The sequence below is a fragment of the Reyranella sp. genome (assembly GCF_044224635.1).
In the GTDB taxonomy this organism is placed as follows: domain Bacteria; phylum Pseudomonadota; class Alphaproteobacteria; order Reyranellales; family Reyranellaceae; genus Reyranella.
Map to the genome: position 1 here is coordinate 114885 of NZ_JBGAKA010000001.1, position 54258 is coordinate 169142.

Below are 54258 nucleotides of genomic sequence, written 5' to 3' on the forward strand. Positions count from 1 at the left end.
CGTTGTTGGAGCTGTAGGTCTGCTGCTTCTGCTTGCCGGCGGCGATCAGGTCCTCGATCGACTTGATCGGCCCGTCGGCGCGCGCGCCGACGCCGTAGCGCAGCGCCGCCACCTGGCCCAGGATATCGAACGCCTTCCACGGCTCGTAGGTGACGTTCATCATGTTGGGCACGGCGATGTGGGAGGAGATCGCCACCAGCCCGAACGTGTGCCCGTCCGGCGTCGCCTGCGCGAGCGTCGTCGGCCCGAGTGCCCCCGCGCCGCCGACGACGTTCTTGACGATGACGGTGGCCCCCAGCTTCTTCTCGAGCGCCTGCGCCAGGATGCGCGCCGTCAGGTCGGTCGCCGCACCCGGGGCATTGGGATTGATCAGCGAAATTTCGCGCGCCGGCCACTTGCTCGACTGGGCGATGGCGGGCGCAGCTGAAGCCGTAGCCACGGCAGCAGCCAAGGCGCTGCCGCCGCGCAGGACGGTTCTACGACGCAGACGCATGATGACTACTCCTCCCGTGGGTCCGGCTGGCGCCGGAGGACGCAACTGCGGCCGATGAATGCCCATTCACCAGCGCGACTGCAATGGGCTCTTGGCCGCACATTTCGCAGCGACAGGCGACCGGCGACCCGTTCACTGAAGACAGGCCAAGCCCAATTCTGGCCGCTGCAACGCCTATAGGCCGCGCCGCCTCAGGGCTGACCCAGACTAGCTAGTGCAATGGACCAGATTTTTTAGTCGCGAAGTCTAGTCCATTGGAGTACAATAACATGTGGTTCGGGCGGCTCCCGTCACCGTGGTCGAGACCCCGGAGTTCCTGGCTGCCACTCGCAAGCTGATGGACGAGGCCGATCGGATGCTGTTGGTCGACTACCTCGCCTACCATCCGACGGCAGGCGATCTCGTACCCGGGACTGGTGGCGTCCGAAAGCTGCGCTGGGCGCTGGAGGGACGCGGCAAGCGTGGCGGCGCGCGCGTGATCTATTTCTACCATGACACCGCCATGCCGCTGTTTGCCCTGACCGCCTATGCCAAGAACCAACAGGCCGACCTGAGCCAACGGGAACGCAACGACTTCAAGCGCCTCACCGCCCTGCTGGTCGAAGCGTTCAAAAGGAGAAAGCGATGAGCAAGGTGGCGAACAGCATCCGGCGGGGTCTCGAAGAGGCCGTGGCCTATGCCAAGGGCCAAGCCGACACCAAGACGTTTCGCGTCCACGTCCCCGCGGCCATCGACGTGAAGGCAATCCGGTCGAAGCTCGGCATGACCCAGGAGGAGTTCGCCGGCCGCTTCGGCTTCAGCGTCAACACGCTGCGCCATTGGGAACAGGGCTTGCGCCAGCCGGAAGGTCCGACCCGCGCCTATCTGCTGGTTATCGACCGTGCGCCCAAGGCTGTGCAGAAGGCCCTGCAGGCGGCGTGACCTGATACCATCCCGAGCGCCCGGACGAGCCCGAGCACCGATCCTTTCGTAGACCCCTCGGTCTTCGACTTTGCAGCGCATCTCCATCAGCTGTGCACCGTCCGGACCTCACGATCGCCTGGATGCGGTGCCCCTGTTTGCCGACTTCTGGGATGCCGTGGATGCGGTACAGCGGAGAGAGGAATCAACCCATGACCACGCTGAAGATCGGTATCGCCAGCTACAAGGAGATGAAGGCCCGCACCATGGCCGTGGCGCGCGGCGAGCGACGCATCACGGCGGCAGAACCGAAGGTCTGGTTCACCTCGATGCCGGCTTCGACGTGCTGATCGCCTGCGCCTTCAACTACGAGGCGCACACCACGGAGTTCAGCAAGCTCGGCCGTCTGCCGGTGCTCAAGGCGCGCATGAATGCCGACCTGCACATGGCGGAGGACCTCAAGAACACCGGCAAGGGCAACCTGTTCGTGGTGTTCGGCGAGCCCGACATCGACCTGCTGCCGCAGAAGGACGGCCGGATGCGCGTCAAGGTGAAGGGCGTCGACGTCTTCAAGCCGCAGACCGGGGAGGTGGTGAGCGACGGCGCCGACGGCATCGCCTGCTGGTTCATCGACACCGACTACAACGAGGAGAGCTTCTTCGTCCGCCACGCCTACTTCCTGGGCGCCAACGATCCCTATGGCGCGCTCCAGACGACGCTCAGGGCCGAGATTGATCCGGAAGGCTGGGCGACGCTGCACAGCGACACCTCGCGGCCGTTCGAGAAGCCCAGGAGCGGCCGCATCGCCGTGAAGGTCATCAATCACCTGGGAGACGAGGTGATGAAGGTGTTCCGGGTCTGACGCGCTTCCCGGCCAGCTATCGAAGACCCGGTCGTCCCGGGTGGCCGGCCGGAATTCTAGCAAAATTAGCGAATTTATCGTCTGCCGATAAATTCGCTAATTCCCTATACTTCCACCATGGACCCCGTCACCAACCCGTTTGCCCCGGGCGTCGAGCCGGCTTCCGAGTTCATAGAAGATCTGATCGTTCCAAGAACGCATTGATGCAGGCGCCTTTGGGAGCAACCTACTCGATACGGAAGTCCAGCTTTCGCCAGAGATCGAAGTCGTTCATCCAAGGAACGCCCATCGTCATGCAGACGTCGGGCAACTTGCGGTTGGATCGCTCTTTCTTCGGGCTCGAAACCTCACGAGTCACCACTATCCTGCCAACGTCGCCCAACGCCGCTGCGACAAGGAACGGGTCGCGGCCGATCTTTTCGACTTCGACATCGTTCAAGTCAGGGGCATAGCCCCTGGAAATCACTGCGGCTACGGTCGTGCCGTTGGTCGCCTCGGGCAGTATGATTGCTTTCTTCACATCCGGGCGGCGAAGCCATTGACCCAGAAGATCGGGCGAGCCCGCAATCTCGTCATAGATCTCGCGCGGTGTCTTGATGTGACCTGCCTCCGCCATGGCAAGCAGCCATTCCCAGAAAGGCTTGATCCGATCGATCGGGTAGTAGTCGGCATGCGCCCGGATGAGCACGTTCGCATCGACGAGGTGAAGCGTCATGCCGCTCGTCGACGTTCGCCCAGGAGCTGATCTACCGCGGTCGGCGCAACGCCGAGAATCCTGGCCGCCTTCGTGTGCGTAAGCACGTCACTGCGCAACGCGCGCCTCACAGTATCGAGAAGCCCGGAGCCGAGCCGGGATCGCCGGACAACGTAGTAGCCAGGACCAGCCTCCTCCGGATCACGGGTTTGCCGCATGCGATTGCGCTCGCCCCGCCAGCGGTCGGCAAAGACGCGAAACATCGCCGTTGCGACCTGGTCACTGATTCTGGCGTTCTCCCAGAAGCGGTAGGTGACCACCGCTTGGGAAACGTTCCAATTCCGGGCGATATCCTGCGTCAGGGACAGAGCACCTTGGAAGTCCAACTCCACGGTTCCAGCGGCTTTCAGCGGCTCGAGTGCCTCCGGCGGCAGGAGGAACTCGCCCGCAACCTCATTGCAGAAGCGTTCAACTGCGTTGGGAGGGGGACCGAGAAGCGGACCGCTGACCCCGGTGGCACCGATCCAGATATGCGCCAGCTCGTGCAGAAGGGTGAAGGAGCGGGCAGCGGTCGCGTCATTGTCGTTGATGACGACGAAGGGCGCCATGTCGTCCGCGAGGGCAAAGCCGCGGAAGACGTCCTCGCTCACGTCGGAGTGATGCGACCCGAGATCTCCAAGCAGCAGGACGAACACTCCCGCCTTCTCTGCCGCGGAGCGCAGGAGCGTAAACAGTGCTGCGGCATCTCTCGCTTTCTTCTGATCCACGGCGGAGACGCCGAGCGTCGTTCTGATCGACGCCGTTACGTTCTCCACGCCATCGCTCATCCGGGAAGAGGCGACGAACGCGAGGGGCTTGTTGTCTTCGTCCTCGATCAATGCCTCCCGCAGCAGTTGCTGACGCGTGCGCACGTCGCGGATAAGCGCATCGAGCATCGCATTGTCCCGCGGGGAATGCGCTCCTGCCACGGTACGGAAATCCTCGCCTCGTTCTCCGCGCGCCGGGGGAGCGGGCAAGTAGAAGGCAACCAGCGGACGGCGGTAAGCCGCGGCTGCCCGCTGGAGCATTCCCTGACTGATCGGGCGTTTGCCGCCCTCAGCCTCTAGGAGCTTCTGCACGGCGCTTGCACGACCGGTGCTCGTCAGGCCGAGCTTCGCCGCCGCCTCTTCGGGGGACAACCCGGCGGTCTCGCGAGCCCAGGACAGTATCCCGGGATTGATCTGTACGCCCTTTGTCATCTGGCCGGGCTACCTGCCTTGAGCTGACAATACGACGGACCCGGCCAGGGCGTAATCCCTATCCTCGGCCCAGGCCATCCGGTCGGCACAGACGGAATTGCCTGCCCTGGCAGCCATGACGATCACCCTTTTGGAGCTTCCGGACGCACAGGCCGGTCGACAGTTTCGGCGCGCCATGCCCTCCGTCCGCGGTCTCGCGTCTGGTCATGGCGCGGGGGCAATGGCACCTTGGCCCCGACATCGAACGAAGGAGACGTCATGGCGATGCGCATTCTCTGGCCGAACTTGCCGGCCTGGCTCGTGCCGGTCGCGACCGAAGCCGTCGGCTCCGGGTTCGAGCTGGAGTTCCGCGAAAAGTTCGACGACGTCAGCGACGCGCAATGGGCGACGGCCGATGCGGTGGTCGGCGGTTGCCCTCCGCCCTACATCGACAAGCTGCAAGCCTGCCGCATCTTCGTGAAGTACGGCGTCGGCTACGACGACGTCGACATCGAGCGTTTCGGAAAGCTGGGCATTCCGGTCTGCAATGTGCCGGACTACGGCACGCGGGAGGTCGCCGACCACGCGATCGCCATGATGATGACCCTCGCGAAGAGCGTCGCCTATCACGATTCGGAACTGCGCGCCGACCTGAAGGGCAACTGGCGCCCGCAGCATAATCCGTTCGGACGCCGCCTGTCGGTGTGCACGTTCGGGGTCGTCGGCATGGGCCGGATCGGCACCGCGGCGGCGCGCCGCGCCAAGGCCTTCGACATGGACGTGGTGTTCCACGACCCCTACCAGCCGAGCGGCTACCAGTTCGCGATCGGCGTGCGCCGCGCCGACACGCTCGCCGAGCTGATGGGGCAATGCGACTTCGTCAGCATCCACACGCCGCTGACCGCCGAGACGCGCGGCCTGATCGGCGCCGCGGCGTTCGCCGCCGCCAAGCGGGGCATGATCCTCATCAACACCGCGCGCGGCCCGGTGGTGGACATCGACGCGCTGCACGACGCGATGAAGGACGGCACGGTGCTGGCGGCCGGGCTCGACGTGCTGCCGGAGGAGCCGGCGAACCCGCAACGGCGGCTGATCGCGGCCTGGCAGAACAACGAGGGCTGGATCCGCCATCGCCTGCTGCTGACGCCGCATTCGGCCTTCTACACGCCGGAGAGCATGCGCGATAACCGGGCCTTCGCGGCCCGCACCGCGGCGCGATTCCTGCGCGACGGACGGCTCGAGAACTGCGTCAACAAGCACTTCCTGATCGCGAAGGGCAAGAAAAATGGACCAACCGAGCTTTGACTTCATCGTCGTCGGCGCCGGCTCGGCCGGCTCGGTGCTGGCCAACCGGCTGAGCGCCGACCCGCGGCACAAGGTGCTGGTGCTGGAGGCCGGGCGCGAAAGCCATCCCTGGTCGTGGATCCCGGTCGGCTTCGCCAAGCTGATCAACAACCCCGGGGCGAACTGGCTCTATGCCTCGGAGCCCGAGGCGTCGACCGGCCAGCGCCGCATCGCGGTCCCGCGCGGCAAGCTGCTGGGCGGCTCGTCATCGATCAACGGCATGGTGTTCGTGCGCGGCCAGGCGCAGGACTACGACACCTGGGCGCAGCTCGGCAATCGCGGCTGGAGCTATCGCGAGGTGCTGCCGATCTTCCGCGACATGGAGAGCTTCCAGGGCGATGCCGACGAGGAGTATCGCGGCCGCAACGGACCGCTGAAGGTGACCGAGAGCAACGAGAGCGGCGCGATCTACGACGCGCTGATCAAGGCCGCTGCCGAGGTCGGCATCGCCTACACCAGGGACTACAACGGCGCCACGCAGGACGGCATCGGCATGACCCAGGCGACCATCCGCGGCGGGCGCCGCATGAGCACCGCGGTCTGCTACCTCGATCCAGCCCGCGCCCGGCCGAACCTGACCATCGTCGCCAACGCGCTGACCGAAGGCCTGCTGCTCGACGGCAAGCGCTGCGTCGGCGTGCGCTACACCGTGGGTGGCCAGCAGCGCGAAGCGCGCGCCACCCGCGAGGTGGTCGTCAGCGCCGGTTCGATCAACTCGCCGCAGCTGCTCGAGCTCTCCGGCATCGGCCAGCCGGAGCGGCTGAAGGCGGCCGGCATCGCGGTGCGCCACGAGCTCAAAGGCGTGGGCGAGAACCTGCGCGACCACTACTCGCCGCGGATGAAATGGACGGTGCCGCCGGCGCTCGGCATGACCTACAACGACAAGATGCGCGGCCTCGGCCGCGTCGGCCAGGCGCTGCGCTACGCGCTCAACCGCAAGGGGCTGCTCGGCCTGCCGGCAGCGCCGATCCGCGCCTATGTCCGCACCCGCGCCGGGTTGGAGGCGCCTGACGCGGCGATTTCCTGGATTCCGTTCCTGGTGGGCGAGAACTTCCAGCTGGCCAAGGCCTCCGGCATCACCGCGATCACCAACATCCTGCGCTCGGAGAGCACCGGCAGCATTCATGTCGTGTCGAGCCGGCCCGACACGCCGCCGGCGATCCGCTTCAACTTCCTGAGCGCCTCGCTCGACCGCGAGGTGACGCTGGAGGCGATGCGCATCACCCGGCGCATCATGACGGCGCCGGCCATGGCGGGCATCGCCACCGACGAGATCGCGCCGGGCGTGAACATCAGCGCCGACGACGAGCTGCTCGACTGGGTCAGGAACAACGCCGAGACCACCTACCATCCGGTCGGCACCTGCAAGATGGGCGTCGACCCGATGGCGGTGGTCGATGACCAGCTTCGTGTCCGCGGCCTGGCGGGGCTGCGCGTCGCCGATGCCTCGATCATGCCGACGCTGACCTCGGGCAACACCAACGCGCCGTCGATCATGATCGGCGAGAAGGCCGCGCGGATGATGCTGGCATCGACCGTCCAGGCCGTCGCGGCATGAGCTCAAGTCCGGAAGGTCATGCTCGATCGGGCAGGGCTGGACTTGTCGCTCGCGCGGTCGCGGCACGCCCGCTGAATCCGTGAGACAGGTTCGCATGGCGCGGCCTGCATTTCGCAAGACAGGACGCTGCCCGAGGACGCCGTTGTTCACTGCCGCTCGATCCACCACGCTTGGCGCGACATCCCGGATAGGCAGAGAACATCATGATGCGCCTTCGAGCAGCCATCGTCTCGATTCCCCTGATCCTGCTGGCGGCGGCGGCCCACGCCCAGAAGTCGGGCGGCACCCTGCGCGGCCTGCTCGGAGACAACCCACCCAGCGCGTCGCTGCACGAGGAAATCACCGCGTCGGTCGTCGTGCCGCTGATGGCGGTGTTCAACAACCTGGTGATCTACGACCAGTCGGTGGCACGCAACACCTTCGACAGCATTCGGCCCGAGCTCGCCACCGGCTGGACGGTCAGCGACGACGGCCTGCAGCTGCGCTTCGCGCTGCGCCGCGGCGTGCGCTGGCACGACGGCAAGCCGTTTACCGCCGCCGATGTCGGCTGCACCTTCGACTTGCTGCTCGGCAAGGGCGAGCAGAAGCTGCGCCAGAATCCGCGCGGCATCTGGTACGAGAACGTCGAGCGGGTGAGCGTCGACAACGAGTTCCAGGTCACCTTCCACCTCAAGGCGCCGCAGCCCTCGCTGCTCGCGTTCCTGGCCGCCGGCTGGTCGGCGATCTATCCCTGCCACGTGCCGCCGCCGCAGATGCGCCGCCATCCGATCGGCACCGGTCCGTTCAAGTTCGTCGAGCTGAAGAGCAACGAGCGCGTGCGGCTGGAGAAGAACCGCGACTACTGGAAGCCCGGCCGGCCCTATGTCGACGCCATCGAGCACTCGATCATCGCCAGCCGCGCAACGCGCATGTTGGCCTTCACTGCCGGCCGTGCCGACATGACCTTCCCGTCCGAGGTGACCGTGCCGCTGCTCAACAGCCTGGTGAAGGAGGTGCCGGCGGCGCAGTGCACCCTGCGGCCGCTCGGCGTTACCTACAACGTGATCATCAATCGCGACGTCGCGCCGTTCGATGACGCCCGCCTGCGCACCGCCCTCGCGCTCACCATCGACCGCAAGGCGGTCGCCGACATCGTCAGCGAGGGCAAGGACCTGATCGGCGGCTCCATGCTGCCGCCGCCGGCCGGCGTCTGGGGCGTCGGTGCCGACGCCCTGAACGACCTGCCGGGCTACGGCGGCGACATCGCCGCGGCGCGCGAGAAGGCGCGCGCCCTGATGCGCGAGGCGGGCTACGGCCCCGACAAGCGGCTCAAGATCAAGGTCAGCACGCGCAACACCGCCTCCTACACCGACCAGTCCGTGATCCTGATCGACCACCTGCGACAGATCCACATCGATGGCGAGCTCGAGACGATCGAGAGCGGCGTCTATTTCAATCGTCTCTACCAGAAGAAATACACGGTGGTGGTCAATGCCACGGGCAGCTCGCTCGACGACCCCGACCAGCACTATGCCGAGAACTACGGCTGCGGCGCGCCGCGCAACTTCAATGGCTACTGCAGCCCGGCGCTCACCGCCCTGATCGTCGCCCAGTCGCGCGAGCGCGACGTCGAGCGGCGGCGCGGTATCGTGCGCGAGATCGAGCGCAAGCTGGCCGGGGACGTCGTCCGCCCGATCATCACCCATCCGGTGGCCGCCGCCTGTCAGCAGCCGTACGTCAAGGGCATGACCATCATGGTGAACAGCATCTACAACGGCTGGCGCTACGAGGACGTCTGGCTCGATCGCTGACGCGGGACCGCACGCGTGGGCACGGCCGACGATCCGGCACGACGATCGCGGGCGCCCGTTCCGTCCGGCTCCCTGTCGCCCGGAAGACCTTCTCCCACCTGGCGCCCAGCCTCTGGACCCTATGCCTCAGCCCGCCCAAGATCGCCGAGCACGGAGGAAAGCCAATGAGCGCGAACGGATTCAAGGCAGCGGGATTCCCGTGGCGCCTCTATTGCGGCCGCGAGGTCCTGGAGGAGAATCTCCGGGATGCGGTGAGCCGCGCCGGCGCCAAGCGCGCCTTCGTCATCTGCTCGCCCTCGATCACCCGGCGGACGGATACCGTCGCGCGCATCGCCGCCGCCCTGGGCGACCTCCACGCCGGCGTGTTCGATGCCGTCGAGAACGATGCCACCTACGCCTCGGTGCGGGCGGGCACCGAAGCGGCCGTCGCGGCAGGTGCCGATCTGCTGATCGCGGTCGGCGGCGGCAGCGTCATCATGGCGGCGCGCGGCGTCGCCATCTTCGTGGCCGAGCCGGGCGACCCGTTCCAGATCATGACGCAGTATCCGGAAGGCCGGCCAGCCTACAGCCCGCGCCTGATGGCCGCCAAGCCGCCGATCATCAACGTGCCGACGACACCGAACAGCGCGATGAATCGGGCGGGAACGGCGCTCAAGAATCCCGACCTCGATCATCGCATGGAGTATTTCGATCCCAAGACGCGCCCCCACTCGATCTTTCTCGACGAGCAGGCGCTGCTCGCCACGCCGCCGCACCTGATCCGCTCGACGGCGGCGACGGTGTTCGCGGGCTCGGTTGCCGCGAAGGGCCAGCTCGATTCCAACCCGTTGGTCGAGGGCGACGACGACCAGGCGTTCCGGCTGGCCTATCGCGCCTGCCGGCGCCTGCCCGACGAGCCGCACAATGCTGCCCTGCTGATCGATCTCGGCATCGCCGCCTTCCTGCGCAACCGCGCCGAGGACGACGGGATGAGCAGGCTCCTGCGCGGCCGGACCTTCGCCGGCAACTATGCGATCTCGACGGCAATCCACATTCGCTATCCGCGGATCGGTCAGGGCGAATCGACCTCGGCCATCCATGCGGCCCGGATCAGGCTGTCGGACACGGTCGACCCGCCGGCGGCGGAGAAAGTGGCGAGGGCGCTCGAAGTCTGGCGCGACGGCATGGCGGCGCGCGACGCCGCGCTCGCGGTGGCTGACCGGCTCGACGGGCTCTACACGAGGCTCGGCATGCCGACGCGCGTGCGTCAGCTCGACATTCCGCGCGAGGATTTCCCGAAGCTCGCCGCCGAGACGGTGAAGAACTTCAACGCCAATGCCGGCGTCCGCTCGCGGGACGCCCAGATCGCCGACGCGCTTCGGCTGCTCGACGCGGCCTACTGACGGGCGGGGAGATATGGATGGGACCGCTGGCCGGCCTGCGAATCGTCGAGCTCGGGGGGATCGGGCCCGGTCCTTTCGCGTCCATGCTGCTCTCCGAGATGGGCGCCGACGTGCTGCGCATCGCCCGTCGGCGGGCCGACGGCATCAACCGTCGGCGGGCCGACGGCGTCAAGGGGCTCGAGGCGCGCCACCAGCTGCTCAATCGGGGCCGCCGCGCCGTCGCGATGGACCTGAAGAACCGGCGCGCCATCGACGCGGTCGAGCGACTGATCGCGCGCTCGACGCCGTCATCGAAGGCTTCCGGCCCGGCGTCGCGGAGCGCCTGGGGATCGGCCCGGACGAATGCCTGCGGCTCAACCCGAAGCTGGTCTATGGCCTGGTGCGAGATCATGACGGGTGCCGAGGTCTGCGTCGCGCCGGTGCTGTCGATGGCCGAGGCGCCGCAGCATCCGCACATGAAGGCGCGCGGCACCTTCCTCGAGCTGGACGGTGTCGTCCAGCCGGCACCCGCGCCGCGCTTCAGCCGCACCCGGCCGGAGATCCGGCATTCCGCCGGATCGGCCGGGCAACAGGCCGACGATGCGCTCGGCGATTGGGGTTTCAGCCCCGCCGAGGTCGCGGCGCTGCGCGCCTGCGGTGCCCTCGTCTGACATGCAAGGGAGTGCAAGCGTGATGACCGGACCCCTCGGCGGCCTGCGCATCCTCGACCTCACCACCGTCCAGATGGGGCCCTGGTGCACCCGCATCGTCGCCGACCTGGGCGCCGAGGTGATCAAGGTCGAGGCGCCGGAGGGCGATTCCAGCCGCTATGGCGCCAACGCCCGCAACCGCGGCATGAGCGGCGGCTTCCAGCACAACGCGCGCGGCAAGCGATCGATCGTGCTCGATCTCAAGCAGGCCGAGGCGCGGGAGGCGATCCTGCGCCTGGCGGGCGGCGCAGACGCCTTCGTCTCCAATATCCGGCCGGCCGCTCTCGAGCGACTGGGGCTCGGCTACGAGGCGGTTCGCGCCGCCAACGCCTCGATCGTCTATCTCGGGATGGTGGGATACGGCAGCGGCGGCCGCTATGCCGGGCGGCCGGCCTACGACGACCTGATCCAGGCGGCCTCGGCGATCCCGATGCTGCTGCAGCGCTCGACCGGGGAGCCGCGCTTCATCCCGATGGCGGCCATCGACCGCATCGTCGGCACGGCGGCGGCCAACGCCTTGCTGGCCGGGCTGCTGGCCAAGGCGCGCTCGGGCATCGGCCAGAAGATCGAGGTGCCGATGTTCGAGACGATGGTGCAGTTCGTGCTGTCCGAGCACATGCAGGGCGCGACCTTCGATCCGCCGACCAGCGCGCCGGGCTATGCCCGCACCTTGTCGCGCTCGCGCCGGCCCTATGCGACCCAGGATGGCTTCCTGGCGGTGCTGCCCTACAATGACGGCCAGTGGCGGCGTTTCTTCCAGGCGGTCGGCAAGGGACACATCTTCGTTGACGATCCGCGCTTCGCCGACATCACGGCCCGCACCGCGAACATCGATGCCCTGTACGACATGATCGCCGACGAGCTGAAGACCCGGCCGACCGCCAACTGGCTGAAGCTCCTGCACGACGCCGACATCCCCTGCATGGTGCCGCATACGCTGGAGACGCTGCTGGAGGACCCGCACCTCCAGGATCGCGACTTCTTCCAGTTCCGCGAGCACCCGTCCGAGGGCCGGATCCGGACCATGCGCGAGCCCAGCACCTGGTCGGAGACGCCGCCGCCGACCGATCGATTTGCACCCCGACTCGGCCAACATACGATCGAAATCCTGGCCGAGGCAGGGTACAGCCAGGCGGAGATCGACGGGATGGCCGCCAAGCGCATCGCTTTCCCCGAGCGCCGCGGCTGAGCCCGGACGACCAAGAGCGAAACGAAACGAGGAAACGATGACGGACACCGACGATCTTCTGGTGCGGCGCGAGGGCGGCGTCCTGGTGCTGACCTTCAATCGCCCGGCCCAACGCAATGCCCTGACCCAGGAGATGCAGGCCCGGCTCGGCGAGGAGCTCGCGGCGGCCGAGCTCGATCGCGAGGTCGGCTGCGTCCTGCTGACCGGCGCGGACGGCGCCTTCTGCGCCGGCGGCGACGTGAAGAACATGGCGCGCGGCCATGCCGCCGGCCAGCCGATCGACCAGCTCCGGCGCATGGAAGCGCAGCGCCAGTCGCAGCGGCGGACGTCGCTGCGGCTGTTCGAGATGGGCAAGCCGACGATCGCCGCCCTGCCCGGCGCCGCCGCCGGTGCCGGCCTGTCGATGGCGCTCGCCTGCGACATGCGCATCGCCGCCGAGACGGCGATCATGAGCACGGCCTTCGTGAAGATCGGCCTGTCGGGCGACTACGGCGGCACGTACCTCCTTACCCAACTGGTCGGCCCGGCCAAGGCCCGCGAGCTCTACCTGCTGGGCGACCGCATCGACATGAAGGAGGCCCTGCGGCTCGGGCTGGTGAACTGGGTCGTGCCGGCCGCCGAGCTCGCGGCCAAGGCGATGGAGATCGCCCAACGCCTGGCGACAGGCCCGCGCCTCGCCCACCGTCACATCAAGGACAATCTCAATCGGGCGATGAATGCCAGCTTCGCCGAATGCCTCGACACCGAAAGCGCCAACCTGATGCAGCTCCGCGAGACCGAGGATCATAAGGAAGCCGCTCGCGCCTTCGCCGAGAAGCGGCCGCCCAGGTTCACCGGACGTTGACGTCGCCGACCTGATCGAGCTCGGCCTGTTGGAGCGAGGCGAGAAGGGACGTCGCTGCACGACCGTGAAGGGTCGATCGGCCATGTCGGGGCTGGCGGCACGTTGCAGGTCGGCCCGCGCAGCGCCGGAGCCGCTCCGGGGCCGGTCGCCTATGGCCAGGGCGGCACGGAACCCACGGTGACGGATGCCAATCTCGTGCTGGGCTATCTCGACAAGGACAACTTCCTCGGTGGCGCGCACAAGCTCGACCGCGACGGCGCCCTGGCTTGTCCAAGCAGCGCGACGAGGTGCTGACCGCTCGAACCGCACTTCCCTGACAACCAGTTCCTGGCTGTCCGCTCGCTCGCGCCGGTCCGGGACCAGGATCGCGGTCGGTCTTCCGAACGTTGAGCTGGCCGGACCCGAGGCGCGTCCGGGAGAGCACCACGGGCTCGCGCTCGACGCCTTTCGCTTCGAAAGCCTGGAACACCTCTTCGAAATGGCAATGGGAGTTCCTAGCCGCTACGCTTCAGTCGCTTTGACTTGGCGTACTCGAGCGCAAGAACCTCAAACGCCTTGTCCAATACTTGAGCCCCCCGCTTGCGCGAGACTTGGGAATAGAACCTGAACCCACTCGCGAGCAGTTCGTGCTCGAAGGCATGAACCCGGGCCAGCAAGAAGTCCCGGCTGTCACGATCCAGTCCGAGGCTTACGATGAACCGCGCCATATCCGGGTATTCGCAAAGCGGTCGTTGCACAAGAAACTGCAACGGATCGGGTATTGGCATGTCCCTCTTGCGCGTTGCCATCGAGCTCTCCTCTTGAGTCAGATACTCTTTAGATTGCAATCTTCACTATAGATGCTACTAATCAAGCGTGCAAGGAACCCCGGAGGCACGAATGGCACGCAAGGCACAAAGGGTTGGCGCAAAGCGACATAGATTCCGGGTCGCAGATTTTTCGGGCGAGTATTCATTTCGCTTCCAGGGCTTTGGACGCCGGTTAGCTCCTGGCAAGAATGCGTTCCATCTAATTGGCATCGGCCGCCTTACCTTGGACGGCGCGGGCCATCTGACAGGCGGCCAGGTCTCGACGATCTGCCCTATTACCGGCGGCATGGATGGAATGGATCACGGCGCCTTCGGGAGCCGGAGATTCGATCTGGTCGGCACCTATTCGATCAATTCCTATGGAGTCGGAACCGTAACGATCGATTTCAAGTTTCATGGCACGGTCGTCAACAAGGATACATTCGCCGTCGTCGCGACCAGCAACTCAGGCGCCTCATTTTGGCTGATTTCGACCGCTCCTCAGACTGGTGGAGGCGCACCTGTTGAAGAGCTTGTGAGCGGTGAGGCAATACGGCTTGCCTAGGACCGGCGAAGCTACGCAGGGGCGCCGACAATCTCCGACGCGTCCCGCGCATCCTGCGTGTCATGCCCTTCACGTATGACAGCGCGAATTGACCTGACGAGGCTGGCCGCGCCCTGACCGCCCCGCCGGACGAGCAACCTGTGCAGGCTGACAGCGGCTCGCAGGTGAAGACAAACCGCATCCATCCTGGACGCGATCGTAATCGCCGTTCGGAAATCCGCCTCGGCATGGTCAAACCGGTCCATCATCGCCCAGAACTCGCCGCGCAGGCGCACCAGTTCCGGCTGGAAGAACAATTCCTCGGGATTGATCGTTAGGGCGCGCTCGATGGCCTGCATTGCCTGCGTCGGATCACCCTTCAACGCGTGGGCTTCCGCAAGCCAAGCGACGTAGCGGGTCATCGCCACGCGTGACCCGGTCGCGGTCATGGCGCCAAGGCCCCGACTAATGTGATCGATTCCTTCCGACGTACTCCCCAGCCCGGCCTGTGCGCGGCCCAGCGCGATGCGAGAGATCGCTGCGAATTGCGGGAACTGGTGGCTTTCTGCCATTTCCAGCGACTGTCGGGCGAGACCGTCGGCTCTGGCGTCGTCGCGCAGAAGGACGGCAAGCACCGCGGCCATCGACTTCGAAAACGTCACGTCATAGGGGCTGTTACTAGCGGCGACTTTGACCGCGTGGGCCATCCGACGTCGTGCCTCGTCAGCATGTCCCAGCGTCCAAGCGTTGAGACTGGCATTGCCGAAGGCCTGCGCAGCCGCACCGGGGCGCCGCATGAAGCTCGCTTGCGCAAACAGCGGCTGGCCTTGGCGAAAATGCTCCTCGGCGCCGACTAGGTCGCCCCGGCGATGGCGCGATGTCATCTGGATCATGTGCGCGTTGGCTAGGCTGTCTTCGCTACCTTGGTGTCTGGCCAGGGCCAGGAACTGGTCGGCAATCTGGCTCGCCGCAACGTACTTGCCCGCGCTTGACGCCGCCGCCCACTGGGACGCGACTTGCGGCATCGATTGCTCGACGCCGCCAATGCGATCGACCAGCTGCTTCGCCTGCTCGATGGCTTCGGCAGTCCTCGACGCCGAGTAACCCCGGGTCAGGTGAAGCACGTAGACGTAGTCGTTCTGCAGCCTGACCTGCTGCAAGTCGCGGTCTCGGGTATGCGGTTGCGCCAGGAGATTGGACAGGGCCTGCTGATACGCCTCCTCCGCTTCGCGGTATGCACCGCGCGCTTCAGCGACGGTCGCCACGGTTTGCCAGGCCGGGACGGCGCGATCGTTCCGCGCCGCAGCGGAATAGTGCCGCGCAATGATTTCCGGATGCGCGGTCGCCATGGCCTGGAACGCCTCGAGGATGATGTCGGCTGCGCGTTCATGCAGGTCGCGGCGGCGACTGCGGAGGAGCGTTTCGTAAGCAGAGTCCCTTATCAGCGAGTGACGGAACGTCATGACATTCCCAGCCGAGGTTTCCTTGACGCTCAGGACATCCGCGGCAACGAGACGGTCGAGCAGCGGGCTGAGGTCACCGACCGGACGTGCGGCCACGGCAGCGAGAAGCGGCAGTGAAAAATCGTCACCGATCACAGCGGCGATCTGGGCGACCTCGCGTGCCGGCCCCAGTCTATCGAGGCGGGCGTTGAGCGATGCCGCGATCGTCTCGGGAATCTCGCTTCGGCCGCTTATCCCTGGACGTGCTTCAATCAGGCGCGCGAGTTCCTCGGCGAACAGGGGGACGCCCGACGCACGGTTCACGATCGTCTCGACGACGTCTTCGGCGAGGAGCGCGTCCGCCGTAGCACCCTGTGCGATCTCACGAATCTCGTCCCGGCCCAGGCGCTCCAGGACGATTTGCTCCGGTGCGGCACCCTTCTGCCAGGACACTCGAAATCCCGACCGAGCGGTGGCGACCACAAGCAACGGCGCATCCTGTACACGTGTGGCCAGCAGCTCGAGTAGCTCCAGCGTCGACGGATCCGCCCAATGCAGATCCTCAAGGATGAGTACGACGGGTCGGCGTCTCGCGCCGGCGATCACCCAATCCAAGAGTGCACGAAGCTGCAGGTTCCGACGTTTGATGGCCTGCGAGGCAAGTGGCCCGCCGCCGATGCGCACTGACGCAAGCAGGTCCGCAATCACATCCGCAGCGTCGGCCAACTCGACCTTGGCCGAAGCAAGCATCCGACCCAGACGCCGCCTGGTCTCGTCCGGCTGGACGTCCGCCGTGCTTCCGATCAGGCGTTCCAGGAGGCGGACGATTGGATAAAGAGGCGTGCTGCTGAACAGATCCGAACACGACGCCGCGAGCCAGACATGCCCCTGACCCGAAGTCCGCGCTCGGAATTCCCCGACCAGCCGGGATTTGCCAAGGCCCGCCTCGCCCGTGACGACCACGAACTGCCCGCTGCCGCTTCGCGCGCGATCCCAGAGCTCCAGAAGTGTACCCAGCTCGCGTTGTCGGCCTACGAAACGCGTCGCCGGGGGAGCATGCAGTACCTGACGAATCGGGCTGCCGCGGCGCGCGAGACGGTGAAGCCGGATCGGCCTTTCGATGCCCCTCAGAGTGTGCTCGCCTAAAGGCTCAGTCACGATGCGGCCGGCCAGAGATCGGAAGACTGTATCGGTCATCACGATACTGTCGATTTCGGCGACGCTCTGGACGCGTGCGGCGATGTTCGGTGCCTCGCCGTAAACGTCACCAGAGCGGCTGATTACCACCTCGCCGGCGTGCAAGCCGATGCGGACGCCCAGCAATTCTTGGCCACCTTCAGCGCCGCCGTGGTTTTGGGCTGCAATCCGGTCGAGGATGGTGCGGCCGGCCAGGACGGCCCGCTCGCCGTCGTTCTCGTGGGCTACCGGCCAGCCGAAGTAGGCAATCACACCGTCGCCGAGATACTTGGCGACAAACCCGCCCAACGCGGCGACCGCGTCCGCCACGATGTGATGATATTCGGCCAGAAGGTCCCGCCATTCCTCAGGGTCGAGTCGGCCAGCGATCTCGGTTGAGGAAGCGACGTCAGAGAACATCAGCACGACGCGGCGACGTTCGCCGCCTTCCCGCTCCGGTGTTGCACCAGCCGTGCCAAATGCGGGAGCGGCGACGCCCGTTGGCGTGCCGCAGTTTCCGCAGAACCGATTGTTCGCCGGATTCGGGGTGCCACAGCTTGAGCAGACCAGCGATGCGGCCATAGCCGCGACTATAGCTGCCGGCCGCTGCCCTTGCGACCCGGGTAGGCCGCCGCTTTGACCGCGCCTACCTGGCGGAGCGTAAGTCAGGCGCCTACGGCACCATCCGGGAGCTGGCTGCGGCTGAGAAAATCAACTCATCCTATGAGAACCTCGAACTTTTCAGCGCGAACACAGGGCCGGCCCCGAGCGCGAGGGTCTTCAGCCAGTTGCCTTCGACGTCGGCCTGGTCGCCCTCCATCACAATGCGGTCGACACCGCGCGATCGAGAAGCTCAGGATGGTTTGTCGCGCAGATGACAACACAGTGGCTTGCTGGCGCAACCGAGTCTCGACGGATCAGGCCGTGAGGCCATTCCGCCGCTTCCCTGTCGAGGTCCTTCAGGCCTCGTCCGATCGTGCTGCGTGCGATGCCAGTAAGCTGGGTCGCTGAGCACGATGCAGGCGCCGCCGGCGGCGCGCAGGCGGGCGCACAGGGCATCGGCGTCGGCGCGGCTTTTCGCCGAGATGAGCGCGTGTTCAGGCGTGGTTCGAAATGAGGAATTCGGCATGCCTGATGCCGATCAGCACACTCGACGGATCGCTGGTCACGCCGTGCAGGAGGCTGGTGGCCGCCGCCACGTCGCTCGCGCCGGCCCACACCGTGCCGTGCTCCACCTGCTCCTGCACGTAGGCGAGGCTCACGGCCACCTTGCCCATCAGGGTCGTGATGTCCGGGCCGGCGGCGGTGTCCTGCGCCCCGCTCATGATGTTGACCAGCACCGAACCGACGAACTGGCCGGCCGCCAGTGTCGCCCGCACCTGACCGGTCCAGTAGGCGAGGCCACCTGCATCCGGCGAGCGATTGAACAGATTGTCATACACCGTGTCGAGGAAGGCGGAGATCTGCGCATCGCTGGCCCCGAACGGGTTGGCTAGGAAAGGATAAAGTGCCCTGGCCTCGCTGCTGATGCCGAACGAGCTCGCGATGTTCGCGAACAGCGCCGCCGGCCCCTGGACCGGCAGGCTGCGGTTGAACTCACCGACCCAGAAGCCGAAGCCCCCCGCATCCGCGGCGCGGCCGAAGAAAGCGATATAGGTCGAGGCGATCTGCTGCTCGGCGGACAGCGAAACGAGCCCGAGCGTCGATGTCGCATCCCCGCTCATCACCGGCACCACCTGGACCGTCACCACGCCGTCGCTGGTCGGTCCCGCGCCCGACGCGACCCGGTAGGCGAAGCTGTCGATGCCGGAGGAGCCCGCCGTCGGCGTGTAGGAGAAGCCGCCGTTGGCCGCCAGCTGCAGGGTGCCGTGGAGCGGCGCCGCCTGCAGCGAGACCGTCGCGCCGGCCGACACATCGTCGTTGGCCAGCACGCCCAGCGTCGCCGCAATCGACAGCGCCTCGCCTTGCAGGACGACATAGGAATCGTCGTGGGCGACGACGCTGAACGGCGACAACGGCGGCAGGCCGGTCGGCGTGAACGCCGTGCCGCTCGCGACATCGAAGCCGAAGGCGCTGGTCTGTACCGTGCCGCCGATGCTCGCCGGCCCACTAGTGATGAGCTCGATGCGCGAATAGTCGAGCTCGACCGTATAGGCGCGGTCGCTTTCCTCCGTGACCCGCTTCACCAGCACGTTCGACAGCGTGAGGTCATAGACCGCGATATCGTTGGCGAGGCCTTCCAGCCTGACGCCCTTGAGATGCGTTCCCGCCGCCGCCCGCTGCAGCAGACCGGTCAGGCCGGTATCCTGGTCGAAGGTCACGCTGAGCGTTCCGAACGTCGGCGCACCGGTCCCGGCAGCCCGCGATGTCTTCAGCTCCTGGCCGACCACGGTGAACCAGCCGGCATGGCCCGGGTCGGTCGAGCCGCCGTCGACGCCGTCGACGACCAGGAAGAGGCGCCCGGGAACCGTCTCCGCCACCACCGGCTCCGCGCCGTCGCCGGGCACGCTCACGGTCGTGCCGACCAGGGTATCCCAGCCAAAGCTGCCGGTCGTCACCGGCACCGACTGTCCGGCCAGTCCGGTGGTCGTGACCTCGATCTGCCGATATCCCAGGGTGAGCTTGTAGCCGCTGAACACCAGGTCCTCGACGACGAGGACCGAAACGTCGCCGAGGTCGAGCCTGACGGCGTCGTGCGGCGGGCCGTTTTCGGCTGGCACCATCAGGCTCGCCGCCGGCACGTGCTGGCCGCTCGCCAGCAGCGACAGAAAGCGCGCCAGGCCGGTATCGTGGGTGACCTGGAGCGTCAGCGGGCCAAAGGTGGGAACGCCTGCGCCGCCGCCGCCGAAGCTCACGGCCGTCCCGCTCTGCGTCGCCTCGAAGCTGTAGCTGAACACCGGCAAGGCGCCGGGATGGTCCGCGTCGGTGACGTCGCCGGACACGCCGCTCACGATCAGATGCGAGCGCGCGAAGCTGCTCGGTCGTGGCGTGCCGTCGCCCGGTGCGCTGCCGGGCGCGAGTGATGGCAGGCCGGTGGGCGTGAAGGCCGTCCCGGTCGCCCGGTCGAAGCCGATGGCGCCGGTCTGCACGACGGCCCCAAAGTTGTTCTGGCCGCGGGTGATCAGCTCGAAGCTGGCATAATCGAACGCGACGGAGTCGCGGTTGTAGGCTTCGCTGACGCGACGTACGATCACGTCGGACAGGGTGAGATCGTACAGAGCCAGCGGATTGGCGCCCGCCGACATTCCTTCCAGGCGCACGCCGCGCAGATGCGTCCCGCTGGCGAGGATGTGCTGCAGGGCGGGCAGGCCGCCCAGTTGAGCGAGGTTGACGGACAAGGTCTCGAAGTCCATGGCGCCGGCGGCGGTGCGCGACCAGTCGATTGAGAACTCGCTGACGTCGAACCAGCCCGGGTGGCGCACATCGGTCGAGCCGCCGTCGATGCCGTCGACCAGGAGGAAATAGGTCAACGGCGGCAACCCGGGCGCAGTCGCCTCCGCGCCGTCGCCGATCGCGTCTGCGGGGATTGCGGCGAGCGTGTTCCAGCCGAACGTGCCCTCGGTGGCCGGTGTGCCCGTCGCGGTCCGTGCGGTGGTGGTGACGTCGAACTCCTTGTAGCCGAGTGTCACCCGATAGAACGCGTTGCCAAAATCCCAGGTCTCCACCGCGGTGACGGTGACGTCCTCGAGGTCGAGCTTGTAGACGTCGAGGGGCTGTGCGCCGGGCATGCGGGCCGTCAGGGTGGCGCCGCTGACAGTCTGTCCGCTGATCAGCAGCGACAGGACTCTTGCCAGCGCGGCGTCGTTGGTCACGGTGACGACGAGCGGCGCGAAGCTCGAGACGCCGGCCGATCCGCCGCCGACCGCCGCCGCCGTCTGGGTCGCCTTGAACTCGTAGCCCGCCACCGTCAGCGCGCCGGGATGGCTGATGTCCGTTGAATTGCCCGCGACGCCATCGAGGGCCAGGAAGTAGGTGTACTCGACGAAGCCCGTCGTGCCCTCGCCCGGCGCGTTGCCGGGCGCGAGCGCCGGCGCAGGCGAGACCGGCGGGGCGTTGGTGACACGGTCTAAAGCGAAAGCGCTGGTCTCCACGCCGACGCCGCCGACCTCGCCCCGCGTGCTGAGCTCGATCGTGCGGTAGTCGAGCGTCAGGGACTCGCCGGGGAAGCTGGAATCGTGCGTCGCCTGGACCACGACGTCAGAGAGCCTGAGGTCGTAGACCGCCGTCCCTGCCGTCGTGACGCCCTGCAGCCGCACGCCCTTCAGGTGCGTGCCGTCGGAGGTCCGGCGCAGCAGCTCGGTGAGGCCGCTGTACGGGAAGAGGCTGACCTCGAGCGGCCCGAACGTCGGCTGTCCGCCGGCGCCGCCCGACGCGGCGGTCGCCGACCACGGGGCGGACGCGTCGAAGAAGAAGCCGGCGACCTCGAACCAGCCCTTGTGCGCCGGATCGCTCGAGCCGCCATCGACGCCGTCGACCAGCAGGAAATAGCGATCCGGCAGGGTTGCCGCGACGACGGGCTCCGCGCCGTCGCCGATGGCGTTGGTCGGGGCGTTGGCGGCGCGATCCCAGCCGAAGCTCTCGGGCGTGATCAGGCCACCGTCCGTGCGGCCGTTGGTCGTGAGGTCGAACGCGCGGTAGTCCAGCGTCAACCAATAGCCGGGCCCCGACAGATCGCGGACGCGGGTGACGACCAAATCCTCGAGGTCGAGCGTGAAGACATCGTACGGCGCAAGCCCGGTCGTGCGGGCCGTCAGCGTCGCGCCGGTGACAGGCGCGCCGCTCGCCAGCAGCGCCAGCGCGGCCGCGAGCCCGGTATCCTCCGCCACCGACACGAAGAGCGGGGCGAACTGACCCGCGCTCGCCGATCCGCCGCCGACCGCGCTCGCCGGCTGGGTGACCTCGAAATCGTAAGACGTCACGGCGAGCGCACCCGGGTGGCTGCCGCCCGTCACGCTGCCCGAGACGCCGTGCAGCGCGAGGGTGTAGGTCAACGCATGTCCGGGCACGTATCCTGTCACAGCCTGTCTCCCTCGCGAACGCCCTGTACTCGCACGGACGCCACAACGAAGGGCCTACGCGCTCCGCGGCCGGAGCAACTTGCAGCCGCGCCCTCTCATTACGACAGGGACTTCAGGGACCGGCCAACGAAATCGCACCCAGCGTCGCACGACCAGGCGTCGATCAGGCGGTCGTTGCCGTCGTTCGCGCGGTCGGCGTGTGCATCGGGTAGCTCAGAGGATACGATCGCTCCCCCAGATGGCGGGTTAGGGACAGCCAGGACCACCTCCGCACGCCTGTTGTGACCCAGCGTCAACAGATGTTGGACCAGGCTGTCCGATCTGCCAAATTTGCTTGTCGGCAATCGGGGGGAAGCGGATATGGCGCGCTTCGACAACAAGGTAGTGCTCGTGAGCTCCTACAGCAGCAACTCCAATCGGGTTCTGGGCGTGTCGCACCTTGCACAGTTCGACGGCGACGAAGCCGACGGCCTCATCTCGTACCTGCTGTCCGGACGATGGGGTCGCTCCACGATCCGCGCAGGCCATCAGCGCTACGGGCAGTTTTGACTTAGACGCCTTCATTGCGGCAGTTCGAAACCCAAGGTCGGAGGCCCAATCACGGCACCTGATCGCTCGCTACCGAGCGCAGCGAAAGATTTCTCGAATTCGCCACGGTCAGTGACAGCAAGATGAAAGATGACCCTGATCTCTCCCTGGAAGTTGTCATCTTGCTCGTTCTTGCGATCTTTATGCTCCTTTTTGGCTTTCTTCTATTCAAGATCCAAGCTGGCGCACTGCCATACAATCCGGACAGCACATACGGCCTTTTCCTGGTCATTGTCTCATTTCAGGTCGTGACACTGGGCAAGAGCCCGTTCGGCGATCTCCGCCGCTCATGGCTGCTCATCGTAATTGGAACATGCGCAGCGATCCTCGGGATGACCGCGTGCTTCATCCCCGGCTCCGTCGAGGGCGTCGTTCGCATATCGGTCGGCCTGATCCTCTTGGGCGGCGGTCTCAGCCTTCTGATGCAGCTGCTCACCTCGCGGCAGAGGGCAAGGCTGTGGATGAGAGTTGGCGGGATATTGCGACAGCTGACGGCGGCCTGTGCTTTCGTCTACGCGCTGACAACCATCCTGGGCGCGATAACGCTGTTCCCCGCAATTGCGACAGGTAGGCAGACCGCAGTGCTTCTCGTCCTCTATGGAGCTGGTTTTGCCTATCTGTCGTGGTGCATCTGGAAGACCGGACGTTCTTATCCGCTCGAAGCGCACACGCGAGAAAGCGAACGCCCCGATCCGGCGAGGTGGTTTGGCGTCTTTCGGGAGGCCTCTCTGCCTCTGTCGGTGGCCATACTGATTCTGTTGGGAATCCTCCTCACCCTTCTCGGCTTGCTGCTCTTTCCTGTGAATCTTGGCCTGCTAGCCTTCTCTCCGGATGGTCAGCTTGGTCTGTTGCTGACGGTCATGGCCATCCAGATGATGTCGTTGGGTGACACGCCGCTGGGACAATTGAGGCGCTCGTGGTCTCTGATAGTCGTCGGGCTCGCGTTCGCTGCACTGGGTGTCGTCTCATCGGTCGTCCCAGGGCTTCTGACAGGAGTGATCCAGATATTCGTCGGGCTCTTGAATGTCATTGGCGGAGGGGCATCTCTGATCCAACGGTACCTCCCGATGCGGCATCCAGGCGGGACGCCGTCAACGACACCGGTCGGCGTTCCTTCCGGTGTCAGGAAAATGGCGGTCACTCAGTCGGCGCTGAATTGTGTGGCAATAGCATTCGGTATTTCCATGCTCGTGCCGGATCTCATTCCAGCCCTGCTCGTTGCAGGAGTGCTCGTCGTCAACGGGCTCCTTCTCTTCAGATTAGCCTCTGTCCTCAATACTCAGATTCGACCAACGTAGGGGCCGTACTCCACAGGGTAATCCTTGCAACGGTATCCGATCGAGCGCTTCATCGCGATAGCCGCCCAATCCGAGAATGCAGCCGAGCATACCGATCACGAAAGTGTTGATCGGGTTGAGGGCAAGCGCCGTCCGGGTCTCGGCGATCGGACCGCATTCTCGAACTCCTCAGGGCCCCGAGAGCCTCCACGTGATCCAGACCACCGGACGCTGATCAGCGATCCGGCGCAGACCTCGCAGCACAAGCTGCGTCTTGCCAATACCGCCTGTCCCCTCCACCAGCACTCTCCGGCTCGTCACCAATCGATGGCCCGAAAACCCGCAGGCAGGTCAGTCCCGTACGCCGGTTCAGCGTCTTGCGACCGGCTGGCCGGAGATCTCGTCTGCGGTGACGAGTTCGTCTATTTCGGGTTTAGGAATCAGATCAAATTCTGACCTGGAGGGGCCGACATTCAGGAACATGCCGACGATCGGCGACGCCAACCGCCGCGATCTCCTTCAGGCAGGCGCGGCAATAGCAGTCGCCCTCGCTCGTTCACCGTATGATGACAAAAGGCCGCGATTTCGTGCCGCGGGGCGAACGAATCGCGATCTTCGACGATGATGGGATGCTCTGGTCCGAGCAGCCGATATACTTCTAGGGAATTTTCGTCGATGTCCGCATCAAAGCGCTGGCCTCGCAACATCCGGAGAGGCATGGAAGGAATGGCGCATTGATGGCAGCAACACATGTGCCGATGACGATGGACGAGTTTGCCGGCACCATCTCCAATGGGCTGTCGAGGGTTGTCCATCTCCAGCGCTGACCGACGGACCTCCGGCACCACTCACCGGGGGCGATCTGCGTCAGCACAAACTTGGGACGACTCATGGATATTCAACTGCAAGGCAATATCGATCAGGATTACTTCAGCGTTGCTGGTGACCTAAAGCAGCAGCCGATGCTTGGACGATTCATCGGCAACCGCCCGTCGCGCGCCGAGCGCTTCGCGCTGGGCAAGGAACTGCGCAAGAAGGTTCCGCGCGAGAGCCATGCCTCGTGGCGCGCGCCCAAGGATCGGATGGATCCGATCGGAATTCTCGAGAAGCAGAACGGCACGCGGGTGCAAAAGCTCGTCCCGCTGCGGAATGCCCGCATGCTCTCGTCGCCCTTTGGCTTCCTGCGGGGCTCAGCTTCCGTCATGGCCGCCGATCTTGCCGGAACGCCGGCAACCGGCCTCATCGTCGCCGCGTGTGGCGACATGCATGTGGCCAATTTCGGCGTCCATGCCTCGGCCGAGCGCCACCTCGTGTTCGCGATCAACGACTTTGACGAAGTGCATCCGGGTCCCTGGGAGTGGGACCTGAAACGGTTGGCCGCGAGCGCTGCCGTCGCAGTGGCCTTCCTGGGCGGAAAGCGCGCCGATGCCGAAGACGCCGTGCACGCCGCGGTCTCCCGTTATCGCAAGCGCATGCGCCGCTACGCGGACATGCCGTTCCTCGACGTGTGGTATGACCGCATCGACGATCGCCGGATCATCGATACCTGTCCGCCCAGGCTGAGGCAGCGGACCGAGCAGATATTCAACAAGGCTCGTACCAAGGGCCACATGCGCGCTCTCGACCGACTGACTGAGGAAGTCGATGGTCAGCAACGCATCATCGAAGACGTCCCTGTCATTGTGCGCGAGACGCATCGGGAGGATGGCACGCCGATCGCTGTCGCCCTGGACCGTGCGTTGCGCGGCTACTTCGATTCCCTGTCCGATGACCGCAAGCGCCTCATCTCGCGTTATCGCATTGTCGACGTTGCCCGGAAAGTCGTGGGAGTGGGCAGCGTCGGAACGTCTTGCTGGGTTATCTATCTCGAAGGGCTGGACAGCGACGACCCTCTCTTCCTGCAGGTCAAGCAGGCGACCGCGTCCGTGCTGGCGCCCTATTCGCCGACTGTTCTGCCGATCACCAATCAGGGACAGCGGGTGGTGGCGGGACAGCGGCTCATCCAAGGATCTCCGGACATCTTCCTGGGCTGGGGAGAGGACGATGGCGCGTTCTTCTACGTCCGTCAGCTTGCTGACATGAAAGGTGGCCTGCGATTCGCTGAAGGCCAGGCCGACAGCTTGGACGGCTTCACCGAGTACTGCGATCTCTGCGGTTGGGCGCTTGCCCTGGCGCACGCCAAGTCTGGAGATGCTGCGATGATCGCGGGCTACGCCGGGAGGAGTCAGGCGCTGGACGATGCGGTTGCCAGGTTCGCGCTCGCTTACCTTCGGCAAACCGAGAAGGACCATGGTGCCATGGAAGCAGCACGTCGATCGGGACGCCTGCAGGCGGATGCAAGCCCGCGTTTTTGACGCGTCCAACCCGAGATGTCGGTCCCCCAAGCAGAGAACTTCGTGAAAAGGAGACAGGTCATGCGTTTCAGTTGCGGGAATCCCGAACCGCTGATAGCCCATTCAGGCATTCGAGCGACCCGCCGGAATTTCGGGCTTGGACTTGGCAGCGCGTTCGCGCTACCGGGGCTTGCGGTATTGAGCACGATGGCTCGGGGGCAGCCGGCGGCGGCCGCGCTCTCGCCTCAAATTCGCACCCTGCATGCTGCCATCGACGCCGACGCTCCACGACTGATCGAAATCTTCAAGGATATTTCACGCCAATCCTGAATTGGGGTTCATGGAGACCCGAACGGCAGGCATCGTGGAGCGCGAGTTGAAGACGAACGGCTTCAAGGTGCGCTCCGGAGTCGGCAAGACCGGCGTTGTCGGCGTTCTGGAGAACGGTCCGGGGCCGATCGTGATGCTCCGTGCTGACATGGACTGCAACGCCGTCGAAGAAACGACCGGACTTCCCTACGCGAGCAAAAAGCGCGTCACGCGCACGACTTCAGATGGTCGTCCGGAAGAAGTGCCGGTGATGCATGCCTGCGGGCACGACGCGCATACGACCTGGCTCATCGGGCTCGCCAAGGCGATGGCGGCCAACCAGTCGGCCTGGAAGGGCACGCTGGTGCTGGTCGCGCAGCCTGCCGAGGAGCTGATCGAGGGCGCCCGGGCCATGGTGCAGGACGGCCTCTATTCGCAGGGCGTTCCGAAACCGGATTACCTTTTGGCTCTGCATACTGCCGCGTTTCCGACCGGCGCGGTCATCAGCCAGCCCGGCGACCACTACGCGGGCACCGATCAGCTCGACGTGACGTTCTATGGGGTCGGCGGCCACGGCTCGATGCCGCATCTGGCCAAGGATCCGGTGCTGATGGCAGCGGCGGCGGTCATGGAATACCAGGTTATCATCAGCTGCACGGCGAGCATTGCGCATGCTCGCGCCGCGGCGGCGGTCATGGAATACCAGGTTATCATCAGCCGGGGGATCGACGCGCAGAAGGCAGCGGTTCTTACCGTTGGCTCCGTCCAGGCCAGCACTGACAACAACGTGATCCCGGGCACGGCGCTCGTGAAGGTCAACCTGCGCTGGTACGACGAGGCGGACCGCAGGATCATGCTGGACGGCATCGAGCGCATCAACCGCTCGATCGCCGCGGCCTATGCGATGCCGGAAAGCAGGTATCCCACCACGCTACGCAAGGGTTGGAGCTATCCGCAAAGAAACGACCCGCAGATGGTAGCGAAGCTCAACCCGGTCCTCAAGCGCATGCTGGGCGACGACAAGGTCTGGACTATCCCACCGCAAATGGGCTCGGAGGACTTCCATCACCTCGTCCTCGACAACGAGAAGAAGCAGTACCACTACATCCAGGTCGGCACAGCGAAGCCGGAGCATTTCGCCAAAGCTCAGAAAGAGGGCAAGCTGGTTCCGTACAACAATCACAACGCGGACTATCAGGTCGATCTCGACGCTATTGCCGTTGGCGCCAAAATCGGAGCGGCGTCGCTTGTCACGCTTCTGGCGGCCTAGTAGCTGTGCACAGAGATACAGCGACACCCACCGCCGCCAAGGCCGACGTCGCCGTTCGCGAGTCTTCGCCAGAACACAAAGTGTCGACCATAGCGGAAGAAGTATCCTTCGACACCAAAAGCCCCGGGCACCGGCCTCGACGCGACTGCGCCAGTATCGATCTTCTCGAGTGCTTCGAGCAGGCCTCTTACATCGCGCTCCGCCTGCTCGCTCCCCCATCGATCTCGGGTGTAGCGATAGATCTCGTTGAGGCGATGGGCCGCCGCCGTTTGAAAGCGAACGACGGCCATTCGTCTCAGGTGTTGTTGCGGCCGATGATGTCCTTGGCGGTCAATGGCTGGTAGGAGGGCTCCGGTTCCGCGAAGGCATGCTGGAGCTCGGCCCTCAGCATCTCGAAGCGCTCGCGTTCCGCGCGCTCCTTGTCGCGGCGAATCAAGTCCCGAACGTACTCGCTGGCGTTGTCGTAGGCGCCGTCCTCGCCCACCTTGGCGACGACGAACTCGCTTAGCGCTTCGTTCAGCCGGACCGTCAACGTCGTTGCTCGGCGCATGGCAACCCTCCACCGTCCCTGGCTGCTTCGTACCGTCGCGGCCGAAGGGAAATGAGGTCCTTAGTGGCGGAGAGGGTGTCCGCCGACAAGATCTATTTCACCCAGTAAATTCAACCGCTTAGAAGGCCATCTCTCGTTTTACCCATGTCTGTACCCGTGTCCGGTATCCGACATAGGCACACGATAGCGCACACGGGCGGACACTAAAGGAAGGCCCGGCCAGTCGCCCGGCCGAGCCCGATCAGCTCCCGCACTTCCTCTTGAGCTCGGCATAGCCCGCCTCGACGTTTCGGATGTGGTCGTCCATCCATTGCTGCCGCCGGATCAGTACGAGGTCAGCATCGCGGCCCTTCTTGCCGTCCGGGAGCGCTTGGCCTGCCTTGTACATCGCGACCAGCTTCTCCTGGTGGGCAGCCTCCTGCTTGCCGTGTTCGGCATCGCGCAAAAGCTTGGCCTTCATCGCCGTGCACTCGGCGCGGCGTTCATCAATCACCTCGAGCAGCTTCATTCCCCCGTAGGCGACGGTTGCACCCCCAAGCGCAAAAGCGCGTCGGCACTGTAGCGGCTTGGGCAATGAAAAGCCCGGCCGCTGGTGTTGCCGGCCGGGCCCCGATGTTCGCGACGTTGAGCGTCAGACCTGCTTGAACACGCCGACGATGCGACCGGTAATCGCGATCTCGCCGGGCGTCGCCTCGTAGGTCGAGTAGGTCTGGTTGTCCTGATAGACCCGCCAGACACCGCGCCGATTGCCGGGACTGACGCGACGGCAGACCTCGCCCAGCCCGTCGTGGACGAAATACAGTCCCTCGCCGGTGAGGCGTTGCGTCGTGCGGTCGACCAGCACCAGCGTTCCCGGCGCGTAGGTCGGCAGCATTATGTCCCCCTTAATCTCGGCCACATCGACGCCGGGCGGCAGGGTGAGTGTCGTGGGCTGGCCATGGCCACGGGCGTTTGCCCCCACGAGAAAGGCCGCGCGCTTCATGACACGCCTCGCGCGGCCCGCCTGCGCCTTGGCGGTGCGGGTGGCTCGTTTTCTGCAAGCCGGGCCAGGAGTTCGGGCGGCAAGCGCAGCCCGCCGCCGCCCGGCGATATCTCGACCTTCTCCGGGTCGATCACACCCACGACCTTGTGCATGGCCTGGATGAAGTCGCAGCGAACCGTGAGCTGCTTCCGCGGGTTGTCCATCTCGAGGATGACCACGGGGACGACTTCCGAGTCCGGATGAAGCTTCATCGGGAACTTCGTTCCAGGCATTACCCCGAAACAGAGGCGCTTGATGCCGGCGGCCAGTTGACCGGGCTTCACCTGCTCAGGTCGTAGATGGACGACGACGAGGTCGCCGGGCGAGCACTGCTGCCGCCGGTCGCAGATGACGAAGCCGCCATCGCGGACTGCCGGCGCAAGGCAGTCGCCGACTACTCCGGAGGCGTACACCTCCGGTCCAGTGTTGGGGTCTTGGTAACCGTCCGCCGCGGCAGAGGGAGCCGGGGGACGTTTCGCCGGCTGGCCGGCACGTTGCGGGCGCCTCATCGTGCACCTCCCGCCAGGGCCGCGCTGACGGCGGCGATGCGGGCCGGAAAGTCGGCGAGATCGTCGAGGATCTGGCGGGCCAGCCGCTCGGCGTCGTCCGGGGTCAGATAGACCTCGGCCTTGATGTTGCTGTGCTTGCCCTGCGGGCCGGCCGCGAAGTACAGCACGAACTCGCCCAGCATCGCGTTGGCTTCCACCATGAGCACGGTGCGAGGCGTGCCGGGCATCGGCAGGGTGCCGGCGGGCTCGGCCGCCGGGGTGTTCGGATGGCGGCTCATGCGGCACCTCCCGCGCAAGCGGCCCGCCGGGCGGGCGTCGTCCAGGCGGCAACCTGCTGCTGCTCGCGCCACGCCTCGACGGCGGCGAGGATGGCGAGCGCCAGCGCCTCAGCCCGGTCGGGCGCGAGCCACAGGGACGACGTCGTCTGGGCCGCCCTGGTGATGTCGCTGGCGATGTGGACGCCGATGCTGCCGCGCCTGTGGTCGATCTCGACCAGCGTGCGCACGTCGTCGGGCTCGCTCGGGGGCGGGCCCATGATGACCGGCAACGGCGCTTTCAGGTCGTGCGGGCTCTGGGCGGGCGCCTCGGGCGGCGCGCGTAGGGGTGTGGTATGGGCACAAGTAGCCATGATCCCGGAATCCTTTCATTTCGGGTTGGTGGTCAGAGCCGGGCGGGAGGTGATGACTCCCGTTCGGCTCGATTTTAGGATATCCTAAAGCATGGCTCGGTCAATTAAGGAAATCCCAAAAAAGCGCGGACGCCCTGCAACCGGCAAAGATCCGATGGTGGGCGCGCGGTTCCCTCCCGAGCTTCTCGCGGATGTCGACGCTTGGGCCGCAAAGCACGACGCCGGGATGCCTCGAGCCGAAGCCATCCGCCGCCTGGTCGAGATGGGCCTGCAGGCAAAGGGAAAGGCGAAGCGGTGATCCGATGAAATGGAGCGAGCAACCAAGAACGCATCGCGGGGCGATCATCGGGGCATTCGTCGGCATGGCTGTCGGTGCCGTAGCCGTGTTCGAGTACGCCGCCAATGGCTCGATCGTTGATCGATACCTGTTCATGGCCGGTGGCTTGCTGATTGGGGGCGCTGTCGGGGCGCTACTTGCGCGCATCTCCTCTCGCTAACCCCGAAAATCTGCCCTTACACCTTACAGCGCGATTTGGCCTGGAGGCGCCCCCGCGGCCACGGCCACCGCTTCCCAGCCGGTGAGACGCGCGCCGGTAACTGTCCACAGGCGCGAGGCGTACCCTCAGTGAAGATCTACCGAGAGAAACTGCTTTGATGGCGCCGACAACGAGAGAGCGTAGCGCGCTCCGGAACATCGACGACAGCGACGATTGGCACCATCCCGCCGACTTGCGCCCCGCTGGCGAGAAGACCCGCCGCGAAATGCTCGAAAAGGGCTGGATTGAACACGCCTCTCATCCGGTCTCAGGCGAGCCAGGCTTTAGGATCACGAAGGCAGGCAAGGAAGCGATGCGCTTGCCGGTGCCACCAAAGCCACATGCCACAGGGCCGAAACTGAGGATGCAGGAGCCGTTGGTGCGGATCGCAGATCCGTGGATCGCGAAGCCTCGAAAGGCCTAGGGAGCCCGAGCATTCGAGAAGATGTCGATAGCAGCCGTCGTTGCTCCTGCGGAGTTCGGACGCCAAGGGTGAGCGGTAGAAAAGCGTTCGCCCGCTGCAAGGGAGCTCCAGTCATGGCCATTAAGTATTTGGCAGCAATCCCCGAAAGTGACTTCGCCGAGTTCGCGAGAGTTGTGCCGAAGCTGCTGACGCCGCATGCGGCATATGCCGAGCAGGTCGGGCGACGTGAGGCGGAGTGGCTGCGCACGCCTGGCAACACCGTAGAGCTCGTCCTTGTCACGGCAGACGATCTCAAGGCCTACGTGGCAAGGGGCCGCGCCCTGAACCTCTCGGCGCTGTCGGTGCTCGCGTTCGAAAAGGGCGAGGCGCAAAGTCACATGGAACCGTACGGCGGCACCTACCCGGAGAGCGAGGGCACGATCGTCCGGGTCACCATACGCGAGGGCTGGGTACGGCCAGTGTCCGCCTTGTGGATCGCCGCGACGCCAGATCCTCAAGCGGCTGTCGCTGCCGTTCGGGATCGCGCGCAAGCCGATTGGACGATTGAAGCTTTCGGGCCTTCACCGGCGGGCTTCGTCGCTCGCTACGGCCTTCAACCCGGTCAGGCTTGTCCGTTTCCCCCTCCGCGGTAGCCGCCGGCTGCGGGCCCACATCTCGCCGTAGGACGCGATTCACCTCGGGACGGGCCGCGGGAGGTCCGACCGGCCTGGTGGCGTCTGGCGGGCAAATTTGCTTGCGCGCGCCGCAGGCGGAAGATGCTGGCTGCCCACAGGGTGCCGGTGATAGATTCGGCTCACGTGCAGCACCTGTTGCACCCGCGTCGTGAGACGCTGCTTCTCCCTGCGATGGAGATCCTCAGTGATCAAGCGCATCTACAAGAATTTCATCGATCGGCGACGCGAGGCCGATTTCCGCGACGGCTTCTACGGTGCTGACTTCCGCGCCTTCAAGCGTCTCGGCGTGCTCACCGTCCGCCGCCAGTTCGAGTCCCGCCAGCTTCCCCTGCACCAATGGCATGCTGCGGAGGTCTGGTTGGGAGATCAGGACGCCGCGACGGCGAGGCGGACGGCGCTGGCGATTTACTCGGGTATCGCCCTCGGCTCGCTGTCGCTGCTTATCGCCGCGTTGAAGCTCTAGTCGCCGAACTTCGTAAAGGAGCTGGGGCTGAAGAGCCGGCCCCCGACCCTTGACGAGTTGCACGCTGCGATAGACGCTCCCCCAGAGGGAGGGGAGACCATGCGAATTTCTGCAACTGTGGCCGCGGCAATTGCCGCGGCACTCGTCGGTGCATGCGCGCCGACGCCTGAAAGCATTCAGCCGGCCTACGTCAGCGAGACACCCTATCGAAGCTGGACGTGCGACCAGCTCGGCGAGGAATTGACCAAGCTGGATCAAGCGCTCGCTACCGCCTCGATGCAACAGAACACCGCGCGTACAAATGACACCGTCGGCGTGATCTTGCTCGGCCTGCCGGTGGCTCGATGTCGGGGCAGAGCGTTGCGCCGCAGACTGCCCTCTACAAAGGCCAGCACGAGGCCGTGCGGAAGGCGTCGATCCGGAATGGCTGCCCGGAGATGACGCGAATCCAACCGACGCCGCCGGCAGTGAGGCTCGGAACTGAGCCGACACCTGCCGGGTGACCGGCAAATGGCCGAACCTACGACAATCGGAGCGGGGGACTGAATGGCGTCATCGTCGTTACCGGAGGAGCGGCTTGACCGAGTAGCAACAAAAATAAAAGGCCTGCTAATGGTTGGCGCGTTGGGCATTGTTGCACTTGAGCACCGTCTTGCCGACTACCTGTTAGGGCGCCCGGGTGTCGAGAAGGTCACCCATTTCGTTCAGGAGTACGGCATAGACAGTGACTTTTTCCTCGGTTTAGCAAATGTTTTTATCATCGCGGCCTGCACGTATCTGTCGCAAGCCTTAGTTGATTCCATCCTGACGAATAGTTCTTTGGTCAGAACGCTCATCCTGAAAGGCCACAATATCGAGGGCAAGTACATCAATTGGATGGAGGATGCGCAAGGCTGGACGGCCACTTGCACTACTTTCTCTCATGACGGGCGAAATTATCGCGAGCACGGGCGGGTTTACCGGGAAGACGGCACTCGGCATGCTACTTACGATTTGCGGATGACATTGTTTCGAGCCGAGGAAGGAATACTGGAATTTACGTACAACGAACAAAGAGATCAAAGCGGGGATAAGACCACTGGTCACGGCGAATATACCTTCCACCTGCAACCGATTGTGCTGTGGGGATCTCGATTGCCCCTTCTGGAGCGGTATAGCGAATACGATGCTTGGTACACCGATGATCGCGCCGCCACTGTGCTTCACACATCGAAAGGAAGCCGCCTGTCTTGGCTTTGCACCCAGGAGCACTTCCGCGAACTTCCAGTCCAGCTTTTTGGATCATTGAACGAGGGAACATTAGCAAGGATATTCCTTGTCCAGTTAGCGAAGGAAAATCGCGCTCAAGAGCAGCTAGGAAAGAAGCAAGAACGCGCGCGGCTGGCCGAGGAGCGGCGGACAAAGCGGTCCAAGCGTCGACATTGAGTGGGCGCCCGAATCATCTAGTTGCCCCACCCATTGAACAGCGGCAGCCGCGACGACTGGCCGAAGCGCACGCTCGACCGACGGCCATCAGCTGGGCGCGCTTGGACCTAGAATGAACTGACCACCACACCCGGTATCGCCACTGTGCCGAGAAGCGGCAGGGTAATAAGCACGGTGCTTATTGGCTCCGCGCGCACCACCGTCAGCTCGCGGGAGGGCTTGGCGGCCGCGAATGTCAGGCACTCCTGGCAGCCCATCGCGCTCTGGGCGACGTCTCGCAACATCGCGACGTCTGCTGGCAGAGAAAACATCGTGAACTGAACGAAGCTCACAAAGAACAGCGGGCACATTGCGCGAAGTGGTATCAGGTATTCACCCCGCACGAAGTAATCGTACGGGCAAAGAATCGGCCGCCACGGCCCGAGCTCTTTCTCGATCGCGGCAAGCTGGGCCGGCGGTAGCTCCGGCCAAAGGAGTTGCCGCAGCCATTTCTGTGGCGCCAGAGCGATGATGAAACTGGACATATCATTCCCCTTGGTTGCGGAAAAACATCATCGTCGCGACGAACGAGATGGTTGCGGAGATGACGAACGAAGTGGCGAACGACACGACGTCACCCCAGAACGTCGCCGCGAAGGCGGTGCCAAATATCGCGGCCGCGATCGGCGGCAACGACGCCGACGCCAGCATGAGCAGCATCAGCAGCATCAGCAGCAGGATGAGCAGCGCGACGAGGCCGGCGAACCGCATGGGCTAGGTCCTCAGACCGGCTCGAGCTGCGCGCCCGGCAAGTCGCGCAGCCCGAGGCCCGAGACGTCGCCGGCGATGCGCACGATCTCGCCGACCTTGAAGCTCAGCGGCTGCTCGGCCGCGACCACGACGACGTCGGGCTGCGTGTCGAGCACCGCCACGAGGCCCGGCGCGAGCGGCGACCTGGTCGGGCGTGAGGCCGAGCTGCTGGCCGACGCCGAAGGTGATGGGCATGTGGCTGACGCGATAGGCTCGCATGATGGTCGATCTCCTCAGAGTGCCAGAATCATAAAATCTGCGTTGTGCTGCGCCACGTCGGGGTCGACCATTCGGCCAACGTAGGGGCAGAAAACCTGCGCGCTGGCCGATGATGGCGCCGCCGGCGCGACCGTGAGCTCGGCCTCAAGGTCGCTCTGGCCGACGATCTCGACCGCCATGAACAGCGGCCTGGTGCGCCGCCTCGGCCTGCGTCCGCTGCCGAGGTACATTCCGCCGAAGGACTGCGGCGGTTGCGGCGCCGGCGCGCGGGCGACGATCAGGTGCGCACCCGCTTCCGTGACGAGATGCTCGCCGGTCTCGGTGACGAGGAAGGTGGGCACCGGGGATCAGCGCTTTCGAGCGTGCGGGTTGGGGTGGCACGTCACGGCGTTGCCCGAGTAGACCCGGCCCGCCTCGTAGGCGCGCTGGTAGGCAACGAAGGTCGAGAGATCGCCGCGAAACTCGGCGCGCAGGTCGGCGTCGCGACCCCACGCCAACTGGCAGCGCTGCTCGACCGGCAGGGCACGGCTGGCGAGGATATCGGCGGTCGACACCGGGGCGGCAGTGGCGGGCGGTGCGACCATGACCGGCTCGGCGGCGATCGGCGAGGCCTGCGCCTTCGCCAGCGCGATCAGCGCGCCCATGCGGGATTGCGCCGGCGCGGCCGCGGCGGCCTTGGCGACCGGGCCGTTCCAGTCGGCGCGGGCGGCCTCGTCGATGGCGCGCTCGGCGGCGGTCGCTGCCGGCGCCGGCGGCGCCCATGGGCCCGCCTGGGCAGCGCGGGCGACTGCGGCTAGGCCTGAGCTGTAGTGCATGGGAAAAATCCTTCTCTCTCAAAAGTCGCGCCCCGCCACCGATCGCGCGGGCAACCGATGGCGGGGCCACCTCACAAGCAGGTCCGCGGCGGGCAAAGAAAACGCCGCGGGCCCGATCTGACCGGCGACGCCAGCGCCGCAAGGCGCCAACGTGGAGACCGCCGGTCGAGATTTCGTCATGCCGCTCTCCTTGCGGCCTTGTTGCCGGCCGGCAGCAATTCGCGCGCGCGATCGAAGCGATATCGCGGATCGACGAGGTAGCCGCGATAGCCTTGCAACTGCCAAGTCTCGATCCGCGGCCAACCTTCCACCTTCAAATCGAGATGTTCGGCAAGGGCCACGAGAGGATGACTCACGCGATCGCCGCGCCGACCAGCCTCGCCCAGAGCGGCGTTGGCCTCCGAGATGACCCGGCGGTTTGTGTCGAGTTGGTCGAGCAGGCGCGCCAACTCGCTGGCATGCCTGTCGATCTCCACGAGACAGCGCAGCGAGTCCGCTTGTGCATCGCGCGCCATCGCGGCCGTGCCGTCGAGCTCGGTCTGGGCTTCGCGGCGCGCGCTCTCCAGCGCCAAGCGCTCGAGCTCACGGGCGGCCAGCTGCAGGCGATCGTGGTTGCGGGCTGCCGCAGCGACCTCACGGTCCGCCTGCTCCGCCTCGGCTTCGGTCCCGCGCAGCAGCACGGCATCGCGCCGGGCCTTCGCGGCGTCGACCACGGCTGCGGCGGCGGGCACGTCGATCTCGGCGAGACGCTGTCGGTAGACGCTCGACGGCTCGAGCTTGGTCTCACTGGTTTTCAGAAGGCGGAGGATGGCGTCGATCATGGGCATCACCGTGCGCGCTCGCCGTGGACAACGGAAATCTGTCCACGGGCGCGCTTCAAAGTTTTCCAATGACCCGGCACCGTTGCGTCGACCGTGAGCGCTTCCCAGGCGCCGGCGTGCCAGTCGTGCGCGAGGTACGGATTGCTCGCCTTCCGCCGGTCGACCAGCCACGCCGACGCGGCGTAGCGCTGCAGGTCGCGCAACATGCTCTCGTACAGCGGCTTCCCCTGCAGGCCGGCATATCGCCGACACGCGGCCATGCGGGCGAAGGCTTGTGCCCTGGCGATGCGTGCAGGCGAGCGGCGATTGGCCGGCAGGCTCAATGCCTTTGCGATTGCGGCGCCTGGCCGCTCGGCGTCGACCGCCTGCCGCAGCCCGTGCGCCAGCGCCAGCAGGCCGGCGTCGCCGTCGGCTCGTGCCTGGAGACGATCGGCGAGGGAGCGGAGGTCGATCGACATGTGGCTTCAGTCGGCCTGACGATCGCTTTTCGCGGGCATGAGATCCCAAACGGCCAGCTCGATTTCGACGCGGGCGACGATGCGCCGGAGGATCCGCGCCAGGGCGGCGCCATCATTCTCCGCCGCTTCGATCTCCGGCAGGGCAGCGGCATGCAGGGCCGCCGATCGCCGCTGCGCCACGTGGTAGCGCTCAACCATCGCGCGGATGTCGACCGGCTCGGTCATCGCGAGATCCTCAGGCCTTCGCCTTGCCGCTCTTCAGGCGGCGTACCTCCGCCTCGAGCTCGGGCACACGCCCCGCCATCTCGACCCGGTGGGCGTCGCCAAAGGCACTCAGGAGATAGGCCCGCAGAGCCGGTCGCAGCGGGACCCGGCCATGTTCCGGTCTCGGCACCTTGTGCGCGGTCAGGACCTGCCGGAGACGCTGTGGCGTGATCTCGCACAGGGTCGCGAGCTCGCTCACGTCGACAAGTTGCTCGGGATCGAAGTCGGGCATCAACTCCTCCAAAGGAAAACGAAACCGCGAATCGCAAAACCTGAGAAACATTCAGATATCGGGGGTCGAATATTCCGCTTGGTGCACCGCACCAGAGGGACCCGTGATCGTGGTGCAATGCACCATGCGAAGCGGTCGCGGGTCGTGGGTCCCTCTGCGCCAGGGCCGACACGAGTAGTTCGACCGGCATGCCAGCCCTAGGCACAGCGCTGCGGCGTGCTCCACCACAGGGCAGAGCAACCAGGGGCCGATCCGTGAAGCTCGGCTCCCTGGTCAGGTGGCTTCGGACAGCTATGGCCACCACACGCGCCCCGTCACCCGCCGAGGCCCGCAGCTCATTCGAATTGGCGATCGTCGCCCCGGCCGCGATCAGCAGCACGAGCAGACTGGCCACGAGGGTGGCGAGCACGGCGCGCGGGACGAAGACCACGGCGCCGCGCTGCGCAACGCCGATAGCAGCGCGCGCCTTGTCCCGGGCGTCGGCGTCGCCGAGCACGATGCAGCGCGCGGTCACTGCGCCGGCTCCTGCTCGACCTGGCGCCATTCACCGGCGGCCAGCGCCATCGTCATGCCAGCGGGCTCGCTGAACAGCAGGCAGCCGTGCTCAACCCGGCAGGCTGTAGCCGACACCGTGCGCGTCTTGCCGTCGGTCATGGTCACCAGCCACGTCCTGGCCCTGGTCGGTGGGGAGAAGGGCAAGGGCTGGTCGGTCATTGCCGGCGCCCCGCCGTCGCATGCATCGGCACGCCAGCCCGAGCGAGTGCATCGGCTACATCATCGATCGACCGGCACAGCGCGTACGTCGCGCCGGCGCTAGTGAAGTCGGCCTCAACCCCGCGCTGGACCTGCGACTGCCGGCCGATCTCCGTCTTCAGCTCGAGCCCGACGAGGATGACGCGCCGGCATCCGTCGATCGCGGTCGGCGCCGGGTGCAGCACCAGGATGTCGGGCCAGCCGGGCCGCAACCCTAGGCGGGCCAGCTGCCTCCCGCGCTCGAGCCCGCCGCCACCGGCAGGGAACGTGGTCCAGGTCGTCGGCGGGCGAAGGGCCAGGCGGAGGAACTGCGCGACGGCGGCGTGAAGCTCATGCTCAAGGCGGTCGCCGAGCGGGCGCGGGCAAGGCAACGCGGCGTTCATGATGAAATCCGACGTGAAGTGAAGAGATCGCCACCCCGGACAGCCGGACAAAAGGACAGCCCGCCGGACAACCGGACACCCCTAAAGGGGTGTTGTCCGGTTTTGTCCGGCTTGGCGGAGCTGCGAATGTCCGGACCTGTCCGGTCTTGTCCGGCAGTTGTCCGGGCGATGTCCGGCTTAAATGACCCAGGCATAGGCCCCCCAAACCCCGACGAAGCCGGTGCTGATCAGGGCATCGTGACCCCGCTTGAACGCCTTCTGGCGGGTCTCGGGCGTCGCCTCCGACAGCATCTTGTAGGCGTACTCGCGCCAGCGGTCGGGGCTGACGACTCTGGCGCCGTTCGGGATATGCGCGCTCGCTGGCGCATCCTCGCCGCTGTCAGCGATGGCGCGCTGCAGTGCCCTGAACACCACGCCGGTGTTGCCGGTGGGGTCACGCCGCTTGGCCTTGGGCGCTGTGGCGCTGTCGTCGACCGGCACCAGGACGGCGGTCATGATGTCGTCGCCGTCGTCGTCCACACCGATCACCACCGGCTCGAGCCGGAAGCTGAAGGCGTCGCCTTCGCGGCCATCGCGCTGGGCTTCCACTGTGGCGGTGCGCTCGCCGGTGTCGGACTTCACAACCTTCACGATGGTGTCGAGCGCACCAGGCAGTGCGGTCGAGCCGCGCGGTCCGGCATCGGCTGCCTTGCCACTGTGGTGCACCAGGATGACGGTCGCGCCGGTCTCCTTGATGATGCGATCGGCGCGCGCCAGGGTGGCGCCCATGTCGGCGACCGAGTTCTCATCGGCGCCAGGCATCACCCGCGCCAAGGTGTCCAGCACGATGATGCGGACCGGATGACCGGTGCGGCGCTGCAGCTCGGCCGCGGCCGCGACGACCTTGGCCACATCCTCGCCGCCGGGCCCCAGGTTGATGGCGACCGGCACGACGGCGAACGGCACGGCGGTGTCGGCCGGGATCTCGTATTTGATGCGAGCGCCGAGGATCCGGTTCTTGAGGCCGTCGGCACCTTCCGCAGCGACGTAGAGCACTGCGCCGCGCGACACTCGGCGGCCGAAGAAATCCCAGCCCAACGCCACGCACATGCACAGGTGCGAAACAAGGAAGGTCTTGCCGGACTTGGGTGCGCCGTAGAAAGCAGCGAAGCGGCCCTCGCCGAGTAGCCCGTGCACCAGCTTGTCGGGCGGCACGGCCTTGTCGATGTCGCCCCACATCACCAGCGGCAAGCCGCCGTCGTGGGCGCCGGCGCCGTTCACCTTCCCGTCCAGCGGCGCGAAACGCGACGTTGCGGCCTCGAGCTCAGCGAGATCGGGGGTGCTGTTCATCCGTTCCAGTCCCGTTTCCCGCCCGGCGGCGCTGGCGGCTGCGCGATGAACACCTCGCGCCTGGCGGCGTGCCATCGAGCGGCCAGCGTTTGCGCCGCCTTCTGGCCGGTGCCTGTCCGGTCGGTGTCCGCGAAGATGGTCAGCCGCTCGATGCCGGGCAGCACGGGCAGGCCGGCCAGGTTGCCGGCGTCTATTGCCGACCAGACCGGTAGCCATGGCGCCTGCGCGCCCAGGGCCGCCGTGATAGCGAGGCAGGTCTCGATGCCCTCGCCGATGCCCAGGTGCGCCGTGACGTCGGCATCGTCGACCAGGCGTATGACGCCGCCCGCTTTCCGATGCCCGGCGAGAAGGCGGCGCGGTTGGTCGAGCGGCGCTTTATCCGCGCCGTCGGCGTTCAGCATCGTAAAATGCAAGCTGATCGTCTCGCCGGTGACGAAGTCGGAGACGATCGAGACGATGGTGGGCCAGAGATGCTTGGCCGACGGCGCAAGGTAGCGGACGGCGTTGCTGGTCGGCATGGCACAGCCGCGCGTCCGCAGATAGCGCTCGCCCAACGTGCCGGACAGCGACCCGGCGAGCCTCAGGATATCGGCGATCTTGTCGGCCGAGGCCGTCGGCGTGGCGGGCCTTGCATGAGGCGCGGGTCGATCGCGGTGGTGGTCGTGCTGGTGATCGTCGTCGAGCAGGCCGCGGCGGCGAAACCCGGCGAGGATGTCGAGGGCATCGCAGCCGGCGTGGCAGCGCACCAAGAGCCGGCCGTCGTCGCCGTCGGCGATCGACAGCGAGGGCGAGCTGTCGTCGTGCGCGATGCACTTCAGCAGGAAGCCATTGCCAGACTTCCTGCCGCCGAGGGTGCGGGCGATGGTGGCGGCCGTCATGACGTAGCGCTGCCCTGCATGACGCTTGCCCACTTCTCGAAGTAGGCCTGGGCCGACTCCTCCTCGACCTTGGCGACCGCCAACGCGCGATCTGGCAGGAGGTCCTCGATCCTCTGCCGCAACATGCCGCGCAGAAGATGGGCCGGCATAGCCTCAGCTTCGACTGTGGCCTGCACGTGGGGCGCGCGCCTATCGGTTTCCTTCCTCGGCTTCTTCGGCAGGTCGAACGCTTCAATCTGATCTTCGGTAATCCCGACGCGCTCAAAGACCAGATCAACACCGGAAACTAGGTGTTGCCGTAGCTCGCGCTCCAGCGTCACGTCGATCAGCACGCCCGCCGGATCGAAGTCGCCGATGTAGTAGATCACCACCACCCGGCCGTCCTTGGCGTACCAGTTGATGGCCTCCGCGGCCTGGTAGGCCAACGTGATCGAAGAGAAACCGCCAGCGGGATAGAGGCTCACTGCCAGTTCGCAGCAATCCTTCTCGATCACGCCGGCAATCGATCGCGACTCGGTCCACACCTCGCAATAGCAACCAGCGTCCTGCCAGAGGTCGGCACGGTAATGCGACTTCACCGAGCGCAAGAACTCGGCCCGGTCCCTGTAGGTCGGGGTGTGGTAGCCGCGCCTGGTGGCATCGGTGATCCAACCGTATGACAGGCGCCCGGCCCGCCGCAGCTTGACGATCCGGTCCTGTACGTGCCGGTAGCCGCGCTCGGACTTCTCGACCGACTCTGCCAACCTCGGGTCGGTCATCCGGTAGAAGACGTGGCGCACGCTCTGTGGGTGGTCGGCCTCGAGCACCTCAAGGATCTGCTGGTCGAGCTGCTCGATCCTGGCATTGGATCGCCGCTCGCGCTTTACCGTGCGTGCACGATAATTTTCTTGTGGGGTGATGGCGTCGACCACGATCTACTCCGCCGTCCCGGCCAGCGCCTTGGTCAAGGCCTCGATCACCTCGGGCAGCAGGGCCGGCGGGATGGCGATGCCTTTGCCGGTCGGGATCACCTCGCCGGCGGCGTTCGCGACGTGCAGCCGGATATCGATGAAACGGTGGCGCTTGAAGGTGCGGTCTGCGACGCGGATACGCTCGCCGCGGCGTTCGTTCTTCACGATGTCGGCGATCAGGATGTCTTCGTTCTGTTCGTTCTTGCCGGCGCTCGCGCTCGGCGCTACATGTTTTGTAGTCATGGTTCATTCCTTGCGAGGGGATGGGCGAGAATTCAGAAGGCCCGGCGGTCGGCGAAACCGTTCCGGGCCTTCATTTCGATTCGGGGATGGAGTCTTTGCGCTCGGCCGGCTGGGCGCCGGCGATCAGCGGGTCTGGCTTCGTTGACGAGCCGATGGTGATCGGCGCGTACATGCTCGCCGCCACCTTCAGCAGGCGGGCCGGCGAGCGGTAGAACGGGAGACGGGCGCGCATCTCAGACGGCCCGCTTCGTCGAGAGCCATGTCAAGATGTCGTCGCGCATCAGGAGGCGACGCTTGCCGAGCTTCAGGCTCGCCAACTCACCGTTCTTGATTGCGAGGTAGAGAAAGGACCGACCGACGCCCATAGCCTCGGCCGCGTCCTCGACGCTGTAGGAAATGCGCCCGTCCGGCTCAGTCGCTGCGTTCGGGGCGGGGGTAGTAATCATCGGAACCGTCCATGTGGTTCAGGTGGATTGGACGGTTCGGAATGTGAGGGAGGCTCTTGTTACGTTGCCCCGGTTGTAACAGGTTTCTTTCGCAGTCGTGATATTGGCGTCGCGAGCTTGCGCGCAGCCTTATTCACGGCAGCGGTTCCAACTGCACCGCGCCGCCTGGCAATCATCCGGCTGTATTCGGCATCACTCTGGCCGGGGTGCTCCCCCTCGACCGCAGCGAGATCGGCGGCGAGTGATGCATCCTTCTCTGGATCTCGACGTGCGTTCCCGCCTCTGATCGCCCCCGCGTGACTTGCAGCGCCTGCGAAGAATCGTTCGGCCAAGTCTCTGTCCATCAGCGCCGCGGCTTGCTTCGATGCAGCGTTCATGGCGAACAGCGCCGCCATGCCAGCGTCGCCATTTCGGATGCACCCTTCGACGCGCTCGACGTCCCATAATACCCCTACAGCGTAGTGTTCCACCGTTCCAGGCTTCACGACCGACTCGTCTGACAGAACGAACCCCTTTCGGCCGTTGCGTGTCGCCGCTTTCCGAAGGTCAGTCGGGAGCCCTGATTTCCGCAGGATTTCTTCAGCCCACTCTTTCAACCCCTTCAGTCGCCATTCGGGCGACCATTCCCGCCGAAACAATTCCAGGTCGTGTGCCGAGCGTTCCAGCGGCCGCAGCTCGCCGGGCACGAAGAACGAGGGCTTCGACTTCGCCATCACGCCCGCCCGCGGTCGGCGATGGGCGTGACGCCATTCGACTTCATGCAGAAGCTCGACCATGCTTCGGCGAGTTGGCGCCGCCGATCGAACAGGTCCGACCGACGATAGGCCAGCTCGACCTTGCTCCCGACAGTATGCGCGAGCGCGAGCTCGGCCACCTCCGGCGGAAAGGTGGTTTTCTCGGCCGCCCAATCGCGAAAGCTCGAGCGGAAGCCGTGCGGGGTGATGTCCGTTCGCTTCATGCGCTTGAGCAGGGCGAGCATGCCACCGTTCGACATCGCCTTGCCGCGCGCGCCGGCGAACAGCCACGGCCCCGGCGATCCGTCGGCCAGTGTCGCCCGGTGCCCGGCGATGACGTCGAGCAGATCCAGCGCCGCACGAGACAGCGGCACGCGGTGCTCGCGCTCGGCTTTCATGCGCCCGGCCGGGATGGTCCAGAGCCCGCGCTCGTGGTCGATCTCGCTCCACTGTGCATTGATGATCTCGCCGGTCCGCGCCGCCGTCAGAATGAGCAGGCGCAGCGCCAGCGCGGCGAGGCCCGGCTGCTCGCCCAGAGCTGCAACGAAAGCCGGCACCTGGGCGTAGGGCAGTGCGGCATGGTGCTCGACGCGCCGGACCTTGCCGCGGGCGGGAAGCTGCAGCTTCAGGTGGCCGGCCCATCGGGCGGGATTGTCGCCGGCCCGGTAGCCCTGCGACTTGGCATAGTCGAGCACGGCCTCGATGCGCCCCCTCACCCGGCTCGCTGTCTCCGGCTTCGTTGCCCAGATCGGCTGCAGGACGCGCACGACGAGGCCCGTGTCGACGTCGCCGACGGCGAGCTTGCCGAGCACGGGATAGGCGTAGGTTTTGAGAGTGGCCGTCCACTGGTCGGCGTGCTTGGCGTTGCGCCAGCCGGCCTTGTTCGCCGCGATGTAGTCGGCGGCGGCGGCGGCGAAGGTGATCGTCCGGGCTTCCTCGAGCCGCGCCGCCGCCCGCTGAGCATCACGATGGGCGATGGGGTCGACGCCGGTCGCCTTGACGCCGCGTGCAGCACGGGCCAGGGCGCGTGCCTCGGCGAGGGAGACGTCGTTCATCGAGCCGAGCCCCATCTCGCGCCGCCGGCCGCGCAACTCGTATCGGAATACCCAGCTCTTGCTGCCCGACGCGGACACTTGCAAGTGCAGCCCGCCGCCATCGGGATAGAGGCCGGGTTTGCCCTCGCGCTGCACCGTCAGCGGCTTCAATCGCTCGATCGTCCGGGCCATCCGCCGAACTCCTCAACCCGTGTCTCTACCCATGTTATAGCAGCGGATTGAGGCGGACGCTAGCGGACAACGGCAGACGCGCCCGGATAATATAATGCCCTTTCTATCGATGCTTTTTGGATTTGTGCGGCTGGTGGTGGACGGTGCTGGACGCGTCACTGGCGGAGAGGGTGGGATTCGAACCCACGGTACGCTTGCACGCACAACGGTTTTCGAGACCGTCCCGATCGACCACTCCGGCACCTCTCCCGCGGCCCGCCTTATAGGGGCGCGCTTCTGTCAGGGCAACCCGCACGACGCGGCTGGGGCCTCTTGCCTTCCCGCCATCCGTGGACATAGTCGGGGTCGGTCGGTGTGACCGCCGGGAGGGAGACGCGTGCAATCAAGTGCACAAGGTCATGGCGGCAGAGGAGAGCCACCACGGCTGGCTCACCTGCCCTTGCGCGCGATCCGTGACAGCTGCATCAGGCAAGATGCCGCAAGAACCAGCAGCCTCGACCCTGATCAGCGGCGCCGCCGCGAGCCGACGTCCCGCCGCCGCAGCGATTGTCGGTCGAGTCAGCGCCAACGCCGAGGGTCCAAAGGCTGCCGACACACGGACGCACCGGCCCCGGGAGGCGGCCCCGACTCACCGCGGCCGGCGCGACCTCGCGCGGACGGCTCGTTCATGCCGGTCAGAGGACCATCGAACCCGTGCTGCGCGGTCCCTGATCCGGTGCTCCGGGTTCCCTGATCCGGTGGCGCGAAATTCCCTGATCTGGTGCGAGCACAAATCCCTGATAATTTTCCCTGTTCCGCCGCTTCCACCTCCCGCTGGGCCGATAGTTCAGTGCGTTTTTCCTACGTCGAATCAATGACTTGTGGAGGGCATCCCCGCTGCCGTTGGCACCCGAACCGCTTCTTCTGCCGGGAGTTCGTCGGCCGGTGGCCAACTCCGGTGGAGGCTTCGCTTGCCACGGACGCAAGACCGCCCTCGGGACGCAGATCGACCGCAAGCGGACGCAAAGTGGATCCGGCTAAGCCCTTGATTCACAACGATCAGACCGCAAAGAACGCAAGAATGCACCCTGATTCTTGGCACCGGCTCGGGCGCCTCCAGCCGCGGAGGGGGCCGGCAGCCGGGCCGAAAACGCCGTCGGCTGCGGCGGTGCCTCGCCCCGCGAGCCCGGCTGCACGAACCGCCCCGGCGGCGTGCGGACGGCGTTGACTCGCAGCACTTCCTGCGTATATTCCGCGCTCTTCCGGCGGGTCGATGTGGCCCGCCGCGTTCTTTCGTGTCTTCCGGCATGACGGGTCAGGGTGCCGCCGATTCCCCAGGGGATGGTGGTCCGCTCGCAGCCGGGGGGCCTCAATCGGGTGTCCTCATGATCGCCGTAATCCGCACGGGTGGAAAACAATACACGGTCGCCGCCAACGATACGCTCACGGTCGAGCGGATCGCGGGCGAGGCCGGCGCCTCGGTCGAGTTCACCGACGTGCTGATGGTCGGCGACAAGGTCGGCGCGCCGACGGTCGCCGGGGCCAAGGTCGTCGGCTCGATCGTCAAGCAGGCGCGCGGGCCGCACCTGATCGTCTTCAAGAAGCGCCGCCGGCAGAACTCGCGGCGCAAGAACGGCCATCGCCAGGATCTGACGGTGGTCAAGATCGAACAGATCGTCGCCTGATCGGCAACGGCAAAGAGCGACTGGAGAGGTACGATGGCACACAAGAAAGCGGGCGGCTCCTCGCGCAACGGCCGCGATTCGGACGGCCAGCGGCTGGGCGTCAAGCGCTTCGGCGGGCAGAAGGTCCTGGCCGGCAACATCCTGGTCCGCCAGCGCGGCACCAAGATGAATGCCGGCACCAATGTCGGGGTCGGCCGCGACCACACCCTGTTCGCGATGGCGGACGGCGTCGTGGCGTTCCGCACCCGCTCGGGCGGCAAGGTCGAGGTGAGCGTGGTGCCGCCGGCGGCGCCCGCTCCGGAGAAGCTTGCCGCCGAATAGCCGTTCCCGCGCGCACGGAGTTTCAGGGGGAACGGCTCGCCGTTCCCCCTTTTTCATTGGTCCTTCCCGCTCCGGCGGGAGGGGCGGCAGGCAAAGGGCCGGAGAGGTCGCGGGCCTCGAGGCCTGGGCCCCGAGGTCGGGGGCGTCGGCTCGAGTCGGCGTGCACTCGATTGCACGGGGTTTTGGCTGCAGGCGTGAGCCAGGTCGGCTGGGCCGCCTGCCGCACAGGGGATTGTCGTGATATCGCGTGCGGTGAACCTGCGCGCAGAACGAAGGGACAGGATCGTGATCGCCACCACCGACGCAAGCCCGTGTGCCGCTGCCGCAGCGCCGGCGTCGCGTGCCGGCGCCAAGCCCTCGATGGCAAAGGGCGCCGTCCCGGGAACCGGGCGGCGGCCTCCCGACCGGGCCCGCCTCCACCCGGTCCCGACCGCAAGACGGCGCTTCCGACCGCAAAACGCCCTGCCGAGCGATCGCTTGCGGTCGGCTAACCCCTTGATTGCAAAGACTCCGAACGCACCGAACGCACCGAACGCAAAAATGCAGGGTGATTCTTTTCGTAACGCGCAGAGCGGTCAGGGCAAGAAGGACGTTCGATGAAGTTCCTCGACCAGGCCAAGATCTATGTCCGGTCCGGCAATGGCGGGGCGGGCTGCGTCGGGTTCCGGCGCGAGAAGTTCATCGAGTTCGGCGGGCCGGATGGCGGCGACGGCGGGCGCGGCGGCGACGTCGTGCTGGAATGCGTCGACGGGCTGAACACGCTGATCGACTACCGCTACGCCCAGCACTTCAAGGCCGAGACCGGCCATCACGGCATGGGTGGCCAGCGCACCGGCGGCAGCGGCCAGGATATCGTGCTGCGCCTGCCGCGCGGCACCCAGGTGTTCGCCGAGGACAACGAGACCCTGCTGGTGGATCTGACGGAGATCGGCCAGCGCGTCGTGCTGTGCAAGGGCGGCGACGGCGGCTACGGCAACCTGCACTACAAGAGCTCGACCAACCGCGCGCCGCGCCGCGCCGACAAGGGCTGGCCGGGCGAGGAGCGCTGGATCTGGCTGCGGCTGAAGCTGATCGCCGATATCGGCCTGGTCGGCCTGCCCAACGCCGGCAAGTCGACCTTCCTCGCCGCCGTCTCCAACGCGCGGCCCAAGATCGCCGACTATCCGTTCACGACGCTGCATCCCGGGCTGGGCGTGGTCAAGGCGGGCGACCGCGAGTTCGTGATGGCCGACATCCCCGGCCTGATCGAGGGCGCGTCGGAAGGCGCCGGGCTGGGCACGCGCTTCCTCGGCCACGTCGAGCGCTGCCGCGCGCTCCTGCACCTGGTCGACGGCACCGAGGACGACGTGGTCGGCGCCTGGCGCACGGTACGGGCCGAGCTCAAGGCCTATGGCGGCACCCTCGCGCGCAAGAAGGAGATCCTGGCGCTCAACAAGACCGACGCCATGACCGACGACGATATCGAGGCCAAGCGCTCAGCTCTCGCCAAGGCGAGCCGGCGCACGGTGCGGGTGATCTCAGGCGTCTCGGGCCGCGGCGTGCCCGAGCTGCTGCACGAATTAGGCCGCCTGGTCGACCGCCAGCGCGCCGAGCTCGAGGATGCGGCGTGAGGAGCGGGAGTGGCGCTCTTCTTGTTCTCCTCCCTACGCCTTGGCGTGGGGAGGTGTCGCCGTCATACGGCGACGGAGGGGTCATGAGCATCAGTGTTGGTGCTCATGACCCCTCGCGCTCGTTCGCTGTCGCGAGCCGCGCGCCTGTCGGCGATTACGCCGACACCTCCCCAGCTTCGCTAGGGAGGGGAATGAAAGCGCGCGGAGACGCCGCGTGACTCCCCTCGCATCCGCCCGCCGGCTGGTCGTCAAGATCGGCTCGTCGATCCTGGTCGACGAGGCGAAGGGCGAGGTGCGGCACGACTGGCTGGCGGCGCTCGCCGACGACGTCGCCCGCCTGCATCGTGGCGTCGACGGGAGGGGCGGCTGCGAGGTCGTGCTGGTGTCGTCGGGCGCGATCCGGCTGGGGCGGGCGAGCCTCGGGCTGCTGGCTGGGGCGCTGCGGCTGGAGGAGAGCCAGGCGGCAGCGGCGACGGGGCAAATTCGATTGGCCCACGCCTACCAGGCGGCACTGGCGCGGCACGGCATCACGGTCGCCCAGGTGCTGCTGACCCTGGACGATTCGGAGGCGCGGCGGCGCTACCTAAACGCTCGCCAGACCATGGCGACCCTGCTCGGGCTCAAGGCCGTGCCGGTGATCAACGAGAACGACACGGTGGCGACCGACGAGATCCGCTTCGGCGACAACGATCGCCTGGGCGCACGCGTCGCCGAGATGATCTCGGCCGACACCTTGGTGCTGCTGAGCGACATCGACGGCTTTTACACCGGCGATCCGCGCAGCGACCCCGCGGCGGTGCTGATCCCCGAGATCCGCGAGATCACGCCGGCGATCGAGGCGATGGCGGGCGGGGCGGCGTCGGAGCTGTCGAACGGCGGCATGGCCACCAAGCTGATCGCCGGCCGCATCGCCATGGCGGCGGGCTGCCGGATGGCGATCGCCGACGGCCGGCCGGTCGGCGCGCTCGGCCGGCTGGCGACGGCGGACGCCCGCTGCACCTGGTTCATCCCCGAGGCCTCGCCCCTGTCGGCGCGCAAGAAGTGGATCAAGGGCTCGCTCAAGACGTCGGGCACGCTCACGGTCGACGACGGCGCGGTGCGCGCCCTGTCATCGGGCAAGAGCCTGCTGCCGGCCGGCGTGACCGGGATCGACGGCGATTTCCGCCGTGGCGACGTGGTCGACGTCAAGGACCGCGCCGGCCGCATGCTGGCGCGCGGCCTGGTCGCCTACGCCGCCGACGACGCCCGCCGCATCGCCGGCCGCAAGAGCACCGAGATCGAACGCCTGCTGGGCTTCCGCGGCCGCGACGAGATGGTCCATCGTGACGACATGGTGGTGGAGTGATGAGCGCACGTCATGCTCCTCCCCGCGCTTTGCGTGGGGAGGCGTCGCCGTCTGCGGCGACGGAGGGGTCATGAGCCTCAGTCGCGATGCCCATGACCCCTCCGTCCGCGATTACGCGGACACCTCCCCAGCGAAGCTGGGGAGGAGAATGAGTCGGAGCCCCCGATGAACGGTGAAGCCCTGGCCGCCGAGGACACCGCGGCCCTGATCGTCGCGCTGGGCGCGCGCGCCCGCGCCGCGGCGGCGGGCTTGCGCACCGCCTCGACCGAGGCGAAGAACCGCGCGCTGGCCGACGCCGCCGGCCTGATCCGCCGCGACGCCGCGGCGATCCTTGCCGCCAACGCAAAGGACATCGCCGCCGCCCAGGCCGCCGGCATGACCGCCGCCCTGCAGGACCGCCTGCTCCTGAACCCCGACCGCGTCGAGGCGATGGCGCGCGGGCTCGACGATATCGCAGCCCTGCCCGACCCGGTGGGCGCCGAGATCGAGCGCTGGACGCGGCCCAACGGGCTCGTCATCAGCCGCGTGCGCGTGCCGATCGGCATCATCGGCGTGATCTACGAGGCCAGGCCCAACGTCACCGCCGACGCCGGCGCGCTCTGCCTCAAGTCGGGCAACGTCGTGGTGCTGCGCGGCGGCTCGGACAGCTTCCATTCCTCGCGCGCCATCGTCGAGCTTTTGCGCGCCGCGCTCGCCAGCGCCGGGCTGCCGCAGGATTGCGTGCAGCTGGTGCCGACCACCGACCGCGCCGCCGTCGGCGAGATGCTGAAGGCGCAGGGCTGGCTCGACCTGATCGTGCCGCGCGGCGGGCGCTCGCTGATCGACCGCGTCACCGCCGAGAGCCGCGTGCCGGTGCTGCGCCACTATGACGGCATCTGCCACGTCTATGTCGATCGCGACGCCGACATCGCCATGGCGCGCGAGGTGGTGGCCAACGCCAAGATGCGCCGCGTCAGCGTGTGCGGCGCCGCCGAGACCCTGCTGATCGATCACGCCGCGCTCGATACTCATTTGATGCCGGTGCTCGAGCGCCTGCACGAGCTCGGCTGCGAGGTGCGCGGTGATGCCGAGGTTTTGGCGCGCGATGCCAAGGCGGTGGCGGCGAGCGAAAAGGACTGGCGCACCGAGTATCTCGCGCCCGTGATCGCCGTCGCCACGGTCGACGGCGTCGACGGCGCGATCGCCCACATCGCCCGCTACGGCAGCCAGCACACCGAAGCGATCGTGACGGCCAACGCGGCGACGGCGCAGCGCTTCCTCGACCAGGTCGACAGCGCCATCGTCATGCACAACGCCAGCACCCAGTTCGCCGACGGCGGCGAGTTCGGGCTGGGGGCCGAGATCGGCATCTCGACCAACCGTATGCACGCGCGGGGGCCGGTGGGCCTGGTCGAGCTCACGACCTACAAGAACATCGTGCGCGGGCAAGGCACCGTGCGGCCATGAGCGTCATCGCTGGGAGCGCGCCGCCCCAAGGAAAACCTCATCCCGAGGAGCCACGCGCGGCGCGGCGTCTCGAAGGATGGGCACGAGCACCACGCCTGATCCCCACCCTTCGAGACGCGCCTTCGGGGGCGCTCCTCAGGGTGAGGTTGTGCGGGTGGCGCGGCCACCGCTCGACTTCATGACCTCGCCCTCCCTCCCCATGCCCGGCGTGCCGCGCGACACCGCGCGCCGCATCGGGCTGCTCGGCGGCTCGTTCAATCCGGCGCACGAGGGCCATCGCCACATCAGCCTCGAGGCGCTGAAGCGCCTCGGCCTCGACGAGGTGTGGTGGCTGGTCTCGCCGCAGAACCCGCTCAAGACCGGCGACGGCATGGAACCGCTGGCGTCGCGCGTCGCCCGCGCCCGCCAGCTCGCTGGCCGCCACCCGCGGATCCGCGTCGACGCACCCGAGCTGCTGCTCGGCACGCGCTACACCATCGACACGGTGCGGGCGCTGCGCCGCGCCTATCCCCAGGCGCGCTTCGTCTGGCTGATGGGGGCCGACATCCTGCCTCAGCTGGTGGCGTGGCGCGGCTGGCGCGAATTGTTCGAAGCCATACCGATCGCCGCCTTCGCGCGGCCGGGCTGGAGTTATCCCGCGCTTGCGGCAGCAGCGCCGCGGACTTTCTCGCGTTGCCGGATGGACGCCGGCCGGGCGCGCATGCTTGCATCGGCCGAGCCGCCGGCCTGGGTGTTCATCCCGAGCCGGCTCGACAGGCATTCGGCGACCGCCATCCGCGCCGTGCGTCCGCGGCGCGCCAAAGCGAAAGGAAAGCCCATCTCCGCCACGATCCGCCAGCTTCCCGACCGGAGCAAGGACACATCGGCGCTGCTCGCGCTGGTGCGCCGTTCCCTCGACGACGACAAGGCCGAGGACGTCGTCGTCATCGACCTCGCCGGCAAGTCGGCCTTCGCCGACTACATGGTGATCGCCTCGGGCCGCTCGAACCGCCAGGTCGTGGCGATCGCCGAGCATCTGGCCGACCGGCTGAAGCGGGCCGGCCACGGCCGCGCCCTGGTCGAGGGCAAGGAGGCCGGCGACTGGGTGCTGGTCGACGCCGGCGATGTGGTGGTCCACATCTTCCGCCCCGAGCCGCGCGCCTTCTATGCGCTGGAGAAGATGTGGGCGCTCGAGGCCGAGGCCGCCGCCAAGCCCAAGGCCGCCGCGGCCCGCCCGCGCCGGGCGCGGGTCAAGAAGCCGGCCTGAGGTTTGCTGCGGCGTGCGCCTGTCGATCGCCGCCATCGGCCGCGCCGGCCGCGGCCCCGAACGCGATCTCTACGAGCACTATGCCGGCCGCATCCGCTGGCCGCTCGGCCTGCGCGAGCTCGAGGACAAGCGCAAGTTACCTACAGCGCAGATGATCGCGCGCGAGGGCGAGCTGCTGCTGCGCGCCGTCCCCGCCGGCGCCGTGACGGTGGCGCTCGACCGCCGCGGCAGCGTGCTCGACAGCGAGACTTTCGCCCAGCGCCTGGGACGCTGGCGCGACGACTCGGTCGCCGACATCGCCTTCCTGATCGGCGGCGCCGACGGCCACGGCGAGCCGCTGCTCGAGCAGTGTGCGCTCATCCTCTCCTTCGGCCCCATGACCTGGCCCCACCTGCTGGCCCGCGCCATGCTCGCCGAACAGATCTACCGCGCCCAGCAGCTGCTCGCCGGGCATCCGTACCATCGGGCGTAGCCTCAGTGCCCATGATAGGATGATGCCATGAAGAAGAAGCCGGTAAGAGCAAAGACCACGGCACAGTCCCGCGTCACGATCGGGCTGCAAGGCTTCGCGCGCATCAGCGCAGTCGAGGGTCTGCACCTCACTGATGAAATGCTGGCGGACTTCAAGGAATTCGATCGCCAAGGTCTGGCGCCCGCCGAGCGACGCAAGGCCATTGCCCGCAAGTACGGAGTGCCCTTTCCCCCGGACCGGATTGGGAGAAATCTCTGAAATTGCCCCTGTTCTGACGAAAATCCGAGGCTACATTGCGCGCCATGTACGCCCCTGTCCGGCGGCTGCTCGCCGCCTGCTCCGTCCTCGCCCTGACGGTCGTGTCGACGGCTGTTTTGGCTCAATCCAACCCGACTCCGCAGAAGCCGCAGGCCGACAAGCCGAAGGCCGTGCGCAGCATTCCGTACGTCTCGATCACCGGGGAGGATGGCAAGCAGCGGCACTACGAGACCAACGCCATCCCGTTGCTGTTCAACCGCGCCTGCTTCGGCTGGCGCATGTATCTCGGCGGGCCCAACCGCGTGGTCTCGCTCAAGGAGGTGCTGACGACGTCGCAGCCGGCCGAGCAGGTGATCGCCGGGCCGGAGACCGAGGTCAGCGCCGACAAGACGCGCGCCACCACCCGCATGCTGGAGACGGTGCAGGACGGCGTGCTGCAGCGCTCCTGGTGCATCATCCCCGGCGACCCGCCGGGCACCTACACCTACGACATCTCGATCGACGGCGAGCCGCGCGGCGAGTTCGTGTTCTGCGCCATCGAGGTGCCGGACCAGAATCCCAACACCGACCCGCGCGACCTCAACTGCCCCAACAAGTTCAACTCGGTAGAGCGCGCCCAGCCGCCGCGTCAGCGTACGCCATCCTGAGGCGCGTGCCCTCCCGCGCTGCACCCTCTTCTGAGGTATTCATGGCCAACCGCCGTCCCGCAGTCCTGTGCATTCTCGACGGCTGGGGACACCGGCCGGATCGTCCGTACAACGCCATCCTGAACGCAAAGACGCCGAACTACGACCGGCTGATCGCGACCTGCCCGCAGGGCTTGATCGACGCCTCCGAGACCTTCGTCGGCCTGCCCAAGGGCCAGATGGGCAATTCCGAGGTCGGCCACATGAATCTCGGCGCCGGCCGCGTCGCCGTGCCCGACCTGCCGCGCATCGACAACGCCATCGCCGACGGCTCGCTGGCCAGGAGCCCGGTGCTGGCCGAGCTGATCGCGACGCTGAGGAAGGACGGCGGCGCCTGCCACCTGATGGGGCTCGCCTCGCCGGGCGGCGTGCATGCCCACCAGGATCACCTGGTGGCGCTCGCCAACCTGATCGCGGGATCCGCCGTGCCGGTGTGGATCCACGCCTTCCTCGACGGCCGCGACATGCCGCCGCGCAGCGCGCTCGAGTGCCTCGCCGAGATCAAGGCCGGGCTGAAGGCGGGATTGCCGATCAAGTTCGCCACCGTGGCGGGCCGCTTCTATCCCATGGACCGAGACAAGCGCTGGGAACGGGTGACGCTCGGCTACGACGCCATCGTCGATGCCAGGGGTGAGACGGCGGCGACTCCGGAGGCGGCGGTCGAGAAGGGCTATGCCGCCGGCCAGGACGACGAGTTCGTGCTGCCCACCGTGATCGCCGGCTACCAGGGCAT

The 54258-nt window shown here is 66.7% G+C and carries 63 protein-coding genes, 1 tRNA gene and 2 pseudogenes (2 of these 66 running past the window's edge); 32 read left to right on the top strand and 34 right to left on the bottom strand.

Translation table 11 applies throughout. The features are described from left to right. Positions 1-493, bottom strand: the 5' portion of a protein-coding gene (locus ACILR9_RS00510; protein ID WP_395707913.1) for a tripartite tricarboxylate transporter substrate binding protein. It extends 491 nt beyond the left edge of the window; the window shows 493 of its 984 coding nt (coding positions 1-493); it begins with the start codon at positions 491-493; the stop codon falls past the left edge of the window. A gap of 295 nt (positions 494-788) precedes the next feature. Here ACILR9_RS00510 and ACILR9_RS00515 point away from each other — a divergent pair, with 295 nt between their 5' ends. The 4 genes from ACILR9_RS00515 to ACILR9_RS00530 all read left to right on the top strand — a co-directional run bounded on the left by ACILR9_RS00515 (position 789) and on the right by ACILR9_RS00530 (position 2255). Then, positions 789-1121 (top strand): type II toxin-antitoxin system RelE/ParE family toxin, encoded by a 333-nt coding sequence (locus ACILR9_RS00515; RefSeq protein WP_395707914.1) that lies wholly within the window; start codon positions 789-791, stop codon positions 1119-1121. Next, the gene (locus ACILR9_RS00520) at positions 1118-1414 is read left to right on the top strand and encodes a helix-turn-helix domain-containing protein (protein ID WP_395707915.1); all 297 of its coding nucleotides are present in this window, start codon (positions 1118-1120) and stop codon (positions 1412-1414) included. Before ACILR9_RS00515 ends, ACILR9_RS00520 begins: the two co-directional genes overlap by 4 nt. A gap of 191 nt (positions 1415-1605) precedes the next feature. Further along, the gene (locus ACILR9_RS00525) at positions 1606-1743 is read left to right on the top strand and encodes a hypothetical protein (RefSeq protein ID WP_395707916.1); all 138 of its coding nucleotides are present in this window, start codon (positions 1606-1608) and stop codon (positions 1741-1743) included. Further along, the gene (locus tag ACILR9_RS00530; protein WP_395707917.1) at positions 1737-2255 is read left to right on the top strand and encodes a DNA methylase; all 519 of its coding nucleotides are present in this window, start codon (positions 1737-1739) and stop codon (positions 2253-2255) included. Before ACILR9_RS00525 ends, ACILR9_RS00530 begins: the two co-directional genes overlap by 7 nt. A gap of 226 nt (positions 2256-2481) precedes the next feature. Here ACILR9_RS00530 and ACILR9_RS00535 read toward each other — a convergent pair whose 3' ends face one another. Together ACILR9_RS00535 and ACILR9_RS00540 are read right to left on the bottom strand one after the other, a co-directional pair. Then, entirely contained in the window at positions 2482-2970 is a 489-nt protein-coding gene (locus ACILR9_RS00535; protein ID WP_395707918.1) for a DUF4411 family protein, read from the bottom strand. After that, positions 2967-4187 carry an ImmA/IrrE family metallo-endopeptidase gene (locus ACILR9_RS00540; RefSeq protein WP_395707919.1) on the bottom strand — a complete coding sequence of 407 codons (1221 nt, stop codon included), beginning with the start codon at positions 4185-4187 and terminating at the stop codon, positions 2967-2969. Before ACILR9_RS00540 ends, ACILR9_RS00535 begins: the two co-directional genes overlap by 4 nt. A gap of 258 nt (positions 4188-4445) precedes the next feature. Between ACILR9_RS00540 and ACILR9_RS00545 the strand changes: the two genes are divergently transcribed. From ACILR9_RS00545 to ACILR9_RS00580, 8 genes and pseudogenes are all read left to right on the top strand, one after another. After that, entirely contained in the window at positions 4446-5471 is a 1026-nt protein-coding gene (locus ACILR9_RS00545) for a C-terminal binding protein (protein ID WP_395707920.1), read from the top strand. Next, positions 5452-7068 (top strand): GMC family oxidoreductase, encoded by a 1617-nt coding sequence (locus ACILR9_RS00550; RefSeq protein WP_395707921.1) that lies wholly within the window; start codon positions 5452-5454, stop codon positions 7066-7068. Before ACILR9_RS00545 ends, ACILR9_RS00550 begins: the two co-directional genes overlap by 20 nt. A 203-nt stretch (positions 7069-7271) precedes the next feature. Beyond that, on the top strand, positions 7272-8858 hold the full coding sequence (locus ACILR9_RS00555) for an ABC transporter substrate-binding protein (protein WP_395707922.1): 1587 nt from the start codon (positions 7272-7274) through the stop codon (positions 8856-8858). A gap of 164 nt (positions 8859-9022) precedes the next feature. After that, positions 9023-10240: an iron-containing alcohol dehydrogenase gene (locus ACILR9_RS00560; protein ID WP_395707923.1), complete on the top strand. Its 1218-nt coding sequence runs from the start codon at positions 9023-9025 to the stop codon at positions 10238-10240. A 17-nt stretch (positions 10241-10257) separates the two neighbouring features. Then, positions 10258-10890 (top strand): annotated as a pseudogene (locus ACILR9_RS00565) (CoA transferase). A gap of 22 nt (positions 10891-10912) precedes the next feature. After that, positions 10913-12118, top strand: a complete 1206-nt coding sequence (locus ACILR9_RS00570) for a CaiB/BaiF CoA transferase family protein (protein WP_395707924.1) — start codon at positions 10913-10915, stop codon at positions 12116-12118. Between the two features lie 37 nt (positions 12119-12155). Continuing rightward, complete coding sequence (locus ACILR9_RS00575; RefSeq protein WP_395707925.1) at positions 12156-12962, top strand: enoyl-CoA hydratase; 807 nt, start codon at positions 12156-12158, stop codon at positions 12960-12962. A gap of 75 nt (positions 12963-13037) precedes the next feature. Next, positions 13038-13256, top strand: a complete 219-nt coding sequence (locus ACILR9_RS00580) for a hydantoinase/oxoprolinase family protein (RefSeq protein WP_395708174.1) — start codon at positions 13038-13040, stop codon at positions 13254-13256. A 200-nt stretch (positions 13257-13456) separates the two neighbouring features. On the opposite strand, the gene ACILR9_RS00585 is transcribed toward ACILR9_RS00580, so the two are convergent. Further along, the gene (locus tag ACILR9_RS00585) at positions 13457-13750 is read right to left on the bottom strand and encodes a hypothetical protein (RefSeq protein ID WP_395707926.1); all 294 of its coding nucleotides are present in this window, start codon (positions 13748-13750) and stop codon (positions 13457-13459) included. A gap of 91 nt (positions 13751-13841) precedes the next feature. Here ACILR9_RS00585 and ACILR9_RS00590 point away from each other — a divergent pair, with 91 nt between their 5' ends. Then, a complete protein-coding gene (locus tag ACILR9_RS00590) occupies positions 13842-14315 on the top strand; it encodes a hypothetical protein (protein ID WP_395707927.1) in 474 nt (157 codons plus the stop codon). Positions 14316-14326: 11 nt separating this feature from the next. Here the strand turns inward: ACILR9_RS00590 and ACILR9_RS00595 are convergent, their stop codons facing one another. Continuing rightward, positions 14327-17494 (bottom strand): AAA family ATPase, encoded by a 3168-nt coding sequence (locus ACILR9_RS00595; RefSeq protein WP_395707928.1) that lies wholly within the window; start codon positions 17492-17494, stop codon positions 14327-14329. A gap of 515 nt (positions 17495-18009) precedes the next feature. Further along, positions 18010-21903, bottom strand: a complete 3894-nt coding sequence (locus ACILR9_RS00600; RefSeq protein WP_395707929.1) for a type VI secretion system tube protein Hcp — start codon at positions 21901-21903, stop codon at positions 18010-18012. A 387-nt stretch (positions 21904-22290) separates the two neighbouring features. On the opposite strand from ACILR9_RS00600, the gene ACILR9_RS00605 reads away from it, so the two are divergent. Together ACILR9_RS00605 and ACILR9_RS00610 are read left to right on the top strand one after the other, a co-directional pair. Further along, entirely contained in the window at positions 22291-22479 is a 189-nt protein-coding gene (locus tag ACILR9_RS00605) for a hypothetical protein (protein WP_395707930.1), read from the top strand. A gap of 122 nt (positions 22480-22601) precedes the next feature. Continuing rightward, a complete protein-coding gene (locus ACILR9_RS00610) occupies positions 22602-23816 on the top strand; it encodes a hypothetical protein (RefSeq protein WP_395707931.1) in 1215 nt (404 codons plus the stop codon). Between the two features lie 348 nt (positions 23817-24164). On the opposite strand, the gene ACILR9_RS00615 is transcribed toward ACILR9_RS00610, so the two are convergent. Beyond that, on the bottom strand, positions 24165-24299 hold the full coding sequence (locus ACILR9_RS00615; RefSeq protein ID WP_395707932.1) for a hypothetical protein: 135 nt from the start codon (positions 24297-24299) through the stop codon (positions 24165-24167). Positions 24300-24685: 386 nt separating this feature from the next. On the opposite strand from ACILR9_RS00615, the gene ACILR9_RS00620 reads away from it, so the two are divergent. Genes ACILR9_RS00620 through ACILR9_RS00630 form a run of 3 tightly spaced genes read left to right on the top strand, consistent with a single transcriptional unit; the run spans position 24686 to position 27707 of the window. Further along, positions 24686-26149 (top strand): DUF2252 domain-containing protein, encoded by a 1464-nt coding sequence (locus ACILR9_RS00620; RefSeq protein ID WP_395707933.1) that lies wholly within the window; start codon positions 24686-24688, stop codon positions 26147-26149. A 60-nt stretch (positions 26150-26209) separates the two neighbouring features. After that, positions 26210-26458, top strand: a complete 249-nt coding sequence (locus ACILR9_RS00625; RefSeq protein WP_395707934.1) for a hypothetical protein — start codon at positions 26210-26212, stop codon at positions 26456-26458. A gap of 10 nt (positions 26459-26468) precedes the next feature. Then, positions 26469-27707, top strand: a complete 1239-nt coding sequence (locus tag ACILR9_RS00630; protein WP_395707935.1) for a M20/M25/M40 family metallo-hydrolase — start codon at positions 26469-26471, stop codon at positions 27705-27707. Here ACILR9_RS00630 and ACILR9_RS00635 read toward each other — a convergent pair. The 7 genes from ACILR9_RS00635 to ACILR9_RS00665 form a co-directional block, all read right to left on the bottom strand. Further along, complete coding sequence (locus ACILR9_RS00635) at positions 27704-27997, bottom strand: type II toxin-antitoxin system RelE/ParE family toxin (RefSeq protein WP_395707936.1); 294 nt, start codon at positions 27995-27997, stop codon at positions 27704-27706. The two genes, ACILR9_RS00630 and ACILR9_RS00635, sit on opposite strands and share 4 nt — an antisense overlap. A gap of 5 nt (positions 27998-28002) precedes the next feature. After that, positions 28003-28257 (bottom strand): type II toxin-antitoxin system ParD family antitoxin, encoded by a 255-nt coding sequence (locus ACILR9_RS00640; RefSeq protein ID WP_395707937.1) that lies wholly within the window; start codon positions 28255-28257, stop codon positions 28003-28005. A gap of 241 nt (positions 28258-28498) precedes the next feature. Further along, positions 28499-28765 (bottom strand): hypothetical protein, encoded by a 267-nt coding sequence (locus ACILR9_RS00645; protein ID WP_395707938.1) that lies wholly within the window; start codon positions 28763-28765, stop codon positions 28499-28501. A 123-nt stretch (positions 28766-28888) separates the two neighbouring features. Then, the gene (locus ACILR9_RS00650) at positions 28889-29239 is read right to left on the bottom strand and encodes a helix-turn-helix transcriptional regulator (RefSeq protein ID WP_395707939.1); all 351 of its coding nucleotides are present in this window, start codon (positions 29237-29239) and stop codon (positions 28889-28891) included. After that, positions 29236-29787, bottom strand: coding sequence for a hypothetical protein (locus ACILR9_RS00655; RefSeq protein WP_395707940.1), 552 nt, complete (start codon positions 29785-29787; stop codon positions 29236-29238). The genes ACILR9_RS00650 and ACILR9_RS00655 overlap by 4 nt, the downstream gene beginning before the upstream one ends. After that, positions 29784-30065: a hypothetical protein gene (locus ACILR9_RS00660; RefSeq protein ID WP_395707941.1), complete on the bottom strand. Its 282-nt coding sequence runs from the start codon at positions 30063-30065 to the stop codon at positions 29784-29786. Before ACILR9_RS00660 ends, ACILR9_RS00655 begins: the two co-directional genes overlap by 4 nt. Next, positions 30062-30415 carry a hypothetical protein gene (locus tag ACILR9_RS00665; protein ID WP_395707942.1) on the bottom strand — a complete coding sequence of 118 codons (354 nt, stop codon included), beginning with the start codon at positions 30413-30415 and terminating at the stop codon, positions 30062-30064. The genes ACILR9_RS00660 and ACILR9_RS00665 overlap by 4 nt, the downstream gene beginning before the upstream one ends. A 91-nt stretch (positions 30416-30506) precedes the next feature. Between ACILR9_RS00665 and ACILR9_RS00670 the strand changes: the two genes are divergently transcribed. The 4 genes from ACILR9_RS00670 (at position 30507) to ACILR9_RS00685 (ending at position 33937) form a co-directional block, all read left to right on the top strand. Further along, complete coding sequence (locus ACILR9_RS00670) at positions 30507-30713, top strand: hypothetical protein (protein ID WP_395707943.1); 207 nt, start codon at positions 30507-30509, stop codon at positions 30711-30713. 775 nt (positions 30714-31488) lie between these two features. Further along, positions 31489-32007, top strand: a complete 519-nt coding sequence (locus ACILR9_RS00675) for a hypothetical protein (protein WP_395707944.1) — start codon at positions 31489-31491, stop codon at positions 32005-32007. 226 nt (positions 32008-32233) lie between these two features. Next, positions 32234-32512 (top strand): hypothetical protein, encoded by a 279-nt coding sequence (locus ACILR9_RS00680; RefSeq protein ID WP_395707945.1) that lies wholly within the window; start codon positions 32234-32236, stop codon positions 32510-32512. A 546-nt stretch (positions 32513-33058) separates the two neighbouring features. Next, complete coding sequence (locus ACILR9_RS00685; RefSeq protein ID WP_395707946.1) at positions 33059-33937, top strand: hypothetical protein; 879 nt, start codon at positions 33059-33061, stop codon at positions 33935-33937. A gap of 107 nt (positions 33938-34044) precedes the next feature. Here ACILR9_RS00685 and ACILR9_RS00690 read toward each other — a convergent pair whose 3' ends face one another. The 20 genes from ACILR9_RS00690 to ACILR9_RS00785 all read right to left on the bottom strand — a co-directional run bounded on the left by ACILR9_RS00690 (position 34045) and on the right by ACILR9_RS00785 (position 44726). Further along, positions 34045-34461 (bottom strand): hypothetical protein, encoded by a 417-nt coding sequence (locus ACILR9_RS00690; protein ID WP_395707947.1) that lies wholly within the window; start codon positions 34459-34461, stop codon positions 34045-34047. Position 34462: 1 nt separating this feature from the next. Then, positions 34463-34687: a hypothetical protein gene (locus tag ACILR9_RS00695; protein WP_395707948.1), complete on the bottom strand. Its 225-nt coding sequence runs from the start codon at positions 34685-34687 to the stop codon at positions 34463-34465. An 11-nt stretch (positions 34688-34698) separates the two neighbouring features. Then, the gene (locus ACILR9_RS00700; RefSeq protein WP_395707949.1) at positions 34699-34848 is read right to left on the bottom strand and encodes a hypothetical protein; all 150 of its coding nucleotides are present in this window, start codon (positions 34846-34848) and stop codon (positions 34699-34701) included. A gap of 111 nt (positions 34849-34959) precedes the next feature. Continuing rightward, positions 34960-35286 (bottom strand): hypothetical protein, encoded by a 327-nt coding sequence (locus ACILR9_RS00705; protein ID WP_395707950.1) that lies wholly within the window; start codon positions 35284-35286, stop codon positions 34960-34962. Positions 35287-35292: 6 nt separating this feature from the next. After that, the gene (locus ACILR9_RS00710; RefSeq protein WP_395707951.1) at positions 35293-35760 is read right to left on the bottom strand and encodes a hypothetical protein; all 468 of its coding nucleotides are present in this window, start codon (positions 35758-35760) and stop codon (positions 35293-35295) included. Between the two features lie 176 nt (positions 35761-35936). Next, the gene (locus tag ACILR9_RS00715) at positions 35937-36581 is read right to left on the bottom strand and encodes a hypothetical protein (RefSeq protein WP_395707952.1); all 645 of its coding nucleotides are present in this window, start codon (positions 36579-36581) and stop codon (positions 35937-35939) included. Positions 36582-36586: 5 nt separating this feature from the next. Continuing rightward, entirely contained in the window at positions 36587-37039 is a 453-nt protein-coding gene (locus tag ACILR9_RS00720; RefSeq protein ID WP_395707953.1) for a hypothetical protein, read from the bottom strand. 6 nt (positions 37040-37045) lie between these two features. After that, positions 37046-37264, bottom strand: coding sequence for a hypothetical protein (locus ACILR9_RS00725; RefSeq protein ID WP_395707954.1), 219 nt, complete (start codon positions 37262-37264; stop codon positions 37046-37048). Between the two features lie 10 nt (positions 37265-37274). Further along, entirely contained in the window at positions 37275-37535 is a 261-nt protein-coding gene (locus ACILR9_RS00730; protein ID WP_395707955.1) for a hypothetical protein, read from the bottom strand. A 510-nt stretch (positions 37536-38045) separates the two neighbouring features. Beyond that, complete coding sequence (locus ACILR9_RS00735; RefSeq protein ID WP_395707956.1) at positions 38046-38249, bottom strand: hypothetical protein; 204 nt, start codon at positions 38247-38249, stop codon at positions 38046-38048. Beyond that, positions 38246-38671, bottom strand: a complete 426-nt coding sequence (locus ACILR9_RS00740; RefSeq protein WP_395707957.1) for a hypothetical protein — start codon at positions 38669-38671, stop codon at positions 38246-38248. The genes ACILR9_RS00735 and ACILR9_RS00740 overlap by 4 nt, the downstream gene beginning before the upstream one ends. Positions 38672-38848: 177 nt before the next feature. Next, entirely contained in the window at positions 38849-40000 is a 1152-nt protein-coding gene (locus ACILR9_RS00745; protein ID WP_395707958.1) for an AAA family ATPase, read from the bottom strand. Beyond that, on the bottom strand, positions 39997-40878 hold the full coding sequence (locus tag ACILR9_RS00750; protein ID WP_395707959.1) for a toprim domain-containing protein: 882 nt from the start codon (positions 40876-40878) through the stop codon (positions 39997-39999). The genes ACILR9_RS00745 and ACILR9_RS00750 overlap by 4 nt, the downstream gene beginning before the upstream one ends. After that, a complete protein-coding gene (locus ACILR9_RS00755; RefSeq protein ID WP_395707960.1) occupies positions 40875-41789 on the bottom strand; it encodes a hypothetical protein in 915 nt (304 codons plus the stop codon). Before ACILR9_RS00755 ends, ACILR9_RS00750 begins: the two co-directional genes overlap by 4 nt. Before the next feature lie 3 nt (positions 41790-41792). Continuing rightward, positions 41793-42071: a transcriptional coactivator p15/PC4 family protein gene (locus ACILR9_RS00760; protein WP_395707961.1), complete on the bottom strand. Its 279-nt coding sequence runs from the start codon at positions 42069-42071 to the stop codon at positions 41793-41795. A gap of 70 nt (positions 42072-42141) precedes the next feature. Beyond that, entirely contained in the window at positions 42142-42303 is a 162-nt protein-coding gene (locus tag ACILR9_RS00765; RefSeq protein ID WP_395707962.1) for a hypothetical protein, read from the bottom strand. A gap of 1 nt (position 42304) precedes the next feature. Further along, positions 42305-42517, bottom strand: a complete 213-nt coding sequence (locus ACILR9_RS00770) for an excisionase family DNA-binding protein (protein ID WP_395707963.1) — start codon at positions 42515-42517, stop codon at positions 42305-42307. Positions 42518-42576: 59 nt separating this feature from the next. Further along, positions 42577-43230, bottom strand: coding sequence for a hypothetical protein (locus ACILR9_RS00775; protein ID WP_395707964.1), 654 nt, complete (start codon positions 43228-43230; stop codon positions 42577-42579). Next, positions 43230-44477, bottom strand: a complete 1248-nt coding sequence (locus ACILR9_RS00780) for a tyrosine-type recombinase/integrase (RefSeq protein ID WP_395707965.1) — start codon at positions 44475-44477, stop codon at positions 43230-43232. Before ACILR9_RS00780 ends, ACILR9_RS00775 begins: the two co-directional genes overlap by 1 nt. 159 nt (positions 44478-44636) lie before the next feature. Next, positions 44637-44726: transfer RNA gene (locus ACILR9_RS00785), tRNA-Ser, on the bottom strand. A 1115-nt stretch (positions 44727-45841) separates the two neighbouring features. Here ACILR9_RS00785 and rplU point away from each other — a divergent pair. From rplU to gpmI, 10 genes and pseudogenes are all read left to right on the top strand, one after another. Then, positions 45842-46141 carry a 50S ribosomal protein L21 gene (gene rplU, locus ACILR9_RS00790; RefSeq protein WP_395707966.1) on the top strand — a complete coding sequence of 100 codons (300 nt, stop codon included), beginning with the start codon at positions 45842-45844 and terminating at the stop codon, positions 46139-46141. A 33-nt stretch (positions 46142-46174) separates the two neighbouring features. Beyond that, positions 46175-46462, top strand: a complete 288-nt coding sequence (gene rpmA / locus ACILR9_RS00795; RefSeq protein ID WP_395707967.1) for a 50S ribosomal protein L27 — start codon at positions 46175-46177, stop codon at positions 46460-46462. Between the two features lie 596 nt (positions 46463-47058). After that, a complete protein-coding gene (gene obgE / locus ACILR9_RS00800) occupies positions 47059-48072 on the top strand; it encodes a GTPase ObgE (RefSeq protein WP_395707968.1) in 1014 nt (337 codons plus the stop codon). 214 nt (positions 48073-48286) lie between these two features. Further along, on the top strand, positions 48287-49417 hold the full coding sequence (gene proB, locus ACILR9_RS00805) for a glutamate 5-kinase (protein WP_395707969.1): 1131 nt from the start codon (positions 48287-48289) through the stop codon (positions 49415-49417). Between the two features lie 156 nt (positions 49418-49573). Further along, positions 49574-50863, top strand: a pseudogene (locus tag ACILR9_RS00810) (glutamate-5-semialdehyde dehydrogenase); the annotation flags it as partial. Positions 50864-51017: 154 nt separating this feature from the next. Beyond that, positions 51018-52109 (top strand): nicotinate-nucleotide adenylyltransferase, encoded by a 1092-nt coding sequence (locus ACILR9_RS00815; protein ID WP_395707970.1) that lies wholly within the window; start codon positions 51018-51020, stop codon positions 52107-52109. Positions 52110-52122: 13 nt separating this feature from the next. Next, positions 52123-52581 (top strand): 23S rRNA (pseudouridine(1915)-N(3))-methyltransferase RlmH, encoded by a 459-nt coding sequence (gene rlmH, locus ACILR9_RS00820; RefSeq protein WP_395707971.1) that lies wholly within the window; start codon positions 52123-52125, stop codon positions 52579-52581. 27 nt (positions 52582-52608) lie between these two features. Then, positions 52609-52839, top strand: a complete 231-nt coding sequence (locus tag ACILR9_RS00825; RefSeq protein WP_395707972.1) for a hypothetical protein — start codon at positions 52609-52611, stop codon at positions 52837-52839. 44 nt (positions 52840-52883) lie between these two features. Further along, entirely contained in the window at positions 52884-53486 is a 603-nt protein-coding gene (locus ACILR9_RS00830; RefSeq protein ID WP_395707973.1) for a hypothetical protein, read from the top strand. A gap of 41 nt (positions 53487-53527) precedes the next feature. Next, positions 53528-54258 carry the 5' end (the start) of a 2,3-bisphosphoglycerate-independent phosphoglycerate mutase gene (gene gpmI / locus ACILR9_RS00835; protein ID WP_395707974.1) on the top strand. It continues 859 nt past the right edge of the window, so 731 of the gene's 1590 nt are visible here — the first part of the coding sequence; the start codon lies at positions 53528-53530; its stop codon lies beyond the right edge, outside the window.

Coding starts and splice junctions, on each gene's coding strand:
- ACILR9_RS00520 (WP_395707915.1), top strand. CDS start 1,118: ATGAGCAAGGTGGCGAACAGCATCCGGCGGGGTCTCGAAGAGGCCGTG.
- ACILR9_RS00525 (WP_395707916.1), top strand. CDS start 1,606: ATGACCACGCTGAAGATCGGTATCGCCAGCTACAAGGAGATGAAGGCC.
- ACILR9_RS00535 (WP_395707918.1), bottom strand. CDS start 2,970: ATGACGCTTCACCTCGTCGATGCGAACGTGCTCATCCGGGCGCATGCC.
- ACILR9_RS00540 (WP_395707919.1), bottom strand. CDS start 4,187: ATGACAAAGGGCGTACAGATCAATCCCGGGATACTGTCCTGGGCTCGC.
- ACILR9_RS00545 (WP_395707920.1), top strand. CDS start 4,446: ATGGCGATGCGCATTCTCTGGCCGAACTTGCCGGCCTGGCTCGTGCCG.
- ACILR9_RS00550 (WP_395707921.1), top strand. CDS start 5,452: ATGGACCAACCGAGCTTTGACTTCATCGTCGTCGGCGCCGGCTCGGCC.
- ACILR9_RS00555 (WP_395707922.1), top strand. CDS start 7,272: ATGATGCGCCTTCGAGCAGCCATCGTCTCGATTCCCCTGATCCTGCTG.
- ACILR9_RS00560 (WP_395707923.1), top strand. CDS start 9,023: ATGAGCGCGAACGGATTCAAGGCAGCGGGATTCCCGTGGCGCCTCTAT.
- ACILR9_RS00570 (WP_395707924.1), top strand. CDS start 10,913: ATGACCGGACCCCTCGGCGGCCTGCGCATCCTCGACCTCACCACCGTC.
- ACILR9_RS00575 (WP_395707925.1), top strand. CDS start 12,156: ATGACGGACACCGACGATCTTCTGGTGCGGCGCGAGGGCGGCGTCCTG.
- ACILR9_RS00585 (WP_395707926.1), bottom strand. CDS start 13,750: ATGGCAACGCGCAAGAGGGACATGCCAATACCCGATCCGTTGCAGTTT.
- ACILR9_RS00590 (WP_395707927.1), top strand. CDS start 13,842: ATGGCACGCAAGGCACAAAGGGTTGGCGCAAAGCGACATAGATTCCGG.
- ACILR9_RS00595 (WP_395707928.1), bottom strand. CDS start 17,494: ATGGCCGCATCGCTGGTCTGCTCAAGCTGTGGCACCCCGAATCCGGCG.
- ACILR9_RS00605 (WP_395707930.1), top strand. CDS start 22,291: ATGGCGCGCTTCGACAACAAGGTAGTGCTCGTGAGCTCCTACAGCAGC.
- ACILR9_RS00610 (WP_395707931.1), top strand. CDS start 22,602: ATGAAAGATGACCCTGATCTCTCCCTGGAAGTTGTCATCTTGCTCGTT.
- ACILR9_RS00620 (WP_395707933.1), top strand. CDS start 24,686: ATGGATATTCAACTGCAAGGCAATATCGATCAGGATTACTTCAGCGTT.
- ACILR9_RS00625 (WP_395707934.1), top strand. CDS start 26,210: ATGCGTTTCAGTTGCGGGAATCCCGAACCGCTGATAGCCCATTCAGGC.
- ACILR9_RS00630 (WP_395707935.1), top strand. CDS start 26,469: ATGGAGACCCGAACGGCAGGCATCGTGGAGCGCGAGTTGAAGACGAAC.
- ACILR9_RS00635 (WP_395707936.1), bottom strand. CDS start 27,997: ATGGCCGTCGTTCGCTTTCAAACGGCGGCGGCCCATCGCCTCAACGAG.
- ACILR9_RS00640 (WP_395707937.1), bottom strand. CDS start 28,257: ATGCGCCGAGCAACGACGTTGACGGTCCGGCTGAACGAAGCGCTAAGC.
- ACILR9_RS00645 (WP_395707938.1), bottom strand. CDS start 28,765: ATGAAGCTGCTCGAGGTGATTGATGAACGCCGCGCCGAGTGCACGGCG.
- ACILR9_RS00650 (WP_395707939.1), bottom strand. CDS start 29,239: ATGAAGCGCGCGGCCTTTCTCGTGGGGGCAAACGCCCGTGGCCATGGC.
- ACILR9_RS00655 (WP_395707940.1), bottom strand. CDS start 29,787: ATGAGGCGCCCGCAACGTGCCGGCCAGCCGGCGAAACGTCCCCCGGCT.
- ACILR9_RS00660 (WP_395707941.1), bottom strand. CDS start 30,065: ATGAGCCGCCATCCGAACACCCCGGCGGCCGAGCCCGCCGGCACCCTG.
- ACILR9_RS00665 (WP_395707942.1), bottom strand. CDS start 30,415: ATGGCTACTTGTGCCCATACCACACCCCTACGCGCGCCGCCCGAGGCG.
- ACILR9_RS00670 (WP_395707943.1), top strand. CDS start 30,507: ATGGCTCGGTCAATTAAGGAAATCCCAAAAAAGCGCGGACGCCCTGCA.
- ACILR9_RS00675 (WP_395707944.1), top strand. CDS start 31,489: ATGGCCATTAAGTATTTGGCAGCAATCCCCGAAAGTGACTTCGCCGAG.
- ACILR9_RS00685 (WP_395707946.1), top strand. CDS start 33,059: ATGGCGTCATCGTCGTTACCGGAGGAGCGGCTTGACCGAGTAGCAACA.
- ACILR9_RS00690 (WP_395707947.1), bottom strand. CDS start 34,461: ATGTCCAGTTTCATCATCGCTCTGGCGCCACAGAAATGGCTGCGGCAA.
- ACILR9_RS00695 (WP_395707948.1), bottom strand. CDS start 34,687: ATGCGGTTCGCCGGCCTCGTCGCGCTGCTCATCCTGCTGCTGATGCTG.
- ACILR9_RS00710 (WP_395707951.1), bottom strand. CDS start 35,760: ATGCACTACAGCTCAGGCCTAGCCGCAGTCGCCCGCGCTGCCCAGGCG.
- ACILR9_RS00715 (WP_395707952.1), bottom strand. CDS start 36,581: ATGATCGACGCCATCCTCCGCCTTCTGAAAACCAGTGAGACCAAGCTC.
- ACILR9_RS00720 (WP_395707953.1), bottom strand. CDS start 37,039: ATGTCGATCGACCTCCGCTCCCTCGCCGATCGTCTCCAGGCACGAGCC.
- ACILR9_RS00725 (WP_395707954.1), bottom strand. CDS start 37,264: ATGACCGAGCCGGTCGACATCCGCGCGATGGTTGAGCGCTACCACGTG.
- ACILR9_RS00730 (WP_395707955.1), bottom strand. CDS start 37,535: ATGCCCGACTTCGATCCCGAGCAACTTGTCGACGTGAGCGAGCTCGCG.
- ACILR9_RS00735 (WP_395707956.1), bottom strand. CDS start 38,249: ATGACCGACCAGCCCTTGCCCTTCTCCCCACCGACCAGGGCCAGGACG.
- ACILR9_RS00740 (WP_395707957.1), bottom strand. CDS start 38,671: ATGAACGCCGCGTTGCCTTGCCCGCGCCCGCTCGGCGACCGCCTTGAG.
- ACILR9_RS00745 (WP_395707958.1), bottom strand. CDS start 40,000: ATGAACAGCACCCCCGATCTCGCTGAGCTCGAGGCCGCAACGTCGCGT.
- ACILR9_RS00750 (WP_395707959.1), bottom strand. CDS start 40,878: ATGACGGCCGCCACCATCGCCCGCACCCTCGGCGGCAGGAAGTCTGGC.
- ACILR9_RS00760 (WP_395707961.1), bottom strand. CDS start 42,071: ATGACTACAAAACATGTAGCGCCGAGCGCGAGCGCCGGCAAGAACGAA.
- ACILR9_RS00765 (WP_395707962.1), bottom strand. CDS start 42,303: ATGCGCGCCCGTCTCCCGTTCTACCGCTCGCCGGCCCGCCTGCTGAAG.
- ACILR9_RS00770 (WP_395707963.1), bottom strand. CDS start 42,517: ATGATTACTACCCCCGCCCCGAACGCAGCGACTGAGCCGGACGGGCGC.
- ACILR9_RS00775 (WP_395707964.1), bottom strand. CDS start 43,230: ATGGCGAAGTCGAAGCCCTCGTTCTTCGTGCCCGGCGAGCTGCGGCCG.
- ACILR9_RS00780 (WP_395707965.1), bottom strand. CDS start 44,477: ATGGCCCGGACGATCGAGCGATTGAAGCCGCTGACGGTGCAGCGCGAG.
- rplU (WP_395707966.1), top strand. CDS start 45,842: ATGATCGCCGTAATCCGCACGGGTGGAAAACAATACACGGTCGCCGCC.
- rpmA (WP_395707967.1), top strand. CDS start 46,175: ATGGCACACAAGAAAGCGGGCGGCTCCTCGCGCAACGGCCGCGATTCG.
- obgE (WP_395707968.1), top strand. CDS start 47,059: ATGAAGTTCCTCGACCAGGCCAAGATCTATGTCCGGTCCGGCAATGGC.
- ACILR9_RS00825 (WP_395707972.1), top strand. CDS start 52,609: ATGAAGAAGAAGCCGGTAAGAGCAAAGACCACGGCACAGTCCCGCGTC.
- ACILR9_RS00830 (WP_395707973.1), top strand. CDS start 52,884: ATGTACGCCCCTGTCCGGCGGCTGCTCGCCGCCTGCTCCGTCCTCGCC.